This is a genomic window from Salmonella sp. SAL00672, assembly GCF_046552175.1.
Taxonomy (GTDB): Bacteria; Pseudomonadota; Gammaproteobacteria; order Enterobacterales; family Enterobacteriaceae; genus Salmonella; species Salmonella enterica.
Genome location: NZ_JBGDUQ010000007.1, coordinates 1 through 57671, shown reverse-complemented (window position 1 = coordinate 57671; position 57671 = coordinate 1). Strand labels below are relative to the sequence as shown.

The following is a 57671-nucleotide window of genomic DNA, read 5'->3' as shown; positions in this document are numbered from 1 at the left end:
CCGGGCGCAGGAGTATAAACCTGAATCCGACACTTTTCGCGCAGCGGTTCCGGCATCGTGATATCGCTGTCCTGGTCATAATGCATATCGACATAATAAGAGGGATCAAACGTTGAAAAGGTATAAGTCTGTCCGCTTAACGGCTGCGGTTCAGCCAGCGGTAGCGTAAAGGTCAATACCGCCTGATGCGCGTCACGCGTCATACCGTATTCTGTCGGCCTGTTTTTAAACTTCACTTTCGCGCCATTGCGCCACACTTCTGTAAAGTAGTGCTGCCCAAGTACGTTAGCCATCACTTCCGCCGCCAACTTTTTCCATATTTCTGACCCCGGTGCCGCGTTTCCGGCGTCATACAGCAGATCTGCGGACGTCAGCGCGTCCATTGTCCAGCGCATTTTTAACGCCACAAATTGCTCATTTTCACTGACCACCTGCGTTTGCAGACGGATGAAGCTGTGCGGATGCGCCGCCGCCACGAAAGATAAAACGGCAAGAAATAGTGTTAAGGCGCTGCGTTTCACTGGCTTCATCTGTTCCTCGCGATAAAAATTCTGTGACACTCCTCAGCATTCCTGGCCTAAAAGCACGCTTATCACATTTTTCACACGCAAACTTTAGCTATCCTTACCAGACAAACTAACGGGAGACCTGACAGATGATGCCGACAATTGCCCCACCATCTGTACTTTCCGCTCCCCAGCGCCGCTGTCAGGTATTGCTGACGCTTTTCCAGCCGGAGCCAATTGCCACGGTGGAAATCTTCAGCGCGCTTAATGGCGTTGATGATGATACTGCCCGTGAGGATATCACTGAGACAAGCCTGGAGATCCAGCGCTATCATCGCCTTGCCATCACAACATGCCAGAACGGTTGCTATCGGATCGAAGGTACAGCACTCGATCAGCGCCTTTGCCTTTTACACTGGCTCAGGCGCGGCCTGCGTTTATGCCCGACCTTCGTCACGCAACAGTTTACCCCGGCCTTAAAAAACGCGCTAAAGCAGCGCGGTATCGCGCGTCCGCTGTATGACGATATTAATCTGCACGCGCTCATCAATCTGTGCGCCCGCCGGTTGCAAAAACCATTTGAACATCGCGACGTGCAGTTCCTGCGTCTCTTTTTACAGTATTGTCTGCTACAACACCATGCCGGCATCACCCCGGAGTTCAACCCTGTACAGCAGATTTGGGCGCAGTCGTGCGCGGAATATCCACTCGCCCAGGAAATTGGTCGTCACTGGCAGCGCCACGTGATGCAGGCCGCACCGCTCAATGAAGCGCTGTTTATGGCGTTACTGTTTTCAATGATTCGCCTCCCCGACCCGATTCGCGACACGCATCAACGGGCGCAGCAACTGCGACTGGAGGTGGCGCGGCTGGTGCTGCGCTTTCGAGAAAAAGGGAACGTACGCTTCAGCGACGAACAAGGGCTTAACGATCAGCTGTATGTCCATCTCGCCCAGGCGCTGAACCGAAGTTTATTCACGATTGGCATCGATAATACGCTTCCGGAAGAGTTCAACCGTCTTTATCCGCGTCTGGTTCGCACCACACGTGAGGCGCTCGCCGGGTTTGAAGCCGAATATGGTATCCACTTTTCCGAGGAAGAGACGGGGCTGGTGGCAGTGATTTTCGGCGCCTGGCTAATGCAGGATAACGATTTGCATGAGAGACAGATCGTATTGTTAGCGGATAAAAATGATGCGCTGGAGACGCATATTGAGCAGCAACTGCGTGAACTGACCCTGTTGCCGCTGAATATCAGACGGCTATCGCTCCAGGCATTTCAAAAAGAGGGATGCCCGCGCGGCGTAGCGCTGATTGTTACCCCTTACGCCACGCCGCTACCGCTCTTCTCACCGCCATTAATTCATGCGGATCGCACCCTCACAGAGCACCAACAGCAGCAGATCCGCAAGATCCTGGAATCATGACGCGGCAACCACTTTGGGCCGAAGGAAGATAGCGGGCAATGCCACCAGCGCCATAATCCAGAACACGCCGCCGCCCAGATGTTGATACAGAAAACCGGCAAATACCGTCATAATCGCGATGCTGCCGCCCATCGCCACAGCGGAATAGACGGCCTGCAAACGAATCACCTCGCTTCCCTGACGCGCAGCGATATAGCGCATGGCGGCCAGATGGCAAACGGTAAACGTGCCACAGTGCAGGATTTGTATCACAATCAGCCACGGCAACGCCGTACTCCAGCCCATCAGTCCCCAGCGTACCACGCCGCACACAGCGGAAAGCAACAGCAAGTCGCGGGCGCTAAACCGGCGAAATAGCTTTTTACTCAGGGCGAAAATGATCACTTCCGCCACCACGCCCAACGACCATAAATAGCCGACCGCCGATGCTGAATAGCCAGCCCCCTGCCAGTAGATGGCGCTAAAACCGTAGTAGGCGGCGTGCGCCCCTTGCAGCAAACAGACGCAGGCGAGAAAACGCCAACTTTGTGCCACCAGCGTACGCCAGGCGGGCCAGCCTGCGCTCTCCTGCTGACGGCTTTCCCCTTGCGGCGGCACGCTGGGACGTAACAACATACCCAGCAACATCGAGGCGACGCCGAGCGTCAGTAGCGCCAGAATCGCCTGGTAATCGTATAAACTCACCAGCTTACCGGTCAGCGCCGACCCTATCACGAAGGCGATGGACCCCCACAGCCGCACCCGACCATAGTCCAGGGTAATTTGCTTTTGCCAGGTATTGGCCAGCGCATCGGTCAGCGGCACCAGTGGTGAAAAGAAGAGGTTAAACCCAACCATCACCACCATTAGCCACGCGACATGCGTTCCTGCCCAAAATGCCAGCGCAAATACCAGCGTCAGCAATGCCAGTACGCGCAGCGCGGAGATCAACCGCGAAGGATCGCTTACGCGAGGCGCAATGAGCAGACTACCGAGAAAACGCGCGACCAGACCCACGCCCAGCAGAAGACCGATGGTTTCCGGCGTTAGCCCAAGACCTTTGAGCCAGACGCTCCAGAAGGGCAGAAAAATACCGTAACTAAAGAAGTAGGTGAAATAACTGAGCGCCAGCCAGCGCGTGGAATGCAATGCCATGATTCCCTCCCGTTTGGAGGCGATAGTCTGGCGGTAAACGGTTGCGCTGGCAAGGGTAACATAAGATTAACAAGCGGAGGGAGAAGTTCAAACGGCAACGCCGCCGGATAATGACTTCCGGCGGCGTCACGTTATGGCGCATAAGTAATGCCCGACAGACGCAGCGCCATCGGGCCATTTTCACAGCATAAGCGCTTACGCGTAAACCGGGAAGCGGGCGCAGATATCCAGTACTTTCGCTTTCACGCGTTCAATGGTGGCTTCATCATTGATGTTGTCCAGCACGTCACACATCCAGCCAGCCAGCTCTTTCACTTCCGCTTCTTTGAAGCCGCGACGAGTGACCGCTGGAGAACCGATGCGGATACCGGAAGTCACGAACGGGCTCTTAGGATCGTTCGGCACGCTGTTTTTGTTCACCGTGATGTTAGCACGGCCCAGCGCGGCGTCAGCTTCTTTACCGGTCAGGTTTTTATCCACCAGGTCCAGCAGGAACAGGTGGTTCTCAGTGCCGCCAGACACCACTTTGTAGCCGCGGTTCAGGAACACTTCTACCATCGCTTTGGCGTTTTTCGCCACCTGCTGCTGGTAAACTTTGAACTCCGGCTCCATCGCTTCTTTCAGTGCTACCGCTTTACCCGCGATCACGTGCATCAGCGGGCCGCCCTGCGCGCTTGGGAACACGGCGGAGTTCAGTTTTTTGTACAGCTCTTCATCGCCGCCCTTCGCCAGGATCAGGCCGCCGCGCGGACCCGCCAGGGTTTTGTGGGTGGTGGTGGTGACAACGTGAGCGTGCGGAACCGGGTTCGGGTAAACGCCTGCGGCAATCAGGCCCGCCACGTGCGCCATGTCGACAAACAGGTATGCGCCGATGCTGTCAGCGATTTCACGCATTTTTGCCCAGTCAACCACGCCGGAGTAGGCAGAGAAGCCACCGATAATCATCTTCGGCTTGTGCTCTTTGGCCAGCTTCGCCATCTCGTCATAGTCAATTTTACCGGACTCATCGATACCGTAAGGTACGATGTTGTACAGTTTACCGGAGAAGTTAACCGGGGAGCCGTGAGTCAGGTGGCCGCCCTGCGCCAGGTTCATACCCAGAACGGTGTCGCCCGGCTGCAGCAGCGCGGTGTAAACAGCGAAGTTAGCCTGAGAACCGGAGTGCGGCTGCACGTTAGCGTAGTCGGCGCCGAACAGTTCTTTCGCGCGGTCGATAGCCAGTTGCTCTACGACATCAACGTATTCGCAACCGCCGTAGTAGCGCTTGCCCGGATAACCTTCAGCGTATTTGTTGGTCAGCTGAGACCCCTGCGCCTGCATCACGCGCGGGCTGGTGTAGTTTTCGGAGGCGATCAGTTCGATGTGCTCTTCCTGACGTACTTTTTCCTGCTCCATAGCCTGCCACAATTCGGCATCATAATCGGCAATGTTCATTTCACGCTTTAACATCCGCATCTCCTGACTCAGCTAACAATAAAATTTGTGCCTGAAAAGGCAGTCCGTGGGACTTCGGCCAACAGTATAACCGAATCATTCTTCGATAACAGGTCTTGACAAAGGTTTTTACGCAAACGATTACCTGTGCGTCAGATAAGGGTTTCCTGAACGAGAGCCTGACGAATTTCAACGGATTTCTTTTCAGCTTTGTGATGCAGATTTTTCACGTTGTTACATCCATAACGTAAAGCAGAGAAGAACCATTTACAATGCAAGGGTATTTTTATAAGATGCATTTGATATACATCATTAGATTTTCACATAAAGGAAGCACGTATGCTTGACGCACAAACCATCGCTACAGTAAAGGCCACCATTCCCCTACTGGTTGAAACAGGACCGAAACTGACCGCCCACTTCTACGACCGTATGTTTACGCATAACCCGGAGCTCAAAGAAATCTTCAATATGAGCAACCAGCGTAACGGCGATCAGCGTGAAGCCCTGTTTAATGCTATCGCGGCCTACGCCAGCAATATCGAAAATTTACCGGCGTTGCTGCCGGCGGTAGAAAAAATCGCGCAGAAGCACACCAGCTTCCAGATTAAGCCGGAGCAGTACAACATCGTCGGGACGCATTTGCTGGCGACGCTGGACGAAATGTTCAACCCGGGCCAGGAAGTGCTGGACGCGTGGGGCAAAGCCTATGGCGTACTGGCTAACGTCTTTATTCATCGGGAAGCCGAGATTTATCACGAGAACGCCAGCAAAGACGGCGGCTGGGAAGGCACGCGCCCCTTCCGCATCGTTGCAAAAACCCCGCGTAGCGCACTGATCACCAGCTTTGAGTTTGAACCAGTCGACGGCGGTACGGTGGCGGAATACCGTCCCGGGCAGTATCTAGGGGTCTGGCTGAAGCCGGAAGGTTTTGCGCATCAGGAGATCCGCCAATATTCACTGACCCGTAAACCCGATGGCAAAGGGTACCGTATTGCCGTGAAGCGTGAAGACGGCGGCCAGGTATCAAACTGGTTACACCATCACGCCAGCGTAGGCGATGTGGTACATCTGGCTGCGCCGGCAGGTGACTTCTTTATGAATGTCGCCGCTGATACCCCCGTTTCGCTGATTTCCGCTGGCGTCGGCCAGACGCCGATGTTAGCGATGCTCGATACGCTGGCGAAAGAACAGCATACCGCGCAGGTGAACTGGTTCCACGCGGCGGAGAACGGCGACGTCCATGCGTTTGCCGACGAAGTGAGCGAGCTGGGCCGTACACTGCCGCGTTTCACTGCCCATACCTGGTACCGCGAACCGACCGAGGCCGATCGCGCCCAACGCCTCTTTGACAGCGAAGGACTGATGGATTTAAGCCAACTGGAAGCCGCAATCAGCGATCCGGCAATGCAGTTCTATCTTTGCGGCCCGGTAGGCTTTATGCAGTTTGCCGCAAAACAACTGGTTTCACTTGGCGTGAATAACGAAAACATTCATTACGAATGCTTCGGCCCGCATAAAGTGCTGTAATTGCAAGAAATCCTCTGAAAAAACGGGCGTTATCGTTAAGGCGAACGCCCGTTTTCCTCCCCGTTCCCCTGCTTATTGCGCTGCTTTTTATGCCTTTCTTTTACAAAAAAGGGGAATAAAAAAAGTCTGTGCAAATCGTGTTATTATTAACGTTTGACTTAGCTCGTTAGGGCATCTTTTTATGCAGCAACCTGTTGTACGCATTGGAGAGTGGCTGGTTACACCTTCTGTTAATCAGATCAGTCGTCAGGGACGCCAGATTACTCTTGAACCACGGCTGATCGATCTTCTGATGTATTTTGCGCATCACCCGGATGAAGTGTTAAGCCGGGATAACATTATTGATCATGTCTGGATGCGCACCATCGTGACCAACCATGTTGTCACCCAAAGCATTTCTGAACTACGCAAATCATTAAGAGATGGCGGAGACAGCAATGCTGAATACATCGTTACCGTACCTAAACGCGGCTATAAGCTGACGGCGCCGGTTATCTGGTGCGAAGAAAATAGCGATGAGATCGATAATTCATCAACGTCGCCGCCGCCGATCGCAGCGACGAATGCAGAACCGACGGAGGGGGTTACTGCCGCTACACCCGTGCCGCCCGCCTCTTTGCAAACGCCGACTAAAAAGGCGAAAAAGCCGCGTATCGCCGCTTTCTGGACGTGGGTGATGTTCCTGCTCTCGCTGGCGACGCTGGTGGTGTTTATCGTGATGTCGGTGGTAGATCATAATGCCGCGGTAACAAAAACGCGGTTATTACTTAACCCACGAGATATAGATGTTCGTTTTGAAGGCGGCAATTCCTGTAATAACTGGGTCTCGCAGGAGTCCTACGCCATCGGTCTGGGCGGCTTAATCACCGACTTGCTGAACACCTACTCGACTTTTATGGTGCACGATAAAACCAATTACCGGGTCAATGAGCCAAGCAGCTCCGGTAAGACGTTAACCATTCAGTTTGTCAATCAGCGCCACTATCGGGCGCAGCAGTGCTTTATGTCTGTGGTGCTCATTGATAACGCCGATGGTTCAACCATGCTGGATAAGCGTTATTTCGTCACCAATACTAACCAGTTGTCCATCCAGGATGATCTGTTTAATAGCCTGTCTTTCGTTTTAACACAGCCCTGGCCTAATCGAATGCGAGAACAACTGGCCCTGTTCAGAACGCCGCAAAATACCGCGCTGATGCGTTTTTATGAGGCGCGCCAGCTTATTCTGAGCGGCGATGCGCAGGCGCTAAGTAAAGCCAGCGATATTCTGAATGGCATTATTAAGGAAACGCCTGATTTCAACTATGCCTATGAATATAAAGTGCTGGTAGATGTATTACGGCAATCACAACAGCCGTTTGATAAAGAACAAGTGGCTGCGCTGAACGAAGAGTTTAAAAAAATAGATCAAATTCCGGGCGTTGAGAAAACGTCTGTTTATTATAAAATCAAGACCGTTGATCTGTTAGGCAAAGGTGATATCGATGCAGCGTATGAGGAAATCAATAAAAGCATCGAGCTTGAAATGTCGTGGTTTAACTATGTCCTGTTGGGGAAAGTTTACGAAATGAAAGGTGAGAATCGTCTGGCCGCTGATGCCTATCTGACCGCCTTTAATTTACGTCCAGGTGAAAACACGCTGTACTGGATCGAGAACGGCGTATTTCAGACATCCGTTCAGAAAATTGTCCCTTATCTGAATAGTTTTCTGGCAGAAGATTAAATTTAACGCTGAACCATGACAAATAAAAGCGAAAAGATATTAAATTTTTCGCTTTTATTTTGTGAAAAACATGTTGCCAAAAATAGCTTATGTTAATTTTGGCAACATATTCATCGCAAAGAAATGTAAATATAACTCTTTGTAATTAAACGATGTTTATCCTTTCATGATATTTTTCATGATATTTATATGTTAATTCAAAAAAATCAATCTATCAGTTTTTTCATGTTTGTGTTTATTTCACTTTTTCTTTAGGACTTATCTCAACCCATTCGTTAATCTTGTCGACAGTTGAACGGGCACGCAGCATATATGAAGCATAAGCCCGGTTCTTAAAAATACAGCTCAGGAGAAATGAACATGAGTTCTGTCAAAAAGATCGGGCTATTTGCCTGTACTGGCGTCGTTGCCGGTAATATGATGGGGAGCGGGATTGCATTATTACCCGCCAACCTTGCCAGTATTGGTGGCATTGCCATCTGGGGCTGGGTAATTTCTATTATTGGGGCAATGTCTCTGGCTTATGTTTATGCGAGGCTGGCAACCAAAAACCCGCAACAGGGTGGCCCTATCGCTTATGCTGGGGAAATATCTCCGGCGTTTGGTTTCCAGACCGGCGTTCTTTATTATCACGCAAACTGGATTGGTAACTTAGCCATCGGTATTACCGCGGTTTCTTATCTTTCTACATTCTTCCCGGCATTAAATAATCCAATACCGGCAGGTATTGCCTGTATTGCTATCGTCTGGCTGTTCACCTTTATTAATATGCTGGGCGGGGCCTGGGTCAGCCGCTTGACAACGATTGGCCTGTTTCTGGTGCTGATCCCGGTAGTCTTGACCGCAGTCGCCGGCTGGCATTGGTTCGATATCGCGACCTATCACGCGAACTGGAACACGTCTACGACGACCGACTCTCACGCCATTGTTAAAAGTATTCTGCTCTGCCTGTGGGCGTTCGTTGGCGTTGAGTCTGCCGCCGTCAGCACCGGCATGGTGAAAAACCCGAAACGCACCGTACCGCTGGCAACCATGCTGGGTACCGCGCTGGCAGGCATCATCTATATCGCCGCGACTCAGGTTATCGCCGGGATGTTCCCAGCTTCCGTTATGGCCTCTTCCGGCGCGCCGTTCGCTATCAGTACCTCCACGATTCTGGGTGGCTGGGCTGCGCCGCTGGTTTCCGCCTTTACCGCTTTCGCCTGCCTGACGTCTCTGGGCTCCTGGATGATGCTGGTCGGCCAGGCTGGGGTTCGCGCCGCCAACGACGGCAACTTCCCAAAAATTTACGGTGAAATGGATAAAAACGGTATTCCGAAAAAAGGTCTGCTGTTGGCTGCGGTGAAAATGACGGCGCTAATGATTCTGATCACCATCATGAACTCCAGCGGCGGTAAAGCGTCCGACCTGTTCGGCGAACTGACCGGGATTGCCGTACTGCTTACCATGCTGCCGTACTTCTACTCTTGTGTTGACCTGATTCGTTTCGAAGGGTTCAACATCCGTAACTCGGTAAGCCTGATTTGTTCTGTACTGGGCTGCGCATTTTGCTTCATCGCACTGATGGGCGCCAGCTCCTTCGAACTCTCCGGCACCTTTATCGTCAGTCTGATCATCCTGATGTTCTACGGTCGCAAAATGCACCAGCGCCAGAACAACGACAGCGACAACAATACGGCTGAAGCGCTTTAACCGCTAACTCCTTTTTCTCAAAGCCCCTTTCGTCACCTGCTATAGCGTAGCGGGAGGGGCCCACTTTACCAGGAACAAGACTATGAACGTTATTGCTATCATGAACCACATGGGCGTCTACTTTAAAGAAGAGCCTATTCGTGAACTGCATCGTGCACTGGAAGGTTTAAATTTCCGTATCGTCTATCCAAACGACCGAGAAGACCTGCTGAAGCTGATTGAAAATAACTCCCGCCTTTGCGGCGTCATTTTCGACTGGGATAAATATAACCTTGAGCTTTGCGAAGAGATTAGCAAGCTGAACGAGTATATGCCGCTGTACGCCTTCGCCAACAGCTACTCTACGCTGGACGTCAGCCTCAACGATCTGAGAATGCAGGTTCGCTTCTTTGAATATGCTTTAGGCGCCGCAGCCGATATCGCGGCGAAAATTCGCCAGAATACCGATGAATACATCGACAATATTCTGCCGCCGCTGACAAAAGCGTTGTTCAAATATGTGCGCGAAGGGAAATATACTTTCTGTACGCCTGGCCACATGGGCGGGACCGCTTTCCAGAAAAGCCCCGTCGGCAGCATCTTTTATGATTTCTTCGGCCCGAACACGATGAAATCCGATATTTCAATTTCCGTTTCTGAACTGGGTTCGCTGCTGGACCACTCCGGCCCGCATAAAGAAGCGGAAGAGTATATCGCCCGCGTCTTTAACGCCGAACGTAGCTACATGGTGACGAACGGCACCTCTACGGCGAACAAAATCGTCGGTATGTACTCCGCGCCGGCAGGCAGCACGGTACTGATTGACCGTAACTGCCATAAATCGCTGACCCATCTGATGATGATGAGCGACATTACGCCGATTTATTTCCGCCCAACCCGTAACGCCTACGGTATTCTTGGCGGTATTCCGCAAAGCGAGTTCCAGCACGCCACTATCGCTAAACGGGTAAAAGAGACGCCTAACGCAACCTGGCCGGTCCATGCTGTTATTACTAACTCAACCTATGACGGTCTGTTGTATAACACTGACTACATCAAGAAAACTCTGGATGTGAAGTCCATTCATTTTGACTCCGCCTGGGTGCCTTATACCAATTTCTCCCCTATTTATCAGGGTAAATGCGGTATGAGCGGCGACCGTGTGGAAGGCAAAATCATTTATGAAACCCAGTCCACGCATAAACTGCTGGCGGCGTTTTCACAGGCATCCATGATTCATGTTAAAGGCGACATTAACGAAGAAACCTTTAACGAAGCCTACATGATGCATACCACCACTTCTCCGCACTACGGTATCGTAGCGTCTACTGAAACCGCAGCGGCGATGATGAAAGGTAATGCGGGTAAACGCCTGATTAACGGCTCTATTGAACGTGCGATTAAATTCCGTAAAGAAATTAAACGCCTGAAAAGCGAATCTGACGGCTGGTTCTTTGACGTATGGCAGCCGGAACATATCGATGGAGCTGAGTGCTGGCCGCTGCGTTCAGATAGCGCATGGCATGGCTTCAAAAATATCGATAACGAACACATGTACCTCGACCCGATCAAAGTCACTATCCTGACGCCGGGGATGAAGAAAGACGGTACGATGGATGAGTTCGGTATTCCGGCAAGTCTGGTCGCCAAATATCTCGATGAACGTGGCATCATCGTAGAAAAAACCGGTCCATACAACCTGCTGTTCCTGTTCAGCATTGGTATCGACAAAACCAAAGCACTGAGCCTGCTGCGCGCGCTCACTGAATTTAAACGCGCCTTTGACCTGAACCTGCGCGTCAAAAACATTCTGCCGGCACTGTACCGCGAAGCGCCTGAGTTTTATGAAAATATGCGCATCCAGGAACTGGCGCAGAATATTCATAAACTGGTCGAACATCATAATCTGCCGGACTTAATGTACCGTGCGTTTGAAGTGCTGCCGAAAATGGTGATGACGCCGTATACTGCGTTCCAGAAAGAGCTGCATGGCGAAACGGAAGAGGTGTATCTTGAAGAGATGGTTGGTCGCGTCAACGCCAACATGATCCTTCCTTACCCTCCGGGAGTGCCGCTGGTGATGCCTGGTGAAATGATCACCGAGGAAAGCCGTCCGGTACTGGAATTCCTGCAAATGCTGTGCGAAATCGGCGCCCACTATCCGGGCTTCGAAACCGATATCCACGGCGCCTATCGTCAGGCAGACGGACGTTACACCGTTAAGGTGCTGAAAGAAAATACGAAATAAGTACCAAAGGGAAGTGGCTTGCCACTTCCCTTTTTTCACGCAGCAAGGAGACTTTATGAAAACACCCTCACAACCGCGCGCGATTTTTTACATCGTGGCGATTCAAATTTGGGAATACTTCAGCTTTTACGGCATGCGTGCCTTACTCATCCTTTATCTTACCCACCAGCTTGGTTTTAATGACAGCCACGCGATCAACCTCTTCAGCGCCTACGCCTCTTTAGTTTACGTTACCCCTATTCTTGGCGGCTGGCTTGCCGACCGCCTGCTTGGCAACCGCGTGGCGGTTATCACCGGCGCCTTATTGATGACGCTGGGTCATGTGGTATTGGGCTTAGAATCTGATTCAACGCTGAGTTTATATGCGGCGCTGGCCATTATTATCTGCGGCTACGGCTTGTTTAAATCCAATATTAGCTGTCTGCTGGGCGAACTTTACGCCCCTGATGACAACCGCCGCGACGGGGGATTCTCGCTGCTCTACGCCGCCGGGAATATTGGATCGATAGCCGCGCCGATCGCCTGTGGTCTGGCGGCGCAGTGGTATGGCTGGCATGTCGGCTTTGCGCTGGCGGGCGTGGGAATGTTCATCGGCCTGCTCATCTTTTTAAGCGGTCATCGCCACTTTCAGCAGACGCGCGGTGTTAATCGCCCCGCGCTGCGGGCGGTTAAATTTGCCCTTCCAACCTGGGGTTGGCTGGTATTAATGCTGTGTATCGCGCCGGTATTCTTCACCCTCCTGCTGGAAAATAACTGGTCTGGCTATGTGCTGGCCATTGTCTGCGTCTTCGCGGCGCAACTTATCGCCCGTATTATGGTTAAATTTCCCGAACACCGTCGCGCCTTGTGGCAAATCGTTCTGTTAATGATCACCGGCACTCTCTTTTGGGTTCTGGCGCAGCAGGGCGGAAGTTCGATCAGTTTATTCATCGACCGTTTTGTCAACCGCCACTGGCTGAATATGACCGTTCCCACCGCATTGTTCCAGTCGGTCAATGCGATTGCGGTGATGGCGGCGGGCGTGGTGCTGGCGTGGCTGAGCAGCCCGAAAGAGAGCGCCCGCTCGGTGCTGCGCGTCTGGCTTAAATTTGCCGTGGGGCTGGTATTAATGGGCGGCGGTTTTATGCTGCTGGCGCTAAACGCGCATCAGGCCCGGTTAGACGGGCAGGCATCAATGGGAATGATGATCGCAGGGCTGGCGCTGATGGGCTTTGCAGAGCTGTTTATTGATCCGGTCGCGATGGCGCAAATTACCCGCCTCAACCTGCCTGGCGTCACGGGCGTACTAACCGGTATTTATATGCTGGCGACCGGCGCGGTCGCTAACTGGCTGGCTGGCGTCGTCGCGCAACAAACCACGGAATCGCAAATTAGTGATACGACGGTAGCCGCCTACGGACACTTTTTCTCGCAAATGGGCGAGTGGACGCTAAGTTGCGTGGCGCTGATCGTCGCCATTGTCGGCCTGAGATGGGTTTGCACCCGGACTACATCGGCGCTACCGCAGGGCGATTAAACGGTGGCTCGCTGCCCACAAGGAGGAGACGGGCAGCGAATCGGCACATCAGATAGCCGCGTCGTCTTCTTCGCCAGTACGGATACGAATAACGCGGGCGACATCAAAGACAAAGATCTTACCGTCGCCGATTTTCCCCGTCTGCGCGGTACGAATGATGGTGTCAACACAGGTATCCACGATGTCGTCAGGCACAACGATTTCAATTTTTACCTTCGGCAGAAAATCCACCATATATTCCGCGCCGCGATACAGCTCGGTGTGGCCTTTTTGACGGCCAAAACCTTTGACTTCAGTGACCGTCATGCCGGTAATACCTACCTCGGCCAGCGCTTCACGGACATCGTCCAGCTTGAAGGGTTTAATAATCGCATCAATCTTTTTCATGCTATTCCTTGAAAAGGTCGCCTGTGTTTTGATCGGTTAAACGTAACATATTTCGCGCTACTTTACGGCATGAAAACTACTCTTTGAAATCATTCGCATCCAGTTCGTGACGGGAGAGTAGCTTATAGAATTCCGTGCGGTTGCGCCCCGCCATCCTTGCCGCGTGCGTCACGTTACCTTTGGTAATTTGCAGTAACTTGCGCAGATAGTTCAGTTCAAATTGGTTTCGCGCTTCGGCAAAGGTGGGCAGCGCGGTGTTTTCGCCTTCCAGCGCCTGTTCGACCAACGCATCGCTGATCACCGGCGAAGAAGTTAACGCCACGCATTGTTCAATGACGTTGACCAGTTGGCGCACGTTGCCCGGCCAGCTTGCCGTCATCAGCCGTTTCATTGCATCAGTAGAAAAGGCGCGAACAAACGGTTTATGCCGCTGTGCCGACTGTCTGAGCAGATGATTAGCCAGCAGCGGAATATCCTCGGTACGCTCCGCCAGCGCCGGAATTTTCAGGCTCACGACATTCAGCCGGTAGTACAAATCTTCACGAAACTCGCCCCGCGCCATCGCCTTCGGCAGATCGCGGTGCGTCGCGGAAATGATTCGCACATCGATATCAATATCGCGATTGCTGCCCAGCGGCCTGACTTTGCGCTCCTGTAACACCCGCAGCAGCTTCACCTGTAACGGCGCGGGCATATCGCCAATTTCATCCAGAAACAGCGTGCCGCCTTCCGCCGCCTGGAACAACCCTTCACGATTGCTCACTGCGCCGGTAAAGGCGCCGCGCGCATGGCCGAATAATTCGGACTCCAGCAACTGTTCCGGTAACGCGCCGCAGTTGATGGCGACAAACGGCTTGTTACTGCGCGGGCTGGCATTATGAATCGCCTGTGCGAAAATCTCTTTCCCGGTGCCGCTTTGTCCGTTAATCAATACGCTGACATCCGACTGCGCGACCATGCGCGCCTGTTCAAGCAGTCGCAGCATCAGCGGGCTACGGGTAACGATAGCGTTGCGCCAGCTATCGTCCGTCGCGGGAGCGGACTGCTCCAGCGCTTCATCTATCGCTTTATATAACGCGTCTCTGTCGATCGGCTTTGTCAAAAAGCTGAATACGCCCTTCTGGGTAGCGGCCACCGCATCCGGAATAGAACCATGCGCCGTCAGAATAATAACCGGCATTCCCGGCTGTACTTTCTGGATTTCTGTGAACAGTTGCATACCATCCATTTCGTCCATGCGCAGGTCGCTTATTACCAGATCCACTTTTTCCCGATGCAGTACCCGTAGTCCTTCCTGGCCGCTCTCTGCGGTCACGACGCTGTATCCTTCACTGGTCAGGCGCATACCGAGCAATTTCAGTAATCCGGGATCGTCATCGACCAGCAGCAGGTGCGCCGGTTTACGGCTTATCATGGCGTTACCTCATCTTGTGACGGCGACGGCGCCGCGCCATCTTCAGACGTCGCGGGTTTGTCATTCGTATGCGGCGTATCGGCGTTGTAATTCCCTGCCGGTTTTCGTGTCGAAAGCTGGCGCTCAATATCGGTTAAACTCTCCAGCTTACGGGTGGTAAGATCGAGCTGCGTTTGCAAGGCCTGTTGCTGCTGGCGCAGCGCATCCAGCTCACTATCTGACGTTTGCTGGAGCTTGCTATAACGCTGACGTTCGGCAGAAAGCGCTAATTGCAACGCCTGACCGTCATGCCAGATTTGGTAGACGGGCCGTACCTGAGCCGGTATTTGCGCGCTTAACGCCTCCAGACGGGTCACTATGGCGCGCCGCTCCGGCGGCGTAATTTTTGCATCCGCCAGTAAAATCCCGCGCCTGAAGGCATTTTGCCAGTTATCATCCGTCAACGCGCGCGCCTCTGCGCGCGACTGAACCGGCATCAGACGATCGGCGCAGTCAATCGTGCGTAGCCAGTACAGCGGATTCGTCTCCACCGCCTGCCCGCGTAGCGACCAGATATCCGCGCACGCCGTCGGGAGATAATCCGCCAGTTGATAATGGGGGAGCGTGTCCTGCGCTGCGCTACCGGGCAGTTGCTGGGAAGCATGGGGAACACATGCGGTCAGCGCCAGACACGATATGCCCACCGGTATTCCCCACCGCAAAAGGCATCGTTTAATAGTTTGGACGAAAACGTGTGACATACGCACCAGGCTTAAATTCATATTAGTGTTTGTCAGATGCAGGCAATGGCAGCGAGATGCGAAAACAAACTTCCTGCGCGTTGTCATCCACCAGTTGGATCTCTCCCTGCATTCGACGAATACAATCTCTGGCGATACTCAGCCCTAACCCACTGCCTTTTACCGCCCCTTTTCGCTGGTGGCTTCCCTGGAAAAAAGGCTCAAAAATCATTTCTCTTTCGGTTTGCGGAATCGGCTCGCCGCTATTAACCACATCGATATAAACCGTGGAGCCCTGAGAGCGACTACGGATACAAATGTTACCGGATTCAGCGCCATAGTGCACCGCGTTGGAATAGAGATTATCCAGCACGCTCATCAGCAACATGGGCTCTGCTATGCAGCGTTCGGCCTCCAGGTCGACATCGGTATGCATCATTTTAGCGCGGGCAGGCAAACTGTGGGCGGAAACCACCATATCCACAAGCGGCGCGATATCGACCGCTTCCAGCTCTGTGGCACTGTCTACCAGTTTCCGGTTGTAATCAAGCAATTGCTCAATCAATTTTTGTAAATTACGACTGCTGTCATCCAGAATATCGACCACCTCTTTTTGCTCCGGCGTCAGCGGCCCAACCACCTGATCGGCCAGCAGCTCTGTCCCCTCGCGCATACTGGCCAGCGGGGTTTTCAGCTCATGGGACAGGTGACGTAGAAACTGATGGCGCTGGGATTCCAGCCACGCCAGACGCTCACTCAGCCAGATAATGCGCTGCCCCACCGATCGTAATTCACGCGGACCGGTAAAGGTGACGGTATTCCCTAAAGAACGGCCTTCGCCCAGGCGATTAATCATCCGTTCAATTCCTTTCACCGGCCCGATAATCATGCGGGTAAAAAGTAGCACCATCGCCAGGCTCACCAGAAATAGCACCAGCGCCTGCCAGCCGAAAAATTGTCCGCGCTCGGCGATTTCTTGTTGTAACTGCTGCCCGCGCGAGTAAACCACAGTACGCGTCGCCTGCACCATTTCCGTATTCGCGTTGGCAAAGGCCTCCAGGCGCGCGGCCGCTGCCGCTTCCGGGCCGCTATCTTTACACTGCAATTGCGCCAGCGCGTTTAAATCCTGGCGTAACGCCTGATACAACTTATCATCCGGCAAGACGCCGGCATGGGCGTCCAGCATATCGCTATAGCGCTTACGCTGGCTTTGATACACTTTTGCCAGCGTCGGATCGTCAAGCACGCAATACTGTCGGTAGCTTCGCTCCATCTCCAGCGCGACGTTGGTCATCGCCTCGCTGCGCCGGGCGTCAATAAGCGTGCTGCGGTTAGTCACCGCAGCCTGATCGCTTAACGCGTTAAGGCTTTGCCACGCCTGCCAGGCCAGAACCAGCAACGGCAGCAGGATCAGCAAAAAGGCCAGCATGACCAATTGTCGTAAAGAACGGGGGAAAACAGACCAGCGCTTCAACGTGTCGCTCACATAAAAGAAGAATAAAAAAGATGCTAACCGAGGGAAGCGCCAGATACAACAAAGCCGGGCTAAACCCGGCTTTGTTATGGAATAAGGCGGTGCCTAACTCGACGTTTCGCCCGGAGGTTGATAAAGCTACGCTATTATCAGAAGTTGGACGGCAGGCACCTTGTTGTGCGTCATTCGAAGTTTATGTAGCGCGTCCCTAAGGGGCTGACATAAGAAGGTGAATGAGCCACTGGTTATCATTATGCAGTAATTGTGCCAGGTTGCAAAACAATTAATTAACATGATGATTTTAATATATTTTATAACTTAACCTCACTCTGGCGCTAACGAGCAAAACTTAAGCAATATGTCGCCAAAAGGCAACACTAAACACCATCACCTTAATATTAATCGAAAAACAATGAGTTAAGTGTCACCTTTTAGCGACACTGTATTTAGGGTGATGTCGGCATTTCGCGACACCACCCAAATACGGGACGGCGACGAATGGAACTACCCAAGCTGCTTACGCGCATTACGGAAGATACGCATCCACGGGCTATCCTCGCCCCAGCTTTCCGGGTGCCAGGAGTTGGCGACGGTGCGGAATACGCGTTCCGGATGCGGCATCATAATCGTCACCCGACCATTTTCGGTCGTCACCGCCGTGATGCCGTTCGGCGAACCGTTCGGGTTAGCCGGATAGGTTTCGGTCACCTTACCAAAGTTATCAACGTAGCGCAGGGCGACCAGGCCTTTGCTCTCAAGCGCGGCAAGATGCGCATCGTCCCGCACCTCAACGCGCCCTTCCCCATGGGAAACCGCAATCGGCATCTGTGAGCCTACCATTCCTTGCAGCAGCAGCGATGGGCTTTGCGTCACTTCTACCAGGCTGAAGCGGGCTTCGAAGCGGTCAGAATGGTTACGTACAAAACGCGGCCACAGTTCGCTGCCCGGGATCAGCTCGCGCAGATTCGACATCATCTGGCAACCGTTGCACACGCCCAGCGCCAGCGTCTGCGGACGATGGAAGAAGGTTTCGAATTCGTCGCGCACCCGATGGTTAAACAGAATGGATTTCGCCCAGCCTTCGCCCGCCCCCAGCACGTCGCCGTAGGAAAAGCCGCCGCAAGCCACCAGCGCATGGAAGTTACCCAGACCGATACGACCGCCCAGCAGGTCGCTCATATGGACGTCAATCGCGTCAAAGCCCGCACGATGGAACGCCGCCGCCATCTCCACGTGAGAGTTCACCCCCTGCTCGCGCAGTACAGCGACTTTCGGTCGTGCGCCTGTCGCAATGTACGGCGCGGCGATATCTTCATTAATATCAAACGACAGCTTCACGTTGAGGCCCGGATCGGCATCATTCGCTTTCGCCTCGTGTTCCTGGTCAGCACATTGCGGATTGTCGCGCAGACGCTGCATCTGCCAGGTGGTTTCCGCCCACCAGACACGCAGCGTAGTGCGGCTTTCGCTGAATACCGTCTGGTCATTAGCGGTAATCACAAAGCGATCGCCAGCCAGAGCCTGACCAAGGTAGTGGACGCAGTCAGCAAGGCCGTACTGCGCCAACAGCGCTTCGACCGCGTCTCTGTCTTCAGCGCGTACCTGAATCACGCCGCCCAGCTCCTCGTTGAACAGTGCGGCCAGATGGTCATCGCCCAGCGCGGCGATATCGACCTGCACGCCGCAGTGGCCGGCAAAGGCCATCTCGGCCAGCGTCACCAGCAGACCGCCGTCGGAACGGTCGTGCCAGGCCAGTAATTTACGCGCAGCGACCAGCGCCTGCATGGCGTCATAGAAGCCTTTCAGTTGCGCGACGTCACGCACGTCCGCGGGTTTGTCGCCAAGCTGACGATAGACCTGCGCCAGCGCCGTTGCGCCCAGCGCGTTGTGGCCCTTGCCAAGATCGATCAGCAGCAAGGCGTTATCTTCCGTTGACAGCTGCGGCGTAAGGGTGTGACGCACGTCTTCCACGTGGGCAAACGCGGAAATCACCAGCGACAGCGGCGAGGTCATTTCGCGCTGTTCGTTGCCTTCCTGCCAGCGGGTTTTCATCGACATCGAATCTTTGCCCACCGGAATCGTCAGGCCAAGCTGCGGACAGAGTTCCTCTCCCACCGCTTTAACCGCGTCATACAAACCGGCATCTTCGCCAGGATGACCGGCTGCCGCCATCCAGTTAGCGGAAAGCTTAATGCGCTTGATATCGCCAATCTGCGTCGCGGCAATGTTAGTCAACGCTTCACCGACGGCCAGACGGGCGGAGGCGGCAAAGTCCAGCAGCGCCACCGGCGCGCGCTCGCCAATCGACATCGCTTCGCCGTAGTAGCTGTCGAGGCTGGCGGTAGTGACCGCGCAGTCAGCCACCGGAACCTGCCACGGGCCAACCATCTGGTCACGCGCCACCATACCGGTGACGGTACGGTCGCCAATAGTGACAAGGAAGGTTTTTTCCGCCACGGTCGGCAGATGCAGAACACGATTTACCGCGTCGGCAATCGTGATATCCGCGCGGTTCAGCGCATCGCCTTTCGCCTTCAATGTTTGCACATCGCGGGTCATTTTCGGCGTTTTTCCCAGCAGGACATCCAGCGGTAGATCGATCGGCTGATTGTCGAAATGGTTATCATGCAACGAGAGATGCTGTTCTTCGGTAGCGTCGCCAATGACCGCATACGGCGCGCGTTCGCGCTTACACAGTTCGTCGAACAGCGGCAACTGGTCAGCCGCGACCGCCAGCACATAGCGCTCCTGGGATTCGTTACACCAGATTTCCAGCGGGCTCATGCCTGGCTCGTCGCTAAGAATGTCGCGCAGTTCGAACTTCCCGCCGCGCCCACCGTCGCTCACCAGCTCCGGCATGGCGTTGGAGAGACCGCCCGCGCCCACATCATGGATAAACAAGATTGGGTTGGCGTCGCCCAACTGCCAGCAGCGGTCGATCACTTCCTGGCAGCGGCGTTCCATTTCCGGGTTATCGCGCTGAACAGAGGCAAAATCGAGATCCGCATCAGACTGGCCGGAAGCCATTGAAGAAGCCGCCCCGCCGCCGAGGCCGATATTCATCGCCGGGCCGCCAAGGACGATCAGCTTCGCGCCGACGACGATCTCGCCTTTCTGCACGTGATCGGCGCGGATATTACCGATCCCGCCCGCCAGCATGATCGGCTTGTGATAGCCACGCAGCTCTTCGCCATTGTGGCTGTTCACTTTCTCTTCATAAGTACGGAAGTAACCGGTCAGCGCCGGGCGACCAAATTCGTTGTTAAACGCCGCGCCGCCCAGCGGACCTTCGGTCATGATATCCAGCGCGGTGACAATACGTTCCGGCTTGCCAAAATCCTCTTCCCACGGCTGTTCAAAGCCCGGAATACGCAGGTTGGAAACGGAGAAGCCCACCAACCCGGCTTTTGGTTTCGCGCCACGCCCGGTGGCGCCTTCATCACGAATTTCGCCGCCGGAACCGGTCGCCGCCCCCGGCCACGGAGAGATGGCGGTTGGGTGGTTATGCGTTTCGACCTTCATCAGAATGTGCGCGGGCTCCTGATGAAAATCGTAACGGCCGGTATTGTGGTCGGCGAAGTAGCGCCCCACCGCAGATCCTTCCATCACCGCGGCATTGTCTTTATAGGCAGAGAGCACATAGTCCGGCGTGGTTTCGAAGGTGTTTTTAATCATTTTAAACAGCGACTTCGGCTGCGGTTTACCGTCGATAATCCAGTCGGCATTAAAAATCTTGTGGCGGCAGTGCTCGGAGTTCGCCTGGGCGAACATGTACAATTCGATATCGTTCGGGTTGCGTCCCAGTTTGGTAAACGCCTCCTGCAAATAGTCGATTTCATCTTCCGCCAGCGCCAGACCAAGACGCAGGTTGGCGTCAATTAACGCCTGACGGCCTTCTCCCAGCAGATCGACACTGGAAACCGGCGCAGGCTGATGGTGGATAAACAGTTTTTCCGCATCGGTTAAAGAAGAGAACACCGTCTCCATCATACGGTCGTGCAGCTCTGCGGCCACTTGTCGCCACTGTTCCGCCGTCAACGTCGAAGCCTCGATATAGTACGCTACGCCGCGCTCCAGACGGTCAATCTGTTGCAGGCCGCAGTTGTGGGCGATATCCGTTGCTTTTGAAGACCAGGGGGAGATGGTACCAGGACGCGGTGTGACCAACAGGAGTTTACCCGCCGGCGTATGGCTGCTAAGCACCGGGCCGTATTGCAGCAGACGGGTAAGCTGCGCCTGCTCGCTATCATTTAACGGGGCGTTCAGGTCAGCAAAATGGACATACTCAGCGTATATATTGTGGACCTGGAGGTTGGCAGCCTGAAAGCGCGCCAGCAGTTTATTGATACGGAATGCAGACAGTGCAGGCGAACCACGCAGAATTTCCATCATAAGTCTCTCGTCTTCTAAGCTTCGGTGTGCGCAAGGGGGGAAACGGCCGTCATTATAAAGAATCTGACGCGCCGACGAAACCGTTTGCGTAGAAATAAAATCACCGCTTTTTCTTGTCATACGGTGCGGCTATCGTTGCGAATAAGTTGCCAACTGGCGCATTGTTACGCAAAATGCCGCTCATTAATGACTTATCTATTGCAGCAAAACATCATTTTCAGCCCGAGGCAACGCACGATCCAGAGAATTAACTAATTGAAAAAATTAAAGATTAATTATCTGTTCATCGGCATATTGACGCTGCTGCTGGCAGCAGCCCTTTGGCCCTCAATCCCCTGGTTCGGTAAAACCGAAAACCATATCGCCGCGATTCAAGCCCGGGGGGTACTGCGCGTCAGTACGATCGACTCGCCATTAACCTATTCCGTTATCAACGGTAAAAAATATGGTCTGGACTATGAACTGGCGCAGCAGTTCGCCAACTATCTCGGCGTGAAGCTGAAAGTGACGGTGCGCCAGAATATCAGCCAGTTGTTTGACGATCTGGATAACGGCAATGCCGACCTGCTCGCGGCAGGGCTGGTCTACGACAGCGCACGCGTTAAAAACTATCAGCCCGGCCCCATGTATTATTCAGTTTCGCAACAGCTCGTCTACCGGGTCGGCCAATATCGCCCACGTTCGCTGGCGACCGTTAACGAGAATCAGCTTACCATTGCGCCAGGGCACGTCGTGGTCAATGATTTACAGCGTTTAAAAGAGACAAAGTTTCCCGACCTGAGCTGGAAAGTGGATGATAAAAAAGGCTCGACGACGCTGCTGGAAGAGGTCATCAGCGGCAAACTGGATTACACCATTGCCGATTCAGTGGCGATCAGTCTGTTTCAGCGCGTTCATCCCGAGCTGGCCGTGGCGCTGGATGTCACGGATGAACAGCCCGTGACCTGGTTTAGCCGACTGGACGACGATAATACGCTCTCCGCCGCGCTGCTCGATTTTTTCAATTCGATCAATGAAGACGGTTCTCTGGCGCGGATCGAAGAGAAATATCTGGGACATGGCGATGATTTCGACTACGTTGATACCCGCTCTTTCCTGCGAGCGGTAGATAACGTCCTGCCGGAGCTGGAACCGTTATTTAAAAAATATGCCAAAGAGATAGACTGGCACCTGCTGGCGGCGATTTCTTATCAGGAATCACACTGGGACCCGCTGGCGACCTCGCCAACCGGCGTGCGCGGCCTGATGATGCTGACTAAAAATACCGCCCAAAGTCTGGGGCTGACCGACCGTACCGATGCGGAGCAAAGCATCAGCGGCGGCGCTCGCTATCTTGAAGATATGATGGCTAAAGTTCCCGAAACCGTTCCGGAAGACGAGCGTATCTGGTTTGCTTTAGCCGCCTACAATATGGGTTATGCGCACATGCTCGATGCCAGATCGCTGACGGTAAAAACTAAAGGCAATCCGGATAGCTGGACCGATGTGAAGCAGCGTTTGCCGCTATTAAGCCAAAAACCGTATTACAGTAAGCTAACCTACGGTTACGCGCGTGGACATGAGGCTTATGCTTATGTGGAAAATATCCGTAAATACCAGATAAGCTTGGTGGGGTATTTGCAGGAAAAAGAAAAGCAGGAAGCGGAAGCCATGAAACTGGCGCAGGATTACCCGGCGGTGTCGCCGGAGGAGCTGAATAAAGCGCCCTTCCCCCTCCTGTCGTTTTTATCGCAGTCATCAGGCTACCTGACGCATTCGCCGTCTTTACTGTTTACGCCGCAGAAGAAAGAAGAAAAATAGCGCGGTGGTCTTATCGGATGGCGACGCGTAACCTCTTATCCGGCATTGCGCTATACTGTCGGCCCCGCGCCTTCCGCACGGTCGGCTTTCTTCAGGGCTTTAATTTCCTGACGACGCATACGGAAAAAATCACTGAGCAGCGTCGCACATTCATCGCGCAGCACCCCTTCAATAATGTCGACCCGGTGATTCATTCCCGGATGGTGCAGCACATCAATTAGCGATCCGGCCGCGCCGGTTTTTGCATCGCGCGCGCCAAAGACAACGCGTCCAATGCGGCTATGCACCATAGCGCCTGCGCACATCACACAGGGTTCCAGTGTGACATACAGCGTGGTATCCAGTAACCGGTAATTCTGCAATACCAGACCTCCCTGACGCAGCGCCATTATTTCAGCGTGCGCAGTAGGATCGTGGCGGCCAATGGGTCGGTTCCAGCCTTCGCCAATGACGCGATGGTTATGCACCAATACCGCGCCAACCGGAACCTCGCGTTCGTCCCAGGCGCGTTTCGCCAGCGTCAGCGCGTGGCGCATCCAGTATTCGTGATCTAATTCGACATCAGACAAAGAGGTAACTCCGGTAATGAAAGCGGGCGGCATTATACACAGACGCTATGCGTTTCACTATTCGAGCTGCTGCAACTCGCCGTGCGGCGTCACCCGCCAGCGATGCTGGCAAAAATAAAGCAGCGGGTTATCCTGTTTGCTGTCGCTGTAGCCGCTATAAAGACGCAGCGGCGTACCGATTTTACGTTCCAGTTGCGCGACTTTTTCATGGCCCAGACAGCGCACGGTTAATACCCAGCCGCCATACCGTCGCGCCATCTGGCTGGCGATGAGGTTAACGCGCGGCAGCCACGGCGTATCAAAATAGACTTGCTCTACCAATGATTGCGGAGAACCGGTAATAAGCCAGATATCCGCGTCAGAGCTCAATAGATAGGTGGTCAGACGCTCCTGTACTACCGGAAACGCCGTGACGTTAGCGCGAAACCAACGGACAAAATCCGCCTGATGCGCCTGCAAACGCGTTTCGCTATGGCCAAAAGTACAGCCCCACAATAACAGACTCATCGGCCAGCGGGCCGCACGCCCTTTTACCAGTAAACCGATACCGATAATGGGCAACAGCGGCAGTACGAGCAGCGCATTTAGCGGCTGACGGCGCAGCAAATAACGCAGAAAACTGCCGAACATATCCTGTTGATGTAACGTTCCATCCAAATCAAAAAAGACGACACGACGCTCGTGGCTGACCAAACCTTACTCCTCTGGATCATTGAACCCCAGCAGCCAGGTAAAAATAAACCCGGCAATTACCGCTATTAAATAGCCTAACAGATAGAACAGGACTTTTCCGGCAACAATTGTTAATGCCAGCGGCAAACCGGAAATACCAAAGGTAATTACCGTCGCCACTTTCCAGTAGCTGATCAACGCCCCGCCTACCGCGCCGCCGAGGCAAGCGCCAATAAATGGCTTACCCAATGGCAGCGTGACGCCAAAAATCAGCGGCTCGCCAATCCCCAGCAGTCCGACCGGAAGCGCGCCTTTAATCACCTTTTTGAGCCGCGCATTGCGGGTTTTCATCAGTACGGCAATGGCCGCGCCTATCTGACCAACGCCCGCCATCGCCAGGATGGGAAACAGCGCGTTATAGCCGTGCGCTTGCACCAGCTCCACATGAATAGGCACCAGCCCCTGATGCAGCCCGGTCAGTACCAACGGCAGGAAGGTTCCGGCTAACACCGCGCCCACCAGAAAACCGCCGCGATCGATAGCCCAGGACGCGCCGTGAGCGATAGCGTCTGAAATCCAGCCGCCAAGCGGTTGCAGAGCGACAATCGCTACCGCGCCGGTGATAACAGTCGTCAATAAAGGGTTAAGAATTAACTCCAGCGACCCCGGCAGCAGCTTACGGAACTGGCGCTCAATCCAGCACATTAACGCCACCACCAGCAGGACGGCGATAACGCCGCCCCGTCCCGGCTGAAGCGCCTCGCCAAAGAGCGTAATCTGCGCCAGTTGCGGGCTGGAAAGGATCCCCGCCATCACGCCGCCTAACGCCTGCGATCCGCCAAAGACTTTCGCGGTATTGACGCCAACAAGAATGTTCATGATAGCGAATACCGCGCTACCAAATATCCCCATCAGGCCCAGCAGGTTAGGATAGTGGACGGCAACATCGCCGACGATATCCGGACGTTTAAGAATGTTGATAATGCCGGTAATCAAGCCGGATGCGATAAAGGCGGGGATAAGCGGTATAAAAACATTCGCCAGCTTACGCAACGCATCGCTCATCGGCGCTTTATACTTCGCTTTCGCCTCGGATTTGGTACGCGCCATAGCATCGTCCGGCTTTACACCACCTGCGGCAATCTGCACGCGCATCGCATCAACCACCTGCGCAGCCTTCCCCGGCCCAACGATCAGCTGATGTTGCTCCCCTTGCTTTACGTATCCACTGACGCCAGGCAACGCTTTTAAGCGCGGAATATCCAGTTGGCTGTCGTCCTGTACCTCCACCCTGACTCGCGTCATACAGTTTTCCAGGCGCAGAATATTTTGCTCTCCGCCGATACCACGTAAAATGTCGCTGGCGAGCGCTGCCGTCTTATCCATACACACCTCTTTAGTGTTCTAACGCCGCCCTTAAAAAGCCCTGATGAGCGGCGAGTTTTTCCCTGGCGGCTGCAGCATCCAGCCCCGTAAGCGCCATCAAAATGGCGGGCTTAACCTCAAAATCGGTCTGTTTCAGCAACGCTTCTGCTTCTTCACGACCTATCCCGGTCGCTTCAACGACCATCCGACACGCGCGATCGACCAGTTTGACGTTGGTGGCTTTCATATCCACCATCAGGTTTTGATAGACCTTGCCGAACTTCACCATCGCGCCGGTAGAAATCATATTGAGCACCATTTTCTGTGCGGTGCCGGATTTCAGCCGCGTGGAGCCGGTAAGCGCTTCCGGCCCGACAACGGGCGAAATAGCGATATTAGCCTCCCGCGCAATAGGCGAATCTGGATTACAGGAGACGGCAACAGTGGTACAACCGGACTGTCGCGCATAGCGCAGGCCACCAATCACATAGGGTGTACGACCCGACGCCGCGAGCCCCACGACCAGATCCTGTTCTTGCAGATTTAGCGCGACAAGATCGTCTTCGCCTGCCTGTTGGCTGTCTTCCGCGCCTTCGACCGCTTTCAGCAACGCGCCCGGCCCACCGGCAATCAGCCCGACGACCAGACCGTGCGGAACGCCAAACGTCGGGGGGCATTCTGAGGCATCCAGTACGCCAAGCCGACCACTGGTGCCCGCGCCCATATAGATGATACGTCCGCCAGACCTCAGCGCCGCCGCAGCGGCATCCACCGCACGCGCAACGTCAGGCAGAGTGGCTTTTACCGCTTCCGCTACCCGCGTATCCTGTTCATTAAAACGCTTAACTAATTCAGGAGTAGGCAACGCATCCAGATCCATCGTTTGCGGGTTACGGGTTTCAGACACTAAGGTACCAAGATTCATTTTTGTCCCTCTGGAATTTTTAATTCATAATAAGCGTCCATGATGGAATAGAATATTCCCCCAGGCGAGTGAAATTTCGTTTTGTCGTCGCCATCACGTTTCGCAGGAGCTGCTCATGAACTGTTTGATTCGTATTCGCCAGCGTTATCCGGATCTCGCGCAAAGCGACAGGAAACTGGCGGATTATCTGCTCGCGCAACCGGATACGGCGCGGCATCTGAGCTCGCAGCAACTGGCGGCCGAAGCGGGCGTCAGCCAATCCAGCGTAGTCAAGTTCGCGCAAAAACTGGGGTTTAAAGGGTTTCCGGCGTTGAAACTGGCTATCAGCGAAGCGTTGGCCAGCAATCCTAATCCGCATTCCGTTCCCGTTCATAACCAGATTCGCGGCGACGATCCGATGCGCCTGGTCGGGGAAAAATTAATTAAAGAGAATGTGGCGGCAATGCACGCCACGCTGGACGTTAACAGTGAAGAAAAGCTGTTAGAAAGCGTCACGATGCTGCGCCACGCCCGACGTATTGTGATCACCGGGATTGGCGCCTCTGGGCTGGTGGCGCAAAATTTTGCCTGGAAGCTACTGAAGATTGGCATTAACGCGGTGGTTGAGCGCGATATGCACGCCCTGCTGGCGACGGTGCAGGCGCTGGCGCCGGAGGATCTGCTGCTGGCGATCTCTTATTCCGGGGAGCGGCGCGAGCTGAACCTGGCGGCGGACGAAACATTACGCGCAGGCGCGAAGATCCTGGCCATTACCGGTTTTTCTCCCAACGCCTTGCAGCAGCGCGCCACCCGCTGTCTGTATACGATTGCTGAAGAGCAGGCGACGCGCAGCGCCGCTATCTCCTCGACACATGCGCAAATGATGTTGACCGACTTACTGTTTATGGCGCTGGTACAACAGGATTTAGAGCGGGCGCCGGAGCGTATTCGCCATAGCGAGGCGCTGGTAAAAAAACTGGTTTGAAATGGCTCTTCCGCCTCATGCAGAAGAGCCATCAAGTTTATTGCGCTTCTTTAGCGTGAATCAATTGCGTCAGGAGTGTGTTAACCGGTACGGCAATATTGTTCTGAGCGCCGATTCGCGCAATCGCACCATTTAAATAGTCGATTTCAGTCAGTCGGCCTTTATGTAAATCCTGATGCATAGAAGGATAGTGGTGGCCGCTCTCACGCGGATCGAACACTTTCTTCACCGTATTCATCACCATTTGCTCAGTCAACGGAATATTCTGGCTGGCAGCAACTAACACAAACTCATCAACTACCGCTTGCGCTAAATCTAAAGCACCAGGCCGCTGACCAAATCCGCCGACATTACAATCCAGTAGCGCGCAATAGGTGTTCATTACGCTATTAAAGGCTGCTTTCTTCCAGATCGATAATAATACGTCAGGGCTTATTTCAGCATTCAATCCAGCGCTATTAAGGGTGGCAATGACCTTAGCCTCTTGAGCCGAATCCTGGCTGGCAATCGGCTGCAGTTCAATCGTTCCGGTACCGGTGGCCATAATATGCCCAGCCCCCTCCAGTTCGCTGGACCATAACGTCACACCCGCATAGATTTTCTGCCGATCGACATATTTCTCCAGCGTTTCGATATTTCCCAAGCCGTTAGATAAAATCATCACGACCTTCGCGGCTGGCAGTAATGGCTTGATACGCTGTAACATGCTTTCCAGCTGCATTGCTTTGGTAAACAGAATAACCAGCTCAAACTCCCCCTGGGATTCATCAGCCAACATAGCAGGGATGGGGTAATACTTCTGAGTCGTTTCCGTTTCGACAAACAACCCCTTGCTACGAATAGCGTCGACATGCTCCTGCCAGCTATCGATAAGCGTCACGTCGTGCCCGGCCTCCAGCAGCATATAGCCAAAACGACATCCCATAGCGCCTGCACCTGCGATTGCAATTTTCATTTTTATTTCCTTATTATCTGATTAATGAATTTTGGCTAAAACCGTTGCGACATATTTCTTCGTTATCAGGGTCAACACGACTCCAATAAGCAATAGCACCGTTGTCAAAATAAATACTGTATTGTAGCTTCCGGTATACTTTGCAATAGCGGACGTGACGTAAGGAGCAATAACCGCACCGACGGCAAAACCAAAATACATAAAGCCGTAGTTTAGTCCCTGGTTGCGCATGCCAAAATTCTGGCTGGTCAAGCCAGGGAAGATAACTAATATACCGGCATAAGCAAAGCCCACGCCCAGAGCGCTGAAATAAAATACCGAAGTATTGCCATTGAAGAAAAATAACAGCAGCATACACAAGCAGGTAAAGAGGTAAACAATAACCAGCGTATTATAGCCGCCTAATTTATCGGTTAACCCTCCCCAGAACAGACGACCAATTGAGTTAAATATCGAGACCAGGCTAACGACTAATGCACCGGACAGTAAACCGTACTGCGTCATACCAATTTGCGCAGAGCTTGAGCTAATTACCATCCCAGAGAACACGCCCAGCGCCAGAATCATAAACAGCAGCCAGAAGCGCAAATCTTTCAGCATGTGCCGATAGTCTTTATCCAGTGGCGACGCTTTAATTCCTCCGCTATCTTTTGCTGGCGCGCTACGAATAAAGAACTGGACGATAAAAATAACCACCAGATAAACAATACCCAGATATAACAACGCCCGACTAACATCGTGAGTTTGCGCCATAAAATATTCGGCCAGGCGGGTGCAAAGTAGCGTTCCGACGCCAACACCCGCCAGTACGATACCGCTGGCAAGACCGCGACGGTCAGGGAAAAATTTCAGAATATTATTAAGATTACCCGTAAAAGCCAGGCCCGATCCCAACCCGGCAATGACGCCGTAGGTTAAAAACAGCATGGGCAAATTATCCACAAACCCGGACAAGATAAAACCTAAAGAAAACAGGATACCACCGATAACTATCGCCTGCTTTCCTTTACCATTGTCGATCATTCTCCCGCCCCAAATCATCGGTAAAGGAATGATCCCCATGTTGATAGAGAATGCTAACGCCAGCGTAGCCGGATCCCAGTGATATTGCGCCATGAGTGGTGTTTTGAAATAGCTAAATGCGTAGACGCCCCCGAGCACAAAATTGATGCACACGTGAGCGGCAAGCATTCCCCAGCGGTTGATTGATGCCGACATAATTTTCCCTTTTTAAAATGCACTGATCACAGTTTAAAAAAAGCAAAATAGGCAAACAATTTGGTATTTTTTATAATCGTTATAACAAAACCCAATCGATTGGCATTAAATTTTAATGAATATCAAACAACTACATTCCTTCCTGATATTGTGTGATGAATTACATTATGGTCGGGCAGCCAGTCGCCTGTTTATCACTCAGCCATCATTAAGTCAGCAAATCAAACAACTTGAGTCATCACTTAAAACAATATTATTTAAGCGAAAAGGTAGAGGAATTAAATTAACAAAAGCAGGCATTATTTTGCAACGACACGCTAACAAAATAATGCTGGATTTAAAAAATGCAGAAAATGAACTTCTTCCCTATCAGGATCAACAGCGCGATACTATTTCAATCGGGGTGTCAGGCAGCTACCTGGTTCTGCCCGCTTTTCGCAGCTTTATGGCGCACCATCCGGAAATATCTTTAAATGTTAAAGAGTTCTCAACTGAGCAAACCATTAAAAAGCTGACGGATAGCGTCGTTGATATTGGCATTGTTTATCGAACAGCGCTCCCTGCCCAGCTAAGCTCGACCATGCTGTTTGAAGATGAAATTATCGCTGCAATCCCACTTTCTCATCCTCTGGCGACACGCGAACGTCTGCATTTAAAAGATTTAAACGACCAGCCCATTATCGTGCTTAATGACTCTCTGCTATTAAGAGGGATCATCACCACAGAATTTAATAACCGCAAAGTCGTCCCTAACGTCATCTGCGAACTGGATAACCACTACTCATGCCTTGAGTATGCCGAAGCGCAGATTGGCATCGCATTTATTACCCGCTCGCTAACCCATTTATCGACACCCAAAAATGTTCGCCTGGTTTCACTGGGCATCCCCGCATTCTTTATTCCTGTCATGCTGGTGCACAGTAATGACCTTTCACTGGATAACGCAACCATCTGCCTGCTCAAGCAGATCAAAAATTTTTACACGGTAGATAACAAATCAGCGCCAGAAAAGAGCTGGCCCGAGCAGAAAATAGGCGTATAATGCCCGCCCGATTTGTGTTGTTTCTGAGAATTTCCTGATGGCGCTGTTAATCACCAAAAAATGCATCAACTGCGATATGTGCGAGCCAGAGTGCCCGAATGAGGCGATATCCATGGGTGATAGCATTTATGAAATTAACAGCGACAAATGCACCGAGTGTGTAGGTCATTACGAAACGCCGACCTGTCAGAAAGTCTGCCCAATCCCCAATACGATTTTGCAGGATCCCGCCCATGTCGAAAGCGAAGAACAGTTGTGGGATAAGTTTGTTCTGATGCATCACGCAGATAAACTGTAAGCGGGTTAACGCATTTCCAACGCAACAATGTCTGATGGCGCTATGCTTATCAGGCCGACAATATATCGGCCTGTAGGTCAGATAACGTGTTTACGCCGCCATCCGGCAAATCTAACTTTCCAGAATGACCGTAGCGCAGGCGTAATGGCGTTCATCGGCCAACGTGACATGCATGTGCGCCACACCGAGTTTTTCCGCCAGAATTAACGCCTCGCCCCACAGCCGCAAACGTGGTTTTCCCAGCTCATCGTTAAACACTTCGAACTGATTGAACGCCAGACCGTTGCGGATGCCGGTGCCAAAAGCTTTCGCTGCCGCCTCTTTGACCGCAAAACGCTTGGCGAGAAAACGCACCGGCTGCTGATGCGTCTCCCAGATAGCCCACTCGTTGTCACTGAGCACACGCCTTGCCAGACGTTCGCCGGAACGGGAGATCACTGCCTCAATGCGGGCAATCTCTACAATATCCGTTCCCAGGCCGAGAATCGCCATTAGCCGCGCGCTTCCAGCATCAAACGTTTCATTTCAGCCACCGCCTCTTTCAGCCCCGTCATCACCGCCCGACCAATAATGGCATGACCGATATTGAGCTCGTGCATTTCCGGCAGTGCGGCAATAGCTTTGACGTTATGGTAGGTCAGACCATGACCCGCATTTACTTTTAGCCCCAGACGGGCCGCCAGGGTCGCGGCGCTGGCAATACGCGCCAGCTCTTTTGCCTGTTCCGCATCGGTTTCTGCGTTGGCGTAGCAGCCGGTATGGATTTCGATAAACGGCGCGCCGACTTCCGCCGCCGCGTTGATTTGCGCTTCATCGGCATCGATAAAGAGCGAAACCTGGATGCCAGCCGCCGCCAGGCGCGCACAGGCATCACGCATTTTATCGCGCTGTCCGGCCACATCCAGGCCGCCTTCGGTGGTGACTTCCTGGCGTTTTTCCGGTACCAGACAACAGAAATGCGGCCTGGTTTCTACGGCGATCGCCAGCATCTCTTCGGTCACCGCCATCTCCAGATTCATACGCGTATGCAGCGTCTGACGCAGAATGCGCACATCGCGATCGGTAATGTGGCGACGATCTTCGCGCAGGTGTACGGTAATGCCGTCCGCGCCTGCCTGTTCAGCAATAAACGCCGCCTGTACCGGATCCGGATAGTCGGTGCCGCGCGCATTACGTAACGTGGCAATGTGGTCAATATTGACGCCTAACAGTAATTCAGCCATGACAATCCTCGTTAATCTTTCTTCGTTTTTACTGTGCGTTTGGGCATAAATTGCCGGAACAGCTCCCGGCTTTTTAACGGTTTTCCCCCAAGATACGGCTTTAATGCCATACGGGTAAAGCGTTTAGCGGCACGCAGGGTATCTACATCCGGAAATTCCCGCGCCTCCAGCGCTTTCAGGTGCCGTCCGGTAAAGGTGTTGTTATCGATGACGACGCTGGCGAAAAAGCCTTTTTCTTCGCGGTAACGGTAGGTCATGGTGTCATCCACCCGTTCGCCGCTGCCTGCACAGTGGGTGAAATTGACGCCATACCCCAGATGACCCAGCAACGCCAGTTCGAAACGTCGCAACGCCGGTTCAGGCGAGCCGGTGGTTCCCGCCAGCGCCTGAATACAGTTCAGATAATCAAAAAAGAGTTCGGAGAAGCGCGTTTCATATTCCAGTACGCGAGAGAGGAGTTCGTTGATATACAGGCCGCTATAGAGCGTAATACCGCTTAACGGCAGCGCCAGAGAAACTGCCTCGGCGCTGCGCAGGGTTTTCACCTCGCCGCGTCCGCTGTAGCGTAACAATAACGGTGTAAAAGGCTGTAACGCGCCTTTCAAATTGGAACGTTTAGATCGCGCGCCTTTGGCGACAAGGCGCACGCGCCCCGATTCTTCCGTGAAGACGTCCAGCATCAGGCTGGTTTCGCTCCAGGGGCGACTGTGCAAGACAAATGCGCGCTGCCACCCTTCCACGCTGTGTTAACTCACAGATCGTCTACGTAACCGAGACTGCGCAGAGCGCGTTCGTCATCGGCCCAGCCGGATTTCACTTTCACCCACAATTCCAGGTGTACCGGCGCTTCGAACATCTCCTGCATGTCTTTACGCGCTTCAATACCAATGGTTTTGATTTTGGCGCCTTTGTTGCCAATCACCATCTTCTTCTGCCCTTCGCGCTCGACGAGGATCAGCCCGTTGATATCATAGCCGCCGCGTTCGTTGGTAACAAAACGTTCAATCTCAACGGTAACGGAATACGGCAGCTCGGCGCCGAGAAAACGCATCAGCTTTTCACGAATGATTTCAGACGCCATAAAGCGCTGAGAGCGATCGGTGATGTAATCTTCCGGGAAGTGATGAATCGCTTCCGGTAAATGTTTACGCACGATACCGGCAATGGTATCGACGTTCATACCCGTTTCAGCAGAGATGGGTACGATATCAAGAAAGTTCATCTGGCTTGCCAGGAACTGGAGGTGCGGCAGCAAATCGGCTTTTTCCTGCACGTTATCCACCTTGTTAACGGCGAGAATAACCGGCGCTTTGCCATCGCGCAGTTTGTTCAGGACCATTTCGTCGTCCGGCGTCCAACGGGTGCCTTCCACAACGAAAATCACCAGCTCAACGTCGCCAATCGAACTGCTCGCCGCCTTATTCATCAAACGGTTAATGGCGCGCTTTTCTTCCATATGCAGTCCCGGGGTATCGACATAAATTGCCTGATACGGGCCTTCGGTATGAATACCGACAATGCGGTGGCGCGTGGTCTGCGCTTTACGGGAAGTGATCGAAATCTTCTGCCCAAGCAGTTTGTTCAGCAAGGTGGATTTGCCAACGTTCGGACGTCCGACGATGGCAATAAATCCGCAGTAAGTTTTGTCAGTGCTCATTCCAACTCCAGTTTTTTCAGCGCCTGTTCGGCGGCAGCCTGCTCCGCCTTACGACGGCTGGAACCCGTGCCAACCACCGGTTCGCTCAGGCCGCTGACCTGGCAGTGGATAGTAAATTCCTGATCGTGCGCCTCGCCGCGTACCTGCACAACCAGGTAAGATGGCAGCGGCAGATGGCGACCCTGCAAATACTCCTGCAAGCGCGTTTTAGGATCTTTTTGTTTATCGCCCGGGCTTATCTCATCCAGACGGGTTTTATACCAGTTAAGGATTAACTGCTCGACGGTCTGGATATTGCTATCGAGAAATACTCCGCCGATTAACGCTTCCACGGTGTCCGCCAGAATGGACTCCCGACGAAATCCGCCGCTTTTTAATTCGCCCGGCCCTAAACGCAGGCACTCGCCTAAATCAAACTCACGGGCTAATTCCGCCAGCGTATTACCACGTACCAGCGTGGCGCGCATACGGCTCATATCTCCCTCATCCACCCGTGGAAAACGGTGATAAAGCGCGTTAGCGATAACGAAGCTCAGGATTGAATCGCCTAAAAATTCCAGGCGTTCGTTATGTTTACTGCTGGCGCTGCGGTGAGTTAATGCCTGCTGCAACAGCTCCTGATGATTAAAAGTGTAGCCCAGCTTCCGTTGAAGCCGATTAATTACGATGGGGTTCATGCGATACCAATAAATGAATGCGTCAACAATCCAGCACACGAAACAGACCTGATACACGTCATCTGTCCTGCCGCATCGCTGCAGCGGAAAGAAGGTTGTCTATAACCAACGCTGTTTCGTGTGCCGTGGCGACCAAACGGCGCCAACCTAAAACTTCGGGGGAATATTCTATACACAACGACAGGGGATGTCGTTAGTCTGAGGGAATTTATCCAGGAAATAATTCACGCTGCCGCTAAAAAGACGGCAGCGTGAACGATCATTTCGTCACAGTTAGTGAATACCGCCGATACGACTCAGGCGTACGCCTGTCGGCCACTCCCCTTCCTGCTTGTCAAAGCTCATCCAGATAGCGACCGCTTTACCGACCAGATTCGCTTCCGGAACAAATCCCCAGTAACGGCTATCCGCGCTGTTATCGCGGTTGTCGCCCATCATGAAATATTGTCCCGGTGGTACAACCCAGGTCGCCAGCGGTTGTCCTGGCTGTTGGTAATACATGCCCAACTGATCCTGGGCTATCGGCACCATCAGGATGCGGTGGGTTACATCGCCTAACGTCTCTTTACGTTCGGTCAGGCGAATGCCGTTTTCTTTTGTCTCGTTTAGCGGAACCTCAAAGAAACCGCTGGTCGCTTCTCCGCCGTTACGGCGGGCAAAGGTCTGTACAAAATCGCTCGGCTCAACGTTAGAGTAGGTAACCGGCAGCGCATTTTCGCACGCCTGACCGGAGCTACAGCCAGGCTGAATCGTCACCTCTTTCGCAACCGGATCATAAGTGATTTTATCGCCCGGCAAACCGACGGCGCGTTTGATGTAATCTAACTTAGGATCTTCCGGATATTTAAATACCACAATATCCCCGCGCTTTGGATGACCGGTCTCAATCAGGGTTTTCTGGTAGATCGGATCTTTAATGCCGTAGGCAAATTTTTCCACCAGAATAAAATCGCCGATAAGCAGTGTCGGCATCATTGAGCCTGACGGGATCTGAAAGGGTTCATAAAGAAATGAACGAACGATCAGAACGATCGCCAGAACCGGGAAAACCGACGCCCCGGTCTCCAGCCAGCCCGGCTTAGGCGCCACTTTATTGAGCGTAGCGTTATCCAGCGCATCTCCCGACGCCGTTTGCGCGGCAGCCTGGCGCGCCCGACGTTTTGGCGCGAAAACAAACTTATCAACGCACCATAAAATGCCCGTCACCAGTGTGGCTATCACCAGAATCAGGGCAAACATGTTCGCCATGCCAACTCCTTAGGGATTATTTATTGTCTTTACCGACATGCAGAATGGCGAGGAACGCTTCCTGAGGCAGCTCGACGTTACCGATCTGCTTCATGCGTTTCTTACCTTCTTTCTGTTTCTGCAGCAGTTTTTTCTTACGACTGATATCGCCGCCGTAGCACTTCGCCAGCACGTTTTTACGTAACTGTTTTACCGTCGAACGGGCAATAATATGCGTACCAATCGCCGCCTGAATCGCGATATCAAACTGCTGGCGTGGGATCAAATCTTTCATCTTCTCCACCAGCTCGCGACCACGGCTTTGCGAGTTATCACGGTGCGTGATCAGCGCCAGCGCATCGACACGCTCGTTGTTGATTAACACATCAACACGCACCATATCGGAAGCCTGGAAGCGCTTGAAGTTATAATCCAGAGACGCATAGCCGCGCGACGTTGATTTCAGACGGTCAAAGAAGTCGAGCACCACTTCCGCCATCGGGATTTCATAGGTCAACGCGACCTGGTTACCGTGATACACCATGTTAGTTTGTACGCCGCGTTTCTCAATACACAGCGTAATAACGTTACCTAAATAGGCTTGTGGTAACAGCATATGACACTCGGCGATAGGCTCGCGCAGTTCATAAATGTTATTCAACGGCGGCAGCTTGGAGGGGCTATCAACATAGATAGTCTCTTTCGCCGTTGTTTCTACTTCATACACCACGGTCGGCGCAGTGGTGATCAGATCCAGATCGTATTCGCGTTCCAGACGCTCCTGAATGATCTCCATGTGCAACAGGCCGAGGAAGCCGCAGCGGAAGCCAAAGCCCAGCGCCGAGGAGCTTTCCGGTTCATAAAACAGTGAGGCATCGTTCAGGCTCAGCTTGCCGAGCGCGTCGCGGAAACTTTCATAATCGTCGGAGCTGACCGGAAACAGACCTGCATAGACCTGCGGTTTCACCTTCTTAAAGCCTGGCAACGCTTTTTCCGCTGGGTTACGCGCTGAGGTTAAGGTATCGCCAACCGGCGCGCCGAGGATATCTTTAATGGCGCAGACCAGCCAGCCTACTTCGCCGCACTTCAGCTCGGTACGATCAACCTGTTTTGGCGTGAAGATCCCCAGGCGGTCAGCGTTGTAGGTCTGCCCGGTGCTCATCACTTTAATTTTGTCGCCTTTACGCATGGTGCCGTTTTTAATACGCACCAGCGATACCACGCCCAGGTAGTTATCGAACCAGGAGTCAATAATCAGCGCCTGCAGCGGGCCGTCCGGATCGCCTTGCGGCGGCGGGATATCGCGCACCAGGCGTTCCAGAACATCCGTCACGCCGACACCCGTTTTGGCGGAGCAGCGTACCGCGTCCGTCGCATCGATACCGACAATGTCTTCGATTTCTTCCGCCACACGCTCCGGATCGGCGGCCGGCAGGTCAATCTTGTTAAGCACCGGCACCACTTCAAGATCCATTTCCATCGCGGTGTAGCAGTTCGCCAACGTTTGCGCTTCTACGCCCTGGCCGGCATCCACCACCAGCAGCGCGCCCTCGCAGGCGGCTAACGAACGGGAAACTTCATAGGAAAAGTCAACGTGTCCCGGCGTGTCGATAAAGTTCAGTTGATAAGTTTCACCATCAGACGCTTTAAAATCCAGCGTCACACTCTGGGCTTTAATAGTAATACCGCGCTCACGCTCAAGATCCATCGAATCAAGTACCTGAGCTTCCATTTCACGGTCAGACAGGCCACCGCAGATCTGGATAATACGGTCAGACAGCGTCGATTTACCGTGGTCAATGTGAGCAATGATCGAAAAGTTACGTATGTTCTTCATAGAGATAAATTATTATGCCTTACGCCTGGTTGACCAGACTTTAGAGGTCGCTGTTCTGAGCTTAACGTCTGTTTTAACTGAAACGCCGCATTCTACACTACAACGCTAAGGCGAGGAAATGTTCATAGTGTAAGGAGAGCGGGAACTGGAAAACGCCTCGCTTTTTTCCTGTAAAACACCGCAACGCAGGAAAAGCGCATGTTTATCGGGACAACAACCCAACGCGGCAGGTGCACCGTTGGGCAAAACGTTTACTGGCGCGTTTCGATTGAGGTAGTTTCGACGCGGACAAGGTTCGGCGGGAGGGCAACGTTTAAAATCACCGGCTGCCAGGCGTCGCGCTCCGCCAGTTTTCGGGAATAACCGCGGGCAACCAGAAAACCGCCCACGCCGCCCAGCACGGCCCCGCTTAATGCGGCAAAGTCAGATCCAAACAGCATCTGAAAAAGCGCCGCACAAAGAAATAGCCCTGCTAAAGGCGACATATAGACCAGCAACGCCGAACCTAAAAGGCTTTTTTCGGCGATGCCCAACTCGACTTTCTGCCCCGGCGCCAGCGGCTCCGCGCTTGGCACAACAATGGTATGCGTGGTTTGCGGCCCTAATTTATTCAGCACGCGACTGCCGCATCCCGCACGGGAGGCGCAGCTGCTGCATGACGCTTTAACGTCGCAGCTCACCACCGCCTGACCATTCTGCCAGGAGACAACGGTTGCCCACTCTTTAATCATTGTACTGCCCTGAATTTGATACTGTCGGCAATGCGCTTCGCCGTTTGCGGCGGAAGCTCGCCGACAATGGTGATTTCCGCGTTGTCGCGAACGCTGCTATAAACCGTTCGGCGCCCGGTGCGCAGCATCTGATCGCTGCTGTTTTGCGTCGCCCGGTTCACATTGACGGAAAAGCTAAACAGACCGTCAGAATAAAGCCGCGATTCGATAGGCAGGTTATCCATCGTCGGCAACGGACGACGGCTGCTGGAAACTTCGCCAAAGCCTTGCGGCACCCAGGATGGACTCCAGTTAAATTTCGTTTTTTCGCCACCGGGAACAGAAAGCAGCGGCGGCAGATTCGCCTTCGCCAGCGCCTGCATGTTGCTGCCGATATCCTGACTCACCGTGAACGCAATAACGCGGAACTGCTCCAGCGTCTCGCCATCGCGATCCAGCAGATCAACGCGCATCGGCAGTTTGGTGTCCATGTCCATCCAGACGATATAGCTGTAACGCGTACCATCGCGCGCCACAACGCGGATAACTTCGCACAATCTGTCTGCGATACGGGTGCGTCCGACAGAAATAAAGTCGTAGTATGGCGCCAGGCGCTTGAAGTCGGTGTAAATCAGGGAAGGCAGAGAATCGACAATATAATCACCGTTCAGGGTGAACGGCTCAAGGCCCGGTTCAAAATAACTGATTTCATTACCACGCTGTACGACCTCCCGGCGGGGACCGTCCAACTGTAGCAATTGCGCAAGCGGGCGACCATCCAGGCGTGCGTGTCGATAACGCAGAGATTCAACGCCTTGTTTCGTGATGCTGACGAATGACAGCTCGTAATTCAGTGACTGACTGGCGATGTTCATCTGCTGCAATAACGCCCCGGACGCAGGGTCGGCCGAGGCGTTTGCTGAGAAGAACAAGCTAGCCGCCACAAGGGACATGGCAAACCAAAGTTGCTTCATTACTGCGATTGCGTTCCTAAAGTTTGGATTCCTGGCACCTGTACCGCGGCTTGCTGGGTTTGCGCCTGCTCAAACTGAAGCTGTTCGGAGTGCAGTCGGCGCTGCAGTTCATAGTCCTGCAACATGGCATTAATGCGACGACGCTGCTCCTGTACCTGCTGTTGCTGACTGCCGACAGGCGCTGCTTCAGAAGGCACTCCCAGACTTACCGGGCTGGCTTTCCCCATCATAGGCAGGGTATTGAAAACCGGCGTTTCAGGTTGTTGGGATGTTTCAGATTGCCCATTATAGTGCTGGACACCGACGATAACTGCAAGTGAAACGCACGCCGCCACGCCCATTTGGGTAAGCTGCGCCGCCCACGGACGCACTTTTTTCCAGAACGGCATTTTCTGCCATTGCTGCGGAGCGGGTTGGGCCTCAGGGATTAATGGCGACACCTGACGTACTGGCTCGTTTTCAATAGCGGCCATCACGCGAGCGGATATATCGAAATGGAGAACGTCAGGCGTATCCCCCCGCATTGAATCGCGGATCAGGTGATAACTCTCCCAGGTTTTCTGCATTTCCGGGTCGTGCGTAAGCGCTTTGAGCAGCTCACTATCCAACGTTTCGCCATCCATCAAAGCGGAAAGTTTTTCTTTCTGCATGCCTAATACCTTTTCCAGTATCCCGCTATCGTCAACGCCTGATAAGCGGTTGAACTTTATTATCAATAGCTTCCCGCGCCCGGAAGATACGTGAACGCACCGTCCCCACCGGACAATCCATGATAGCCGCTATCTCTTCATAGCTCAGGCCATCCAGCTCCCGTAAGGTGATTGCCATACGTAAATCTTCCGGGAGGGACTCAATAGTTCGGAAAACTATCTGTCTCAGTTCTTCTGACAACATTAAGTTCTCAGGGTTCGAAATTTCTTTCAGCGCGCCGCCGCTTTCAAAGTTTTCTGCTTCAATCGCGTCTACATCACTGGAAGGCGGACGACGCCCCTGCGCAACCAGGTAGTTCTTCGCGGTATTGACCGCAATACGATACAACCAGGTATAAAAAGCGCTATCCCCCCGGAAAGAATCCAGCGCGCGATAGGCCTTAATAAATGATTCCTGTACGACATCGGGAACGTCGCCCGATGGCACATAGCGGGAAACCAGACTCGCCACTTTATGCTGGTAGCGCACTACCAGTAAGTTAAAGGCTTTCTGATCTCCCTTCTGGACCCGTTCAACCAGGACCTGGTCCGTTAACTGCTCGCTCATCCGAGGTAATGTCTCCCCAAACCAAATTTCCACGCGCTTTCGAAACGCCACTCCATAAGCCGCACTATGAGCAAGCAACAGGTTAGAGTGTCTATGTTTCGTAAAGTTCCGTTACGCATTTGTTTTTGTTTGTCATGTTGTAGACAGGTCTTATCTTCCATTATAAGTCTACAGATGCTGAACAACGCACTATCTGTACAGAAATGCCCATTTCGTCGTTTGCAGAGTAACCTAACAGCATCTTTATTTCACTACAAAATCCGACGCTAACACCCTGCCCTATAAAATATTTTTTGCCGTTTATCTCTCGCCGTATTTTTATTTTATGTTTAATAAGCACAACACCAGCGAAATCATTACGTGCTTTTTAGCGCCATATAGTGCTAATCTGCCGCAACCATGTTTAGTAAATTAAACAAAACCCATGATGACAACTCCTGAACTGTCCTGTGATGTGTTAATTATCGGCAGCGGCGCGGCCGGACTCTCGCTGGCGCTGCGTCTGGCTGAAAAGCATAAGGTTATCGTCCTGAGTAAAGGGCCTGTGAGCGAGGGCTCCACGTTTTATGCGCAGGGCGGTATTGCCGCCGTGTTTGATGAAACCGACAGTATTGCGTCGCATGTCGAAGATACGCTGATTGCCGGTGCCGGAATTTGCGATCGCCACGCGGTGGAGTTTGTCGCCAGCAACGCCCGTACCTGCGTGCAGTGGCTTATCGATCAGGGCGTCCTGTTTGATACGCATGTCCAGCCAAACGGCAAGGAGAGCTATCATCTCACGCGTGAAGGCGGCCATAGTCATCGCCGTATCCTTCATGCCGCCGACGCTACCGGAAAGGAAGTCGAAACCACGTTGGTCAGTCGGGCGCAAAATCATCCTAATATTCAGGTGCTGGAACGCAGCAACGCCGTTGATTTAATTATCTCCGATAAAATGGGTCTGCCGGGGCCTCGCCGGGTCGTCGGCGCCTGGATCTGGAATCGCAATAAAGAGTGGGTTGAAACCTGTCATGCGAAGTCGGTGGTGCTGGCGACCGGCGGCGCCTCAAAGGTTTATCAATATACCACTAACCCGGATATTTCCTCCGGTGACGGTATCGCGATGGCCTGGCGCGCAGGCTGTCGGGTCGCTAATCTGGAATTTAACCAGTTTCATCCCACCGCCCTTTATCACCCGCAGGCGCGTAATTTTCTCCTTACCGAAGCGCTGCGTGGCGAAGGCGCATACCTTAAACGTCCGGACGGTTCACGGTTTATGCCGGACGTTGACGAACGCGGGGAACTGGCGCCGCGCGATATTGTCGCCCGCGCTATTGACCATGAGATGAAACGACTCGGCGCAGACTGTATGTTTCTCGATATCAGCCACAAGCCTGACGATTTTGTCCGCCAGCACTTCCCGATGATCTATGCGAAACTGCTCGATTTGGGGATGGATTTAACCAAAGAACCGATTCCCATTGTTCCTGCCGCGCACTATACCTGCGGCGGCGTGGTCGTCGATGATTATGGTCGTACCGATGTAGACGGCTTATATGCCATTGGCGAAGTCAGTTACACCGGCCTGCACGGCGCTAACCGTATGGCGTCCAACTCGTTGCTGGAATGCTTAGTGTACGGCTGGTCCGCAGCAATGGATATCGACAGGCGAATGCCTTCTGTCCACAGCGTTGACGCCCTTCCCGCCTGGGATGAAAGCCGCGTGGAGAACGCCGATGAGCGGGTGGTGATTCAGCATAACTGGCATGAACTGCGCCTGCTGATGTGGGACTATGTGGGGATTGTGCGCACGACGAAACGGCTGGAGCGCGCCCTACGGCGTATTACCATGTTGCAACAAGAGATTGACGAGTATTACGCCAACTTTCGCGTCTCGAATAATTTACTGGAGCTGCGCAATCTGGTGCAAGTGGCCGAACTGATTGTGCGTTGCGCGATGATGCGTAAAGAGAGCCGGGGGCTGCACTTTACGCTGGATTATCCGCAACAACTGGCTGAATCAGGCCCATCGATCCTTTCGCCGTTAACGCCTCACATAAACAGATAAAATGCCTGGGTCAGCGCCGTATAACTTTCAGAATAATGCTGGTCTGACCCGCGAATCACTAATCTGTCGCTAAAGCACTCCCCGGCTTGCGGGGAGAATGCGAGCAAAACCCGGTGCGGCAAGCGCGCTTCGTTTTCCGCAACGTCAGTACGTAATCGCAAATGCCATCCCATGTTGAGCGCTTGCTGCGTAAAAGCGTTACCTATTTGTTCCGGCAAGACTACGCAAAAAAAGCCATCTTCGGTAATACAATCCGCCGCAATAGCCAATAACGTCTGGTGATCCAGCGTAGCGGTGTAACGCGCCTGCTCCCGCTGCGGCGTGGCGCATTCCACACCGGGTTCGTAATAAGGCGGGTTGCTGATAATAAGATCAAAGCGTACCGTCTGGCGAGGCGCCCAACGCTGAATATCGTCAGTATGCACCGTTATTCGATGCGGCCAGGGAGAGTGAGCCACGTTTTCCTGCGCTTGCATGGCAGCCCCGGCATCCAGTTCCACGGCGTCAATAGGCACATTGTCATCCGTCCGCTGCGCCAGCATTAACGCCAGCAGACCGCTTCCAGTACCGATATCCAGAATTCGCTTTACATCCGCGACCGGCGCCCACGCCCCGAGTAAAATACCGTCAGTTCCCACTTTCATCGCACACCGATCGTGTGCGACAAAAAACTGTTTAAACGTAAATCCGTTACGACGAAGAACGGAGCCAGACTGAGACATGTAAAAACAACCTTGCAAAAAACGGCGACAGCGCCGGGTGAAAACAATACCTGAGAAGGGATATCCATACAAACAGATGAAGATTGCGGCCGTAACGTCTATAATCAGCGCCCCACACAGAGGTAGAACATGACTGTAACGACTTTTTCCGAACTTGAACTCGACGAAAGCCTGCTGGATGCCCTCCAGGATAAAGGTTTCACTCGCCCGACCGCCATTCAGGCTGCCGCCATTCCGCCTGCGCTCGATGGCCGTGATGTACTCGGTTCTGCGCCGACAGGCACCGGTAAAACGGCGGCATATCTGCTGCCGGCGTTGCAGCACCTGCTCGACTTTCCGCGTAAAAAATCGGGGCCGCCGCGCATTCTGATCCTGACGCCAACCCGCGAACTGGCAATGCAGGTTGCCGATCACGCTCGTGAACTGGCTAAGCATACTCATCTGGATATCGCCACGATTACCGGCGGCGTGGCCTATATGAACCATGCTGAAGTGTTTAGCGAAAACCAGGATATCGTGGTCGCCACGACGGGCCGTCTGCTGCAATATATAAAAGAAGAGAACTTTGACTGCCGGGCGGTTGAAACACTGATCCTTGACGAAGCTGACCGGATGCTCGACATGGGCTTCGCTCAGGACATTGAACATATCGCTGGTGAGACCCGCTGGCGTAAACAGACGATGCTGTTCTCCGCCACGCTGGAAGGCGATGCGATTAAAGATTTTGCCGAGCGCCTGCTGGAAGACCCGGTTGAGGTTTCCGCCAATCCGTCAACCCGCGAGCGCAAGAAAATTCACCAGTGGTACTACCGTGCCGACAATTTCGAACATAAAGTTGCGCTGTTGAAGCACCTGCTAAAACAAGACGATGCAACCCGTTCTATCGTGTTTGTACGTAAACGTGAACGCGTCCATGAACTGGCTGAAACGCTGCGTCTGGCAGGGATCAACAATTGCTATCTTGAAGGTGAGATGGCGCAGATCAAACGTAACGAAGGTATTAAGCGTCTCACCGACGGTCGCGTTAACGTCCTGGTCGCGACCGACGTCGCGGCACGCGGGATTGATATTCCTGACGTTAGCCACGTCATTAACTTCGACATGCCGCGCAGTGGCGATACCTATCTGCATCGCATTGGTCGTACAGGCCGTGCGGGTCGCAAAGGCACTGCAATCTCGCTGGTAGAAGCCCACGACCATCTGTTGCTGCTGAAAATCGGTCGCTACATCGAAGAGCCGCTAAAAGCGCGCGTCATTGATGAGCTTCGCCCGACCACGCGTGCGCCAAGCGAAAAGCTGACCGGCAAACCGTCGAAAAAAGTGCTGGCGAAACGCGCCGAGAAGAAAAAAGAGAAAGAAAAAGAGAAGCCGCGCGTGAAGAAACGTCACCGCGATACAAAAAATATCGGTAAGCGCCGCAAGCCAAGCGGTACGAAAATGCAGGAGCAATCCAGCGAAGAGTGATGATAATGCCGGGTTCGTTAACCCGGCATTTTTTTATCTTCCACGGTAAAACACGCCTCCATACACTGCATAAATATCTGCATTGCCGGGCTGACCGCTTTCCCGGCATGATGGGCGCACAGCGCCATGATCGATAGCGACGGCGCGCCAAACGGCAGCTCTTTCAACTGACCGGTACTAAGTTCTCGTTCAACGGTAAAACGTGGTAAAAAGCTGATGCCCAGGTTAGCAGCCACACACTGTTTAATGCTTTCAATACTCCACAGTTCAATGGTGTTTTCCAGCGTAATCCGCCTCTGCCGTAGCGTACTTTCAAACAGCTGGCGGAAGACACATTGCGGTTCATTGATGATGAAGCTACAGGGAATATGCTGATCTGGCTGCGTAAAATCAGCATCCTGTAGCAGTGGAGAGGCCACCAGCGCCAGCGACTGCTCCCCCAGTTGCTGCATCGTGAGCGCGTCATCATTACCTACGCGATAAAAAACGCCCAGATCGACCTCGTCATTCAGCAACGCATCACGTATCACATAGCAATTCAGCGACTGTAGCGACAATTTGACATTCGGCGCTCGCAGCTTAAAACGTTGTAAAACCTGCGGCATTTTGTACGCCAGTAAGGTTTCACCTGTCGCCACGCGCAGCTCTCCGCCGGGTTCCGCATCCTGCCTTGCGGCTTCACGAATCAACTCCATCACACGCGTCAGTTCATGGATATGCGGCATCAGCTTTTTCCCCTCATTGGTCAGGCACATTCGGCGCCCTATTTTCTCGAACAGTTGCAGGGAAAACTCACGTTCAAGCTGTTGAATATGAAAAGTTACCGTCGACTGAGTACAGCACAGCTTTTGCGAAGCCCGCAGAAACGAGCCCTCTTCCACTACCGTTTTCAGCGTAATAAACCGACGCAGATCCATAACCACCAACCTATCGAAAATCTCGAATTCAGAATTAAAAAACATTCATTTTTTTAAATATTTCATATCGGGTACTGTCTGCTAAAACAGAGGAGATGACAAGTGACACCGATGCTTTTAAGCGCTTTCTGGACTTATACATTAATCACCGCCCTTACCCCCGGCCCTAACAATATTCTCGCGCTTAGCGCAGCAACTGCACATGGTTTTCGGCAGAGTATTCGTGTACTGGCAGGTATGAGTCTGGGATTTTTGGTCGTTATGCTGCTGTGCGCCGGGATCGCGTTTTCCCTTGCGGTTATCGATCCGGCAATCATTCATTTACTCAGTTGGGTGGGGGCTGCGTATATCCTGTGGCTGGCGTGGAAAATTGCCACCAGTCCAGCGGCGGATGAGAACGCCAGACCAAAACCGGTTGGCTTTTGGGTAAGCTTTGGCCTGCAGTTTGTGAACGTCAAAATTATTCTTTACGGCATTACCGCTCTGTCTACATTTGTTTTACCGCAAACGCAGGCGCTGAACTGGGTCATCGGCGTCAGTATATTGCTGGCATTGATCGGCACGTTCGGTAATGTGTGTTGGGCGCTGGCGGGACATCTGTTTCAGCGGGCGTTTCGCCATTATGGTCGCCAGTTAAATATCATTCTGGCGTTACTGCTGGTGTACTGCGCGGTGCGGATTTTTTACTGACCCAAATAAAACAAAAGCGGAAAAGGCCCGGCCTCTTCCGCTTGTTATTACCGGATAAGCCTTACAGGCTTTCGGTAAAGGTACGAGCGATAACGTCGCGCTGCTGTTCCGGCGTCAGGGAGTTAAAACGCACCGCATAACCAGAAACACGAATAGTCAGCTGCGGGTATTTTTCCGGATGCTTAACCGCATCTTCCAGTGTTTCACGACGCAGAACGTTAACGTTCAGATGCTGACCGCCTTCAACGCGTACTTCCGGTTTAACTTCCATCGGAATTTCACGGTATTCAATCTCGCCCAGTTTGCTGACAGCCACAACTTCATCTTCAGCAAAGCCGGATTTTGCAACGATGCAGCGCGCTTCGCCTTTTTCGCTGTCCAGCAGCCAGAAGGAATTCAGCAGGTCGTCGTTAGCGGCTTTAGTAATCTGGATACCTGTAATCATGTGATGCCTCCCCAGGCAAAATTATTTGATTTCGGTCGGCCTAATCCCGGCCAATTGGTAAAACCATTGTTGCTTGAGTGTATATATACCCTTCGATCACCCTTCATTCTTTGATTTAAATCAATAAAAACCACACCACAAAAAGGGTGATGAAGGGAATTTATTGTTTTACATCAACTTACACCATTCAGACCTATAAACTTTTTACATAAATTTTCAACTATCTTTTGTAGGTAACCGTTTTTGTAGCACGCAGGATTTTGCACTGCAGAAAGAAGCAGTTAAGCTAAGGGAACTGGAAATTCGCAGGAGAGCGAGATGGCGACTGAGTTAACCTGGCACGATGTGCTGGCTGATGAGAAACAGCAACCTTACTTTATCAATACGCTTCACACTGTTGCTGGCGAGCGTCAGTCGGGTATCACGGTCTACCCGCCGCAAAAAGATGTGTTTAACGCCTTTCGCTTTACGGAACTGGGCGACGTTAAGGTGGTGATCCTGGGACAAGATCCTTACCACGGCCCCGGCCAGGCACATGGTCTGGCGTTTTCCGTGCGTCCTGGGATCGCTCCCCCGCCGTCATTAGTGAATATGTACAAAGAGCTGGAAGCCTCCATTCCCGGCTTTGTTCGCCCCGCGCACGGTTATCTGGAAAGCTGGGCGCGCCAGGGCGTACTGTTACTGAATACGGTGCTCACGGTACGGGCAGGCCAAGCGCACTCTCATGCCAGCCTGGGGTGGGAAACCTTTACGGATAAAGTGATAAGCCTGATTAACCAACACCGCGAAGGGGTCGTCTTCCTGCTGTGGGGCTCGCACGCCCAGAAGAAAGGCGCGATTATTGATCCACAGCGCCACCATATTCTGAAAGCCCCGCATCCCTCGCCACTCTCTGCGCACCGTGGATTTTTTGGCTGTAACCATTTTGCGCTAACGAACCAATGGCTGGAACAACACGGCGAGAAAACTATCGACTGGACGCCAGTATTACCGGCTGAGAGTGAATAACGTTGGCGGCTCGCCGTTTTATCGCCCGGATAACGGCGCGAAAGCGCCTTGTCTGACCGGGCGGCAGGAAGTACATCATTGGCCCGGCGCGCGTTGCGTCACCGGGCTGCAGCCCTTACGCTTTATTCTGTCGCCACCACTCGGCGAGCAGCACGCCTGTCGCAACCGACACATTCAGGCTTTCCACGTTCCCGGTGCCGTTAATTTTCACGCACAGATCGTCGGGTTCGCGCGCCGCTTCCGGCAGGTAGTCATATTCACGGCCTAAGACCAGCACCATCTTTTCCGGCAGGGTCGTACTAAAGAGCGCCTGACCGCGATCGCTGGACGTCGTCACCACGGTGTACCCCGCCTGACGAAAATCATCCAGTACGTCAACAATGCTTTCACCAGTGATTGGCTGGACATGCTCCGCCCCGCCTTCCGCGGTACGAATCGCCGCGCCGGACTCCAGCAACGCCGCATCCTGTACCACCACGCCTTTCACGCCGAAGTGCGCGCAGCTACGCATCATGCCGCCCAGATTATGCGGGTTAGCGACATCTTCCAACGCCAGCACGCAGTCTTGATCCGACGCCTGCTTTACCCATTGCTTAACGGTCGTACCGTTACGCTTTTTAATCAGGAAACACACGCCACCGTGGTGCTCAGTCCCGGAAGCTTTTGCCAGTTCGGCTTCATCCACCACATGGTAGGCTTTACGATTCGCCGCCATCCAGCGCAGTGCTTCTTTAAAGCGCGGGGTCACGCTTTGGATAAACCAGGCGCGAACGATAGCATCCGGGCGGCTCTGAAATAACGCCTGACAGGCATTTTCGCCGTAGACGCGCGTCTCTTCCGCACGCTGGCGACGCAAAACTTCAGGGTCGATAAAACTTTTACCGCTAATACCACCATGATCGACTTTCTCAGGCGTTTCATCGCCTGGCGCGCGGGACACGGTGCGCCACGGCGAAGTTTCATGTTTACGGTCACGGCTCTGATTATTTCGCTCATCACGGGCGGGGCGACGTCCACCGTCAGTGCGAGACTTTGCTGGGCGGCCTCCCCCTTTCCCGGTACGCGGGTTATGGGTGCGTTTATCAGAGTCATCATCACTACGGACATACATCACTTTGACTTTGCCGCTTTTGTTTTTTAATTCATCGTTCATGCTTTTCTCCACCAGCGCTGCGCGAAGCGCGAAGATTACCCGATGTGCATCCGGTTAGCCATGATTTCGTTTAAAAGCTTGCGACTATTGTACTCATTGAATAAAACACATTGTTGTTTAGCACAGACTCCTCGATAATATGTAACATTATAGAAACATCCCGCGCGTAGCGGGACGTCTTCCGACGTATTCAGAGGTTAGCTATGAACACCGTTTGTACCCATTGTCAGGCCATTAACCGCATCCCCGACGATCGGCTTCAGGACGCGGCAAAATGTGGACGCTGCGGTCATGAGTTGTTTGACGGAGAAGTCATTAATGCGACCGGCGAAACGCTGGACAAACTGTTGAAGGACGATCTTCCAGTGGTGATCGACTTCTGGGCCCCCTGGTGCGGCCCTTGCCGTAACTTTGCGCCAATCTTCGAGGATGTCGCAGAAGAGCGCAGCGGTAAAGTCCGTTTCGTCAAAGTGAATACCGAGGCGGAACGGGAACTCAGCGCCCGTTTCGGTATCCGCAGCATCCCGACGATTATGATTTTTAAACATGGACAGGTGGTCGATATGCTTAATGGCGCAGTGCCTAAAGCGCCTTTCGACAGCTGGCTGAACGAAGCGCTGTAAACGCCACGGGGCGCATCTTGTGCCCCGTTTTCACCTCTGCCACAATAGCGTTTTTCTCCGCAAACGCTTTCTATGACCAATAACGCTGTCCTTCAGTTACGCGCCGAACGGCTTGCGCGCGCTACACGCCCTTTTCTTGCCAGAGGCAATCGGGTTCGCCGCTGTCAACGCTGCCTGCTGCCGCTAAAATCTTGCCTGTGTGATACGTTAACGCCTTCTCAGGCGAAAAGCCGTTTTTGTCTGGTCATGTTTGACACTGAACCGATGAAACCCAGCAATACCGGCCGACTGATAGCCGATATTTTGCCTGATACCACGGCGTTTCAGTGGTCGCGTACCGAGCCGCCGCAGGCGTTGCTGGAGCTGGTACGGCATCCGGATTATCAGCCGATAGTGGTCTTTCCTGCGTCCTACGCCGGCGAAGCGCGCGAGGTCATTTCCACCCCGCCCGCCGGGAAACCGCCGCTGTTTATCATGCTGGACGGCACCTGGCCCGAAGCACGTAAAATGTTTCGTAAAAGCCCTTATCTGGATCATCTGCCGGTCATTTCCGTCGATTTATCGCGTCTTTCAGCTTATCGTCTGCGTGAAATCCATGCCGAAGGGCAATATTGTACCGCCGAAGTCGCCATAGCGTTGTTAGATCTGGCGGGAGATACCGAGGCGGCAACCAGTTTAGGTGAACATTTTACCCGTTTTAAAACGCGCTATCTGGCAGGAAAAACGCAACATCCGGGAAACGTCACAGCATAAAATAGCGAAAGCGTTTAAAATTATCCGGTCACTTCTGTGTAAGGGAAACCGGTATGAGCCAGCAAGGACTGGAAGCGCTACTGCGGCCAAAATCGATCGCGGTGATTGGCGCATCAATGAAGCCCCACCGCGCGGGTTACCTGATGATGCGTAACTTGTTGGCGGGCGGATTCAATGGCCCCGTCCTTCCCGTGACGCCCGCCTGGAAAGCCGTTTTAGGCGTCATGGCCTGGCCGGATATCGCCAGTCTTCCTTTCACCCCCGATCTGGCTATTTTATGCACTAACGCCAGCCGTAACCTGGCGTTACTGGACGCGCTTGGCGCGAAAGGGTGTAAAACGTGCATTATCCTGTCTGCTCCCACGTCGCAACATGAAGAACTTCTTGCCTGTGCCCGGCATTATAAAATGCGTCTGCTGGGTCCAAACAGTCTTGGGCTCCTCGCGCCGTGGCAAGGGCTGAATGCCAGCTTTTCTCCCGTCCCGATTAAACAGGGCAAGCTCGCTTTTATTTCCCAGTCTGCCGCCGTGTCCAATACTATTCTTGACTGGGCGCAACAGCGTGAAATGGGCTTTTCCTACTTTATCGCGCTGGGCGATAGCCTGGATATTGATGTCGATGAACTACTGGACTATCTGGCGCGCGACAGCAAGACCAGCGCGATTTTGCTCTATCTGGAACAGTTAAGCGACGCCCGCCGTTTTGTTTCCGCCGCCCGTAGCGCTTCACGTAACAAACCGATTCTGGTGATTAAAAGCGGCCGAAGCCCGGCAGCCCAGCGTTTACTTAATACCAGCGCGGGAATGGACCCTGCGTGGGATGCAGCCATCCAGCGCGCAGGCCTGCTGCGAGTCCAGGATACGCACGAGCTTTTTTCCGCCGTCGAAACACTTAGCCATATGCGTCCTCTACGCGGCGACAGACTGATGATCATCAGCAATGGCGCCGCGCCTGCCGCGCTGGCGTTAGATGAGTTGTGGTCGCGTAACGGCAAGCTGGCGACGTTGAGCGAAGAGACCTGCCTGCAACTACGGCAGGCGCTTCCCGCGCACATAGATATTGCCAATCCGCTGGATCTGTGTGATGACGCCAGCAGCGAACATTACATCAAAACGCTGGATATCCTGCTCGCCAGTCAGGATTTTGACGCGCTTATGGTTATCCACTCTCCCAGCGCTGCCGCGCCGGGTACGGAAAGCGCCCATGCTCTGATCGAGACGATCAAGCGCCACCCCAGAGGCAAGTTTGTTACGCTGCTGACAAACTGGTGCGGCGAGTTCTCGTCTCAGGAAGCAAGACGGCTATTCAGCGAAGCCGGGTTACCAACCTACCGCACGCCGGAAGGCACGATTACCGCGTTTATGCATATGGTGGAATACCGGCGTAACCAGAAGCAACTGCGAGAAACGCCAGCGTTGCCGAGTAACCTGACGTCCAATACCGCTGAGGCGCATAATCTGTTACAGCGGGCGATTGCGGAAGGCGCCGCCTCACTGGATACCCATGAAGTACAGCCGATTTTACACGCCTATGGGCTGCACACGCTCCCGACCTGGATTGCCAGCGACAGCGCTGAAGCGGTGCATATCGCCGAACAGATAGGCTATCCGGTAGCTCTCAAGCTGCGCTCGCCCGACATTCCGCATAAATCTGAAGTTCAGGGGGTCATGCTTTACCTGCGGACCGCAAGCGAGGTACAACAGGCCGCGAACGCCATTTTTGATCGTGTAAAGATGGCCTGGCCGCAAGCGCGGATTCACGGTTTGCTGGTACAAAGCATGGCTAACCGCGCCGGCGCGCAGGAGCTTCGTGTGGTGGTCGAGCACGATCCGGTGTTTGGTCCTTTGATTATGTTGGGTGAAGGCGGCGTAGAGTGGCGTCCGGAAGAGCAGGCTGTCGTCGCGCTGCCGCCGCTCAACATGAATCTGGCGCGCTATCTGGTGATTCAGGGCATTAAACAGCGGAAAATTCGCGCCCGTAGCGCGCTGCGTCCGCTGGATATTGTCGGTTTAAGCCAATTGCTGGTCCAGGTTTCAAACCTGATTGTCGACTGCCCGGAAATTCAGCGTCTGGATATCCATCCGCTGCTGGCTTCCGCCAGTGAGTTTACCGCGCTGGATGTGACGCTGGATATTGCCCCGTTTGATGGCGATAACGAAAGTCGACTTGCGGTACGCCCCTATCCCCACCAGCTTGAAGAGTGGGTGGAGATGAAAAATGGCGATCGCTGCCTGTTCCGTCCTATCCTGCCGGAAGATGAGCCCCAACTGCGACAATTCATCGCACAGGTCACCAAAGAGGATCTTTACTACCGTTATTTCAGCGAGATCAACGAATTCACCCATGAAGATTTAGCCAACATGACGCAGATCGACTACGATCGAGAAATGGCCTTTGTGGCCGTGAGGCGGATGGACAATGCTGAAGAGATCCTCGGCGTAACGCGCGCGATCTCCGATCCTGACAACGTAGATGCCGAATTTGCCGTATTGGTGCGTTCAGATCTCAAAGGGTTGGGTTTAGGACGCCGTTTAATGGAGAAATTGATTGCCTATACTCGCGATCACGGATTGAAGCGGCTGAACGGTATTACGATGCCGAACAATCGCGGCATGGTCGCGCTGGCCAGAAAACTGGGATTTCAGGTCGATATTCAGCTCGACGAGGGCATCGTGGGATTGACGCTGAATCTGGCCAAATGTGATGAATCGTGAGTAATGTACTGGAAATGTTGACCACTTTAACGGGTACTGATGTTATTATTGCTCGCTTATGTCGTCTGCATAGCACAGAGGACCCTTCAATGAACAGAGAAGAAATGCACTGTGATGTTGTCAAAATTTAAGCGTAATAAACATCAACAACACCTTGCCCAACTCCCTAAGATTTCTCAGTCAGTTGATGATGTAGATTTCTTTTATACTCCTGCTACTTTTCGGGAGACACTGCTGGAGAAAATCGCCAGCGCGACGCAGCGTATTTGTATCGTTGCCCTGTATCTGGAACAGGACGATGGGGGTAAAGGTATACTCGACGCGCTCTATGCGGCTAAACGGCAGCGTCCTGAACTGGACGTGAGGGTGCTGGTCGACTGGCATCGCGCGCAACGCGGGCGCATTGGCGCAGCGGCCTCGAATACCAATGCAGACTGGTATTGCCGACTGGCGCAGGAAAACCCCGGCATTGATGTCCCGGTTTACGGCGTACCGATTAATACACGAGAAGCGCTTGGCGTACTGCATTTTAAAGGCTTTATCATTGATGATAGCGTCCTGTACAGCGGCGCCAGCCTGAACGATGTCTATCTCCATCAGCATGACAAATATCGCTACGATCGCTACCAGCTGATTCGCAATCGGCAAATGGCAGACATCATGTTTGACTGGGTGACGCAAAATCTGATGAATGGCCGTGGTGTGAATCGTCTGGATAATACCCAGCGGCCGAAAAGCCCGGAGATTAAAAACGATATCCGCTTATACCGTCAGGAGCTGCGTGATGCGTCATATCATTTTCAGGGTGACGCTAATGACGAGCAGCTCTCCGTTACGCCGCTGGTCGGGCTTGGAAAATCCAGTCTGCTGAACAAAACCATTTTCCATCTCATGCCCTGTGCGGAGCATAAGCTCACCATTTGTACCCCTTACTTCAATCTACCAGCGGTACTGGTGCGGAATATTATTCAGCTACTGCGCGACGGAAAGAAAGTCGAAATCATTGTTGGCGATAAAACCGCAAATGATTTTTACATTCCAGAAGATGAACCGTTCAAGATCATTGGCGCGCTGCCCTATCTCTATGAGATTAACCTGCGCCGCTTCCTGAGCCGTTTACAGTATTACGTCAATACCGATCAGCTTGTGGTGCGTCTGTGGAAAGATGACGACAATACCTATCATTTGAAAGGGATGTGGGTAGATGATAAATGGATGCTACTCACCGGCAACAACCTGAATCCCCGCGCCTGGCGTCTGGATCTGGAAAACGCCATTCTGATCCACGATCCTAAGCAAGAGCTTGCCCCTCAGCGGGAAAAAGAGCTGGAACTTATCCGAACGCACACAACCATCGTAAAACATTATCGTGACCTGCAGAGCATTGCCGACTATCCGATAAAAGTGCGTAAATTGATTCGCCGTCTGCGCCGGATCCGCATCGACAGATTAATTAGCCGTATCCTGTAATCGAAGCCCCGTCCTGTACGGGGTTTTCTCTTAGGAGTGAACTGGTGCGCGTGTTGATTCCTTTTACGGTGTTGTTTCTCTCCGGGTGCAGCCATCTGGCTAACGACCACTGGAGCGGTCAGGATAAAGCCCAACATTTTATGGCATCAGCGATGCTATCGGCAGCCGGTAATGAGTATGCGCGCCACCAGGGAGTAAGCCCTGACCGCAGCGCAGCGATAGGGCTGATGTTTTCTTTGAGTCTCGGAGCCTCAAAAGAACTCTGGGACAGCCGCCCGGAAGGCAGCGGCTGGAGCTGGAAAGATTTTGTCTGGGATGTCGCTGGCGCGACAACCGGTTACGCTATCTGGCAAATGGCGCGATACTAAAGGCGTAAGCCCTTTCCTTTACGGTGCAACATCAACGAAACCAGGAAAGCCAGAACGGCCATCGCGGTAACATACCAGAAGAACGAACTCTCCATACCGACAGATTTTAGCGACAGCGCGACATATTCCGCAGAGCCGCCAAATAACGCGTTTGCTACCGCATAGGATAAACCGACGCCCAGGGCGCGAACCTGCGCCGGAAACATCTCCGCTTTCAGGATCCCGCTAATCGAGGTATAGAAACTCACAATCAATAGCGCGCACATCACTAAAGCAAATGCGGCATAAGGCGACGTCACATTCTGCAACGCGGAGAGAATTGGAACGGTGAAAAGCGTCGCGAGCGCGCCAAAACATAGCATAGAAGTGCGCCTGCCAATCTTATCGGATAACGCGCCGAATAACGGCTGTACCAACATGAAAACACACAGCGCGACCGTCATAATGCCGCTGGCGACATTGGCATGCATACCTGCTGTATTTACCAGATATTTCTGCATATAGGTGGTGAAAGTATAAAAGCACAGCGAGCCTGCCGCGGTGAAACCAAGCACCATCAAAAAGGCTTTGCGATTACGCCACAAACCTTTCAACGAACCGGCTTCTTTTAATGCGCGAGTCTCATGCTTCGAGGTTTCATCCAGCTGGCGACGTAGCCATAACGCCACAACCGCCAGCACGGCGCCCAGCGCAAAGGGAATACGCCATCCCCAGGCACGAAGCTCAGCATCTTCCAGAACCTGCTGCAAAATCACAACGACCAGCAATGCCAGTAGTTGGCCACCGATAAGCGTAACATACTGAAACGAGGCGAAAAATCCCTTACGACCTTCAAGCGCAACTTCACTCATATATGTCGCGCTGGTCCCATACTCTCCCCCTACCGAGAGCCCCTGAAATAACCTTGCAATAAGTAGCAGCGCCGGTGCCCAGGTGCCGATGGTATCGTAACCAGGTAAGCAGGCAATCACCAGCGACCCCATGCACATCATGCACACTGAAATCAACATTGAGGCTTTGCGCCCGCGTCGATCGGCAATGCGTCCAAACAGCCAACCACCGATAGGCCGCATTAAAAAACCGGCGGCAAAGACGCCTGCCGTTTGCAAAAGCTGAGTAGTGGTATTACCAGAAGGAAAGAAGATATGTGCAAAATAGAGCGAGCAGAAAGAGTAGACGTAGAAATCAAACCATTCCACTAAGTTTCCGGAAGAGGCCCCCACGATAGCCCATATGCGTCGCCGCATCTCCGGAGCCTCAGCGTTGTTTTTATCTATACGCTGAATAATTTCTGCCATACTGTTCTCCTTGTTGCCAGGCTTAATCGGCCTTTTATTTTGGAGATTCAGATTACGCGAGACCAAAAAGTAAATAAAGTGTTAATTATTTGTTTGCTAATTTTTATCCCCACCGTGCCTGATGCTGGCGTTTCCGTTTCAGATAGTCTTCGTCCTGACGAATTTTATCCCACCAACCTTTGAAAACCGTTGCCGCCGCGGCCTTAATAGGATCATTACCCCGTGTATTCAGGCTGCCGTCTTCTGCATACTTTTTACCGCCTTTATAGTTAGCGTATCGCCTGGCGCGGGTGTATCCCATCTGAATAAATTTACGCGCCATGTCCATACCAACGAAATCATCCTGCTGCCGGTAAGCTTCGAACAACTGGTAGATCTGTTCTGCGGATTTCATCGCCGATGCTTCATCTTTATAGCGCCAGAAAGGAAGAATTTCGCTTTTGTAGGGTTCAACCAGTAGCACCCCCTGCTCGCCTCGTCCAACCTGATACAATTCAGGCTGCTGGCGGAAGTCAATGCTGGAAAAGTCTTGCTGGTAGTTAAAAGGTTTGATAGCCAATGAAAATCCTCACTGCTTATATAAGCACGTGTAAAGGATAGTTCATCGTTAACGATTGGGTGGGATGTACTCTTGTCGGTTCTACAAGAACACCAGCTTCGTAGGCGGGATAATTCCTGTAGGCCGGATAAGGTGGAGCCGCCATCCGGCGGTGCAGGTTGCCTGATGGCGCTGCGCTTATCAGGCCTACATTTTTATAGTTACCGCACACGCAAAAAAGCCCGTCCTGGCGGAGGGGCTCCTTCACTTTATTTGATGCCTGGCATTTTATGGCGGGCGTCCTGCCCGCCACCCTCCGGGCCGTTGCTGCGCAACGTTCAAATCCGCTCCCGGCGGATTTGTCCTCCTCAGGAGAGTGCTCACCGGCAGACCACAGATAAAACAAAAGGCCCTGTCTTCCGACAGGGCCCTTCGTTTTATTTGATGCCTGGCAGTTCCCTACTCTCGCATGGGGAGACCCCACACTACCATCGGCGCTACGGCGTTTCACTTCTG

52 protein-coding genes (1 of these 52 running past the window's edge) are annotated in these 57671 nt (G+C 53.1%); 20 read left to right on the top strand and 32 right to left on the bottom strand.

Annotated features, from left to right (window positions below):
• On the bottom strand, nt 1-530 hold the 5' portion of the coding sequence (locus tag ACLJTG_RS16905; protein ID WP_079786932.1) for a DUF1007 family protein. 109 nt of this gene lie to the left of the window's left edge; only the first 530 of its 639 coding nucleotides appear in the window; it begins with the start codon at nt 528-530; its stop codon lies off the left edge, out of view.
• 125 nt (nt 531-655) lie between these two features.
• On the opposite strand from ACLJTG_RS16905, the gene csiE reads away from it, so the two are divergent.
• Entirely contained in the window at nt 656-1933 is a 1278-nt protein-coding gene (gene csiE, locus ACLJTG_RS16900; RefSeq protein WP_000982964.1) for a stationary phase inducible protein CsiE, read from the top strand.
• Here csiE and ACLJTG_RS16895 read toward each other — a convergent pair.
• Together ACLJTG_RS16895 and glyA are read right to left on the bottom strand one after the other, a co-directional pair.
• Nucleotides 1928-3067 carry a 3-phenylpropionate MFS transporter gene (locus tag ACLJTG_RS16895; protein WP_001173729.1) on the bottom strand — a complete coding sequence of 380 codons (1140 nt, stop codon included), beginning with the start codon at nt 3065-3067 and terminating at the stop codon, nt 1928-1930. The genes csiE and ACLJTG_RS16895 overlap by 6 nt on opposite strands.
• 195 nt (nt 3068-3262) lie before the next feature.
• Nucleotides 3263-4516 carry a serine hydroxymethyltransferase gene (glyA, locus tag ACLJTG_RS16890; protein WP_000919178.1) on the bottom strand — a complete coding sequence of 418 codons (1254 nt, stop codon included), beginning with the start codon at nt 4514-4516 and terminating at the stop codon, nt 3263-3265.
• 324 nt (nt 4517-4840) lie between these two features.
• Between glyA and hmpA the strand changes: the two genes are divergently transcribed.
• From hmpA to dtpD, 5 genes are all read left to right on the top strand, one after another.
• Entirely contained in the window at nt 4841-6031 is a 1191-nt protein-coding gene (gene hmpA / locus ACLJTG_RS16885; RefSeq protein WP_023209431.1) for an NO-inducible flavohemoprotein, read from the top strand.
• A gap of 181 nt (nt 6032-6212) precedes the next feature.
• On the top strand, nt 6213-7754 hold the full coding sequence (gene cadC / locus ACLJTG_RS16880) for a lysine decarboxylation/transport transcriptional activator CadC (RefSeq protein ID WP_001727744.1): 1542 nt from the start codon (nt 6213-6215) through the stop codon (nt 7752-7754).
• Between the two features lie 360 nt (nt 7755-8114).
• Entirely contained in the window at nt 8115-9446 is a 1332-nt protein-coding gene (gene cadB / locus ACLJTG_RS16875; RefSeq protein ID WP_000100008.1) for a cadaverine/lysine antiporter, read from the top strand.
• A gap of 82 nt (nt 9447-9528) precedes the next feature.
• Complete coding sequence (gene cadA, locus ACLJTG_RS16870) at nt 9529-11673, top strand: lysine decarboxylase CadA (RefSeq protein WP_001100652.1); 2145 nt, start codon at nt 9529-9531, stop codon at nt 11671-11673.
• 55 nt (nt 11674-11728) lie between these two features.
• Nucleotides 11729-13189, top strand: coding sequence for a dipeptide permease DtpD (gene dtpD / locus ACLJTG_RS16865; RefSeq protein WP_198898336.1), 1461 nt, complete (start codon nt 11729-11731; stop codon nt 13187-13189).
• 48 nt (nt 13190-13237) lie between these two features.
• Here dtpD and glnB read toward each other — a convergent pair whose 3' ends face one another.
• The 5 genes from glnB to purL all read right to left on the bottom strand — a co-directional run bounded on the left by glnB (nt 13238) and on the right by purL (nt 21575).
• Nucleotides 13238-13576 carry a nitrogen regulatory protein P-II gene (gene glnB, locus ACLJTG_RS16860; RefSeq protein ID WP_000717694.1) on the bottom strand — a complete coding sequence of 113 codons (339 nt, stop codon included), beginning with the start codon at nt 13574-13576 and terminating at the stop codon, nt 13238-13240.
• A gap of 76 nt (nt 13577-13652) precedes the next feature.
• The gene (gene glrR, locus ACLJTG_RS16855) at nt 13653-14987 is read right to left on the bottom strand and encodes a two-component system response regulator GlrR (protein WP_024131115.1); all 1335 of its coding nucleotides are present in this window, start codon (nt 14985-14987) and stop codon (nt 13653-13655) included.
• Nucleotides 14987-15751 carry a two-component system QseEF-associated lipoprotein QseG gene (qseG, locus tag ACLJTG_RS16850; RefSeq protein ID WP_001054239.1) on the bottom strand — a complete coding sequence of 255 codons (765 nt, stop codon included), beginning with the start codon at nt 15749-15751 and terminating at the stop codon, nt 14987-14989. The genes glrR and qseG overlap by 1 nt, the downstream gene beginning before the upstream one ends.
• Before the next feature lies 1 nt (nt 15752).
• Nucleotides 15753-17183: a two component system sensor histidine kinase QseE/GlrK gene (qseE, locus tag ACLJTG_RS16845; RefSeq protein WP_001670672.1), complete on the bottom strand. Its 1431-nt coding sequence runs from the start codon at nt 17181-17183 to the stop codon at nt 15753-15755.
• A gap of 504 nt (nt 17184-17687) precedes the next feature.
• Nucleotides 17688-21575, bottom strand: a complete 3888-nt coding sequence (gene purL / locus ACLJTG_RS16840) for a phosphoribosylformylglycinamidine synthase (RefSeq protein WP_410959021.1) — start codon at nt 21573-21575, stop codon at nt 17688-17690.
• Between the two features lie 24 nt (nt 21576-21599).
• On the opposite strand from purL, the gene ACLJTG_RS16835 reads away from it, so the two are divergent.
• Both ACLJTG_RS16835 and mltF read left to right on the top strand, forming a co-directional pair.
• Nucleotides 21600-21830: a hypothetical protein gene (locus tag ACLJTG_RS16835; protein WP_001669324.1), complete on the top strand. Its 231-nt coding sequence runs from the start codon at nt 21600-21602 to the stop codon at nt 21828-21830.
• Nucleotides 21831-23375, top strand: a complete 1545-nt coding sequence (gene mltF / locus ACLJTG_RS16830; protein ID WP_023207143.1) for a membrane-bound lytic murein transglycosylase MltF — start codon at nt 21831-21833, stop codon at nt 23373-23375.
• Between the two features lie 50 nt (nt 23376-23425).
• Here mltF and tadA read toward each other — a convergent pair whose 3' ends face one another.
• From tadA to murQ, 4 genes are read right to left on the bottom strand one after another with little or no spacing between them, the layout of a single operon-like run.
• Nucleotides 23426-23977: a tRNA adenosine(34) deaminase TadA gene (gene tadA, locus ACLJTG_RS16825; protein WP_001134564.1), complete on the bottom strand. Its 552-nt coding sequence runs from the start codon at nt 23975-23977 to the stop codon at nt 23426-23428.
• A gap of 24 nt (nt 23978-24001) precedes the next feature.
• Nucleotides 24002-24637 (bottom strand): phosphatidylglycerophosphatase C, encoded by a 636-nt coding sequence (yfhb, locus tag ACLJTG_RS16820; protein ID WP_000253558.1) that lies wholly within the window; start codon nt 24635-24637, stop codon nt 24002-24004.
• 3 nt (nt 24638-24640) lie between these two features.
• Nucleotides 24641-26002 carry a PTS transporter subunit EIIC gene (locus tag ACLJTG_RS16815; protein ID WP_000361660.1) on the bottom strand — a complete coding sequence of 454 codons (1362 nt, stop codon included), beginning with the start codon at nt 26000-26002 and terminating at the stop codon, nt 24641-24643.
• Nucleotides 26003-26012: 10 nt separating this feature from the next.
• Nucleotides 26013-26906, bottom strand: a complete 894-nt coding sequence (murQ, locus tag ACLJTG_RS16810; RefSeq protein ID WP_198898338.1) for an N-acetylmuramic acid 6-phosphate etherase — start codon at nt 26904-26906, stop codon at nt 26013-26015.
• Between the two features lie 115 nt (nt 26907-27021).
• Here murQ and ACLJTG_RS16805 point away from each other — a divergent pair, with 115 nt between their 5' ends.
• On the top strand, nt 27022-27870 hold the full coding sequence (locus ACLJTG_RS16805) for a MurR/RpiR family transcriptional regulator (protein WP_000995694.1): 849 nt from the start codon (nt 27022-27024) through the stop codon (nt 27868-27870).
• Between the two features lie 37 nt (nt 27871-27907).
• Here the strand turns inward: ACLJTG_RS16805 and ACLJTG_RS16800 are convergent, their stop codons facing one another.
• Together ACLJTG_RS16800 and ACLJTG_RS16795 are read right to left on the bottom strand one after the other, a co-directional pair.
• Nucleotides 27908-28825 carry an oxidoreductase gene (locus ACLJTG_RS16800; RefSeq protein WP_023233488.1) on the bottom strand — a complete coding sequence of 306 codons (918 nt, stop codon included), beginning with the start codon at nt 28823-28825 and terminating at the stop codon, nt 27908-27910.
• Between the two features lie 21 nt (nt 28826-28846).
• A complete protein-coding gene (locus ACLJTG_RS16795; protein WP_001276364.1) occupies nt 28847-30043 on the bottom strand; it encodes an OFA family MFS transporter in 1197 nt (398 codons plus the stop codon).
• Nucleotides 30044-30158: 115 nt separating this feature from the next.
• Between ACLJTG_RS16795 and ACLJTG_RS16790 the strand changes: the two genes are divergently transcribed.
• Nucleotides 30159-31085 (top strand): LysR family transcriptional regulator, encoded by a 927-nt coding sequence (locus tag ACLJTG_RS16790; RefSeq protein WP_023233486.1) that lies wholly within the window; start codon nt 30159-30161, stop codon nt 31083-31085.
• 37 nt (nt 31086-31122) lie between these two features.
• Nucleotides 31123-31383: a YfhL family 4Fe-4S dicluster ferredoxin gene (locus tag ACLJTG_RS16785; RefSeq protein ID WP_001196290.1), complete on the top strand. Its 261-nt coding sequence runs from the start codon at nt 31123-31125 to the stop codon at nt 31381-31383.
• A gap of 111 nt (nt 31384-31494) precedes the next feature.
• On the opposite strand, the gene acpS is transcribed toward ACLJTG_RS16785, so the two are convergent.
• The 12 genes from acpS to rseD form a co-directional block, all read right to left on the bottom strand.
• Nucleotides 31495-31875, bottom strand: coding sequence for a holo-ACP synthase (gene acpS / locus ACLJTG_RS16780; protein WP_000986042.1), 381 nt, complete (start codon nt 31873-31875; stop codon nt 31495-31497).
• The gene (gene pdxJ, locus ACLJTG_RS16775) at nt 31875-32606 is read right to left on the bottom strand and encodes a pyridoxine 5'-phosphate synthase (protein ID WP_000818964.1); all 732 of its coding nucleotides are present in this window, start codon (nt 32604-32606) and stop codon (nt 31875-31877) included. Before pdxJ ends, acpS begins: the two co-directional genes overlap by 1 nt.
• A gap of 11 nt (nt 32607-32617) precedes the next feature.
• Nucleotides 32618-33346 carry a DNA repair protein RecO gene (recO, locus tag ACLJTG_RS16770; RefSeq protein ID WP_000399380.1) on the bottom strand — a complete coding sequence of 243 codons (729 nt, stop codon included), beginning with the start codon at nt 33344-33346 and terminating at the stop codon, nt 32618-32620.
• An 11-nt stretch (nt 33347-33357) separates the two neighbouring features.
• The gene (era, locus tag ACLJTG_RS16765) at nt 33358-34263 is read right to left on the bottom strand and encodes a GTPase Era (protein ID WP_000102230.1); all 906 of its coding nucleotides are present in this window, start codon (nt 34261-34263) and stop codon (nt 33358-33360) included.
• The gene (rnc, locus tag ACLJTG_RS16760; RefSeq protein WP_001068341.1) at nt 34260-34940 is read right to left on the bottom strand and encodes a ribonuclease III; all 681 of its coding nucleotides are present in this window, start codon (nt 34938-34940) and stop codon (nt 34260-34262) included. The genes era and rnc overlap by 4 nt, the downstream gene beginning before the upstream one ends.
• 273 nt (nt 34941-35213) lie before the next feature.
• Nucleotides 35214-36188 (bottom strand): signal peptidase I, encoded by a 975-nt coding sequence (lepB, locus tag ACLJTG_RS16755; protein ID WP_000002559.1) that lies wholly within the window; start codon nt 36186-36188, stop codon nt 35214-35216.
• Nucleotides 36189-36204: 16 nt separating this feature from the next.
• Nucleotides 36205-38004: a translation elongation factor 4 gene (lepA, locus tag ACLJTG_RS16750; RefSeq protein ID WP_000790154.1), complete on the bottom strand. Its 1800-nt coding sequence runs from the start codon at nt 38002-38004 to the stop codon at nt 36205-36207.
• A gap of 251 nt (nt 38005-38255) precedes the next feature.
• Complete coding sequence (gene rseC / locus ACLJTG_RS16745; RefSeq protein WP_001525211.1) at nt 38256-38735, bottom strand: SoxR-reducing system protein RseC; 480 nt, start codon at nt 38733-38735, stop codon at nt 38256-38258.
• The gene (gene rseB, locus ACLJTG_RS16740) at nt 38732-39688 is read right to left on the bottom strand and encodes a sigma-E factor regulatory protein RseB (RefSeq protein WP_001625983.1); all 957 of its coding nucleotides are present in this window, start codon (nt 39686-39688) and stop codon (nt 38732-38734) included. Before rseB ends, rseC begins: the two co-directional genes overlap by 4 nt.
• Nucleotides 39688-40338 (bottom strand): anti-sigma-E factor RseA, encoded by a 651-nt coding sequence (rseA, locus tag ACLJTG_RS16735; protein WP_001168374.1) that lies wholly within the window; start codon nt 40336-40338, stop codon nt 39688-39690. The genes rseB and rseA overlap by 1 nt, the downstream gene beginning before the upstream one ends.
• A 31-nt stretch (nt 40339-40369) precedes the next feature.
• Nucleotides 40370-40945, bottom strand: coding sequence for an RNA polymerase sigma factor RpoE (gene rpoE, locus ACLJTG_RS16730; protein ID WP_000003307.1), 576 nt, complete (start codon nt 40943-40945; stop codon nt 40370-40372).
• Nucleotides 40942-41106, bottom strand: coding sequence for a rpoE leader peptide RseD (gene rseD, locus ACLJTG_RS16725; RefSeq protein ID WP_014344135.1), 165 nt, complete (start codon nt 41104-41106; stop codon nt 40942-40944). Before rseD ends, rpoE begins: the two co-directional genes overlap by 4 nt.
• 263 nt (nt 41107-41369) lie before the next feature.
• On the opposite strand from rseD, the gene nadB reads away from it, so the two are divergent.
• The gene (gene nadB, locus ACLJTG_RS16720) at nt 41370-42992 is read left to right on the top strand and encodes an L-aspartate oxidase (protein ID WP_000989181.1); all 1623 of its coding nucleotides are present in this window, start codon (nt 41370-41372) and stop codon (nt 42990-42992) included.
• Here the strand turns inward: nadB and trmN are convergent.
• Complete coding sequence (gene trmN, locus ACLJTG_RS16715) at nt 42977-43714, bottom strand: tRNA(1)(Val) (adenine(37)-N(6))-methyltransferase TrmN (RefSeq protein WP_000083343.1); 738 nt, start codon at nt 43712-43714, stop codon at nt 42977-42979. The genes nadB and trmN overlap by 16 nt on opposite strands.
• A gap of 129 nt (nt 43715-43843) precedes the next feature.
• Between trmN and srmB the strand changes: the two genes are divergently transcribed.
• Nucleotides 43844-45178 (top strand): ATP-dependent RNA helicase SrmB, encoded by a 1335-nt coding sequence (srmB, locus tag ACLJTG_RS16710; protein WP_000219174.1) that lies wholly within the window; start codon nt 43844-43846, stop codon nt 45176-45178.
• A gap of 17 nt (nt 45179-45195) precedes the next feature.
• Here srmB and ACLJTG_RS16705 read toward each other — a convergent pair whose 3' ends face one another.
• Nucleotides 45196-46095 (bottom strand): LysR family transcriptional regulator, encoded by a 900-nt coding sequence (locus ACLJTG_RS16705; protein WP_023245307.1) that lies wholly within the window; start codon nt 46093-46095, stop codon nt 45196-45198.
• Nucleotides 46096-46197: 102 nt separating this feature from the next.
• Here ACLJTG_RS16705 and eamB point away from each other — a divergent pair, with 102 nt between their 5' ends.
• The gene (gene eamB, locus ACLJTG_RS16700) at nt 46198-46785 is read left to right on the top strand and encodes a cysteine/O-acetylserine transporter (RefSeq protein WP_000188414.1); all 588 of its coding nucleotides are present in this window, start codon (nt 46198-46200) and stop codon (nt 46783-46785) included.
• A 61-nt stretch (nt 46786-46846) separates the two neighbouring features.
• On the opposite strand, the gene grcA is transcribed toward eamB, so the two are convergent.
• A complete protein-coding gene (gene grcA, locus ACLJTG_RS16695; RefSeq protein ID WP_000627811.1) occupies nt 46847-47230 on the bottom strand; it encodes an autonomous glycyl radical cofactor GrcA in 384 nt (127 codons plus the stop codon).
• Between the two features lie 318 nt (nt 47231-47548).
• Between grcA and ung the strand changes: the two genes are divergently transcribed.
• The gene (gene ung, locus ACLJTG_RS16690) at nt 47549-48238 is read left to right on the top strand and encodes a uracil-DNA glycosylase (RefSeq protein WP_000179978.1); all 690 of its coding nucleotides are present in this window, start codon (nt 47549-47551) and stop codon (nt 48236-48238) included.
• 115 nt (nt 48239-48353) lie between these two features.
• On the opposite strand, the gene ACLJTG_RS16685 is transcribed toward ung, so the two are convergent.
• Complete coding sequence (locus ACLJTG_RS16685; protein WP_023237211.1) at nt 48354-49391, bottom strand: tRNA/rRNA methyltransferase; 1038 nt, start codon at nt 49389-49391, stop codon at nt 48354-48356.
• Nucleotides 49392-49594: 203 nt separating this feature from the next.
• Here ACLJTG_RS16685 and trxC point away from each other — a divergent pair, with 203 nt between their 5' ends.
• From trxC to ACLJTG_RS16660, 5 genes are all read left to right on the top strand, one after another.
• A complete protein-coding gene (gene trxC / locus ACLJTG_RS16680; protein ID WP_001098732.1) occupies nt 49595-50014 on the top strand; it encodes a thioredoxin TrxC in 420 nt (139 codons plus the stop codon).
• A gap of 72 nt (nt 50015-50086) precedes the next feature.
• Nucleotides 50087-50767: a tRNA-uridine aminocarboxypropyltransferase gene (gene tapT / locus ACLJTG_RS16675; RefSeq protein ID WP_000183649.1), complete on the top strand. Its 681-nt coding sequence runs from the start codon at nt 50087-50089 to the stop codon at nt 50765-50767.
• Nucleotides 50768-50820: 53 nt separating this feature from the next.
• A complete protein-coding gene (gene pat, locus ACLJTG_RS16670; protein ID WP_079899152.1) occupies nt 50821-53481 on the top strand; it encodes a protein lysine acetyltransferase in 2661 nt (886 codons plus the stop codon).
• Between the two features lie 114 nt (nt 53482-53595).
• Nucleotides 53596-54951 carry a CDP-diacylglycerol--serine O-phosphatidyltransferase gene (gene pssA, locus ACLJTG_RS16665; protein WP_000949286.1) on the top strand — a complete coding sequence of 452 codons (1356 nt, stop codon included), beginning with the start codon at nt 53596-53598 and terminating at the stop codon, nt 54949-54951.
• 44 nt (nt 54952-54995) lie between these two features.
• Nucleotides 54996-55319: a YfiM family lipoprotein gene (locus ACLJTG_RS16660; RefSeq protein ID WP_001264473.1), complete on the top strand. Its 324-nt coding sequence runs from the start codon at nt 54996-54998 to the stop codon at nt 55317-55319.
• Here the strand turns inward: ACLJTG_RS16660 and ACLJTG_RS16655 are convergent.
• The gene (locus ACLJTG_RS16655; protein WP_000807818.1) at nt 55316-56617 is read right to left on the bottom strand and encodes an MFS transporter; all 1302 of its coding nucleotides are present in this window, start codon (nt 56615-56617) and stop codon (nt 55316-55318) included. The two genes, ACLJTG_RS16660 and ACLJTG_RS16655, sit on opposite strands and share 4 nt — an antisense overlap.
• 103 nt (nt 56618-56720) lie before the next feature.
• Nucleotides 56721-57176 carry a DUF4385 domain-containing protein gene (locus ACLJTG_RS16650; protein ID WP_000985653.1) on the bottom strand — a complete coding sequence of 152 codons (456 nt, stop codon included), beginning with the start codon at nt 57174-57176 and terminating at the stop codon, nt 56721-56723.
• Nucleotides 57177-57671 lie beyond the last annotated feature (495 nt).

Coding starts and splice junctions, on each gene's coding strand:
- csiE (WP_000982964.1), top strand. CDS start 656: ATGATGCCGACAATTGCCCCACCATCTGTACTTTCCGCTCCCCAGCGC.
- ACLJTG_RS16895 (WP_001173729.1), bottom strand. CDS start 3,067: ATGGCATTGCATTCCACGCGCTGGCTGGCGCTCAGTTATTTCACCTAC.
- glyA (WP_000919178.1), bottom strand. CDS start 4,516: ATGTTAAAGCGTGAAATGAACATTGCCGATTATGATGCCGAATTGTGG.
- hmpA (WP_023209431.1), top strand. CDS start 4,841: ATGCTTGACGCACAAACCATCGCTACAGTAAAGGCCACCATTCCCCTA.
- cadC (WP_001727744.1), top strand. CDS start 6,213: ATGCAGCAACCTGTTGTACGCATTGGAGAGTGGCTGGTTACACCTTCT.
- cadB (WP_000100008.1), top strand. CDS start 8,115: ATGAGTTCTGTCAAAAAGATCGGGCTATTTGCCTGTACTGGCGTCGTT.
- cadA (WP_001100652.1), top strand. CDS start 9,529: ATGAACGTTATTGCTATCATGAACCACATGGGCGTCTACTTTAAAGAA.
- dtpD (WP_198898336.1), top strand. CDS start 11,729: ATGAAAACACCCTCACAACCGCGCGCGATTTTTTACATCGTGGCGATT.
- glnB (WP_000717694.1), bottom strand. CDS start 13,576: ATGAAAAAGATTGATGCGATTATTAAACCCTTCAAGCTGGACGATGTC.
- qseG (WP_001054239.1), bottom strand. CDS start 15,751: ATGAATTTAAGCCTGGTGCGTATGTCACACGTTTTCGTCCAAACTATT.
- purL (WP_410959021.1), bottom strand. CDS start 21,575: ATGATGGAAATTCTGCGTGGTTCGCCTGCACTGTCTGCATTCCGTATC.
- tadA (WP_001134564.1), bottom strand. CDS start 23,977: ATGCCGCCCGCTTTCATTACCGGAGTTACCTCTTTGTCTGATGTCGAA.
- ACLJTG_RS16815 (WP_000361660.1), bottom strand. CDS start 26,002: ATGGATAAGACGGCAGCGCTCGCCAGCGACATTTTACGTGGTATCGGC.
- murQ (WP_198898338.1), bottom strand. CDS start 26,906: ATGAATCTTGGTACCTTAGTGTCTGAAACCCGTAACCCGCAAACGATG.
- ACLJTG_RS16805 (WP_000995694.1), top strand. CDS start 27,022: ATGAACTGTTTGATTCGTATTCGCCAGCGTTATCCGGATCTCGCGCAA.
- ACLJTG_RS16800 (WP_023233488.1), bottom strand. CDS start 28,825: ATGAAAATTGCAATCGCAGGTGCAGGCGCTATGGGATGTCGTTTTGGC.
- ACLJTG_RS16795 (WP_001276364.1), bottom strand. CDS start 30,043: ATGTCGGCATCAATCAACCGCTGGGGAATGCTTGCCGCTCACGTGTGC.
- ACLJTG_RS16790 (WP_023233486.1), top strand. CDS start 30,159: ATGAATATCAAACAACTACATTCCTTCCTGATATTGTGTGATGAATTA.
- ACLJTG_RS16785 (WP_001196290.1), top strand. CDS start 31,123: ATGGCGCTGTTAATCACCAAAAAATGCATCAACTGCGATATGTGCGAG.
- acpS (WP_000986042.1), bottom strand. CDS start 31,875: ATGGCGATTCTCGGCCTGGGAACGGATATTGTAGAGATTGCCCGCATT.
- pdxJ (WP_000818964.1), bottom strand. CDS start 32,606: ATGGCTGAATTACTGTTAGGCGTCAATATTGACCACATTGCCACGTTA.
- era (WP_000102230.1), bottom strand. CDS start 34,263: ATGAGCACTGACAAAACTTACTGCGGATTTATTGCCATCGTCGGACGT.
- rnc (WP_001068341.1), bottom strand. CDS start 34,940: ATGAACCCCATCGTAATTAATCGGCTTCAACGGAAGCTGGGCTACACT.
- lepB (WP_000002559.1), bottom strand. CDS start 36,188: ATGGCGAACATGTTTGCCCTGATTCTGGTGATAGCCACACTGGTGACG.
- lepA (WP_000790154.1), bottom strand. CDS start 38,004: ATGAAGAACATACGTAACTTTTCGATCATTGCTCACATTGACCACGGT.
- rseC (WP_001525211.1), bottom strand. CDS start 38,735: ATGATTAAAGAGTGGGCAACCGTTGTCTCCTGGCAGAATGGTCAGGCG.
- rseB (WP_001625983.1), bottom strand. CDS start 39,688: ATGAAGCAACTTTGGTTTGCCATGTCCCTTGTGGCGGCTAGCTTGTTC.
- rseA (WP_001168374.1), bottom strand. CDS start 40,338: ATGCAGAAAGAAAAACTTTCCGCTTTGATGGATGGCGAAACGTTGGAT.
- rpoE (WP_000003307.1), bottom strand. CDS start 40,945: ATGAGCGAGCAGTTAACGGACCAGGTCCTGGTTGAACGGGTCCAGAAG.
- rseD (WP_014344135.1), bottom strand. CDS start 41,106: ATGGAAGATAAGACCTGTCTACAACATGACAAACAAAAACAAATGCGT.
- nadB (WP_000989181.1), top strand. CDS start 41,370: ATGATGACAACTCCTGAACTGTCCTGTGATGTGTTAATTATCGGCAGC.
- trmN (WP_000083343.1), bottom strand. CDS start 43,714: ATGTCTCAGTCTGGCTCCGTTCTTCGTCGTAACGGATTTACGTTTAAA.
- srmB (WP_000219174.1), top strand. CDS start 43,844: ATGACTGTAACGACTTTTTCCGAACTTGAACTCGACGAAAGCCTGCTG.
- ACLJTG_RS16705 (WP_023245307.1), bottom strand. CDS start 46,095: ATGGATCTGCGTCGGTTTATTACGCTGAAAACGGTAGTGGAAGAGGGC.
- grcA (WP_000627811.1), bottom strand. CDS start 47,230: ATGATTACAGGTATCCAGATTACTAAAGCCGCTAACGACGACCTGCTG.
- ung (WP_000179978.1), top strand. CDS start 47,549: ATGGCGACTGAGTTAACCTGGCACGATGTGCTGGCTGATGAGAAACAG.
- ACLJTG_RS16685 (WP_023237211.1), bottom strand. CDS start 49,391: ATGAACGATGAATTAAAAAACAAAAGCGGCAAAGTCAAAGTGATGTAT.
- trxC (WP_001098732.1), top strand. CDS start 49,595: ATGAACACCGTTTGTACCCATTGTCAGGCCATTAACCGCATCCCCGAC.
- tapT (WP_000183649.1), top strand. CDS start 50,087: ATGACCAATAACGCTGTCCTTCAGTTACGCGCCGAACGGCTTGCGCGC.
- pat (WP_079899152.1), top strand. CDS start 50,821: ATGAGCCAGCAAGGACTGGAAGCGCTACTGCGGCCAAAATCGATCGCG.
- pssA (WP_000949286.1), top strand. CDS start 53,596: ATGTTGTCAAAATTTAAGCGTAATAAACATCAACAACACCTTGCCCAA.
- ACLJTG_RS16655 (WP_000807818.1), bottom strand. CDS start 56,617: ATGGCAGAAATTATTCAGCGTATAGATAAAAACAACGCTGAGGCTCCG.